The 57,214-nt window shown below is 69.0% G+C and carries 50 protein-coding genes, 2 tRNA genes and 1 pseudogene (1 of these 53 cut by a window edge); 11 read left to right on the top strand and 42 right to left on the bottom strand.

What is annotated here, in order from left to right; translation table 11 throughout:
- Positions 1-701 carry the end of an NADH-ubiquinone oxidoreductase-F iron-sulfur binding region domain-containing protein gene (locus AC27LF_RS15105; RefSeq protein ID WP_479660155.1) on the top strand. Its footprint begins 910 nt before the window's first position, so only the last 701 of its 1,611 coding nucleotides appear in the window; its start codon lies beyond the left edge, outside the window; the stop codon is at positions 699-701.
- A 112-nt stretch (positions 702-813) separates the two neighbouring features.
- Here AC27LF_RS15105 and AC27LF_RS15100 read toward each other — a convergent pair.
- Positions 814-886 (bottom strand) — tRNA-Ala (locus AC27LF_RS15100).
- 138 nt (positions 887-1,024) lie between these two features.
- Between AC27LF_RS15100 and AC27LF_RS15095 the strand changes: the two genes are divergently transcribed.
- Positions 1,025-2,263, top strand: coding sequence for a glycosyltransferase 87 family protein (locus tag AC27LF_RS15095; protein ID WP_479660156.1), 1,239 nt, complete (start codon positions 1,025-1,027; stop codon positions 2,261-2,263).
- Here the strand turns inward: AC27LF_RS15095 and AC27LF_RS15090 are convergent.
- The 9 genes from AC27LF_RS15090 to AC27LF_RS15050 all read right to left on the bottom strand — a co-directional run bounded on the left by AC27LF_RS15090 (position 2,253) and on the right by AC27LF_RS15050 (position 7,445).
- Complete coding sequence (locus AC27LF_RS15090) at positions 2,253-2,486, bottom strand: hypothetical protein (protein ID WP_004931461.1); 234 nt, start codon at positions 2,484-2,486, stop codon at positions 2,253-2,255. The genes AC27LF_RS15095 and AC27LF_RS15090 overlap by 11 nt on opposite strands.
- A gap of 3 nt (positions 2,487-2,489) precedes the next feature.
- Positions 2,490-2,663 carry a hypothetical protein gene (locus AC27LF_RS15085; protein WP_388712037.1) on the bottom strand — a complete coding sequence of 58 codons (174 nt, stop codon included), beginning with the start codon at positions 2,661-2,663 and terminating at the stop codon, positions 2,490-2,492.
- Between the two features lie 317 nt (positions 2,664-2,980).
- Positions 2,981-3,053, bottom strand: a tRNA-Ala gene (locus tag AC27LF_RS15080).
- Positions 3,054-3,168: 115 nt separating this feature from the next.
- Positions 3,169-3,837 (bottom strand): histidine phosphatase family protein, encoded by a 669-nt coding sequence (locus tag AC27LF_RS15075; RefSeq protein ID WP_479660157.1) that lies wholly within the window; start codon positions 3,835-3,837, stop codon positions 3,169-3,171.
- Positions 3,834-4,280: a ribosome silencing factor gene (gene rsfS / locus AC27LF_RS15070; RefSeq protein ID WP_479660158.1), complete on the bottom strand. Its 447-nt coding sequence runs from the start codon at positions 4,278-4,280 to the stop codon at positions 3,834-3,836. Before rsfS ends, AC27LF_RS15075 begins: the two co-directional genes overlap by 4 nt.
- Before the next feature lie 213 nt (positions 4,281-4,493).
- Positions 4,494-6,167, bottom strand: a complete 1,674-nt coding sequence (locus AC27LF_RS15065; RefSeq protein ID WP_479660159.1) for an LCP family protein — start codon at positions 6,165-6,167, stop codon at positions 4,494-4,496.
- Positions 6,168-6,183: 16 nt separating this feature from the next.
- Positions 6,184-6,870: a nicotinate-nucleotide adenylyltransferase gene (nadD, locus tag AC27LF_RS15060; RefSeq protein ID WP_388712026.1), complete on the bottom strand. Its 687-nt coding sequence runs from the start codon at positions 6,868-6,870 to the stop codon at positions 6,184-6,186.
- Positions 6,871-6,950: 80 nt separating this feature from the next.
- Positions 6,951-7,115: a hypothetical protein gene (locus AC27LF_RS15055; protein ID WP_351730430.1), complete on the bottom strand. Its 165-nt coding sequence runs from the start codon at positions 7,113-7,115 to the stop codon at positions 6,951-6,953.
- A 168-nt stretch (positions 7,116-7,283) separates the two neighbouring features.
- The gene (locus tag AC27LF_RS15050; RefSeq protein WP_479660160.1) at positions 7,284-7,445 is read right to left on the bottom strand and encodes a hypothetical protein; all 162 of its coding nucleotides are present in this window, start codon (positions 7,443-7,445) and stop codon (positions 7,284-7,286) included.
- Between the two features lie 103 nt (positions 7,446-7,548).
- Here AC27LF_RS15050 and AC27LF_RS15045 point away from each other — a divergent pair, with 103 nt between their 5' ends.
- On the top strand, positions 7,549-8,646 hold the full coding sequence (locus AC27LF_RS15045) for a M48 family metallopeptidase (protein WP_479660197.1): 1,098 nt from the start codon (positions 7,549-7,551) through the stop codon (positions 8,644-8,646).
- 141 nt (positions 8,647-8,787) lie between these two features.
- On the opposite strand, the gene AC27LF_RS15040 is transcribed toward AC27LF_RS15045, so the two are convergent.
- The 5 genes from AC27LF_RS15040 to proB all read right to left on the bottom strand — a co-directional run bounded on the left by AC27LF_RS15040 (position 8,788) and on the right by proB (position 13,656).
- Positions 8,788-9,858 (bottom strand): SCO2583 family membrane protein, encoded by a 1,071-nt coding sequence (locus AC27LF_RS15040; RefSeq protein ID WP_479660161.1) that lies wholly within the window; start codon positions 9,856-9,858, stop codon positions 8,788-8,790.
- An 89-nt stretch (positions 9,859-9,947) separates the two neighbouring features.
- Complete coding sequence (locus tag AC27LF_RS15035; RefSeq protein WP_479660162.1) at positions 9,948-10,517, bottom strand: SCO2584 family spore wall biosynthesis protein; 570 nt, start codon at positions 10,515-10,517, stop codon at positions 9,948-9,950.
- A 120-nt stretch (positions 10,518-10,637) separates the two neighbouring features.
- A complete protein-coding gene (locus AC27LF_RS15030; RefSeq protein ID WP_404033206.1) occupies positions 10,638-11,921 on the bottom strand; it encodes a glutamate-5-semialdehyde dehydrogenase in 1,284 nt (427 codons plus the stop codon).
- A gap of 60 nt (positions 11,922-11,981) precedes the next feature.
- Positions 11,982-12,410, bottom strand: a complete 429-nt coding sequence (locus AC27LF_RS15025) for a hypothetical protein (protein WP_479660163.1) — start codon at positions 12,408-12,410, stop codon at positions 11,982-11,984.
- A gap of 139 nt (positions 12,411-12,549) precedes the next feature.
- On the bottom strand, positions 12,550-13,656 hold the full coding sequence (gene proB, locus AC27LF_RS15020) for a glutamate 5-kinase (protein WP_479660164.1): 1,107 nt from the start codon (positions 13,654-13,656) through the stop codon (positions 12,550-12,552).
- A 213-nt stretch (positions 13,657-13,869) separates the two neighbouring features.
- On the opposite strand from proB, the gene AC27LF_RS15015 reads away from it, so the two are divergent.
- A complete protein-coding gene (locus AC27LF_RS15015; RefSeq protein WP_479660165.1) occupies positions 13,870-15,312 on the top strand; it encodes a polysaccharide pyruvyl transferase family protein in 1,443 nt (480 codons plus the stop codon).
- A gap of 398 nt (positions 15,313-15,710) precedes the next feature.
- On the opposite strand, the gene AC27LF_RS15010 is transcribed toward AC27LF_RS15015, so the two are convergent.
- The 17 genes from AC27LF_RS15010 to crcB (AC27LF_RS14930) all read right to left on the bottom strand — a co-directional run bounded on the left by AC27LF_RS15010 (position 15,711) and on the right by crcB (AC27LF_RS14930) (position 37,516).
- Entirely contained in the window at positions 15,711-16,871 is a 1,161-nt protein-coding gene (locus tag AC27LF_RS15010; RefSeq protein ID WP_479660198.1) for a glycosyltransferase family 2 protein, read from the bottom strand.
- A 397-nt stretch (positions 16,872-17,268) separates the two neighbouring features.
- The gene (locus tag AC27LF_RS15005; protein WP_479660166.1) at positions 17,269-19,380 is read right to left on the bottom strand and encodes a hypothetical protein; all 2,112 of its coding nucleotides are present in this window, start codon (positions 19,378-19,380) and stop codon (positions 17,269-17,271) included.
- Positions 19,381-19,519: 139 nt separating this feature from the next.
- Entirely contained in the window at positions 19,520-21,019 is a 1,500-nt protein-coding gene (locus AC27LF_RS15000) for an SDR family NAD(P)-dependent oxidoreductase (RefSeq protein ID WP_479660167.1), read from the bottom strand.
- 214 nt (positions 21,020-21,233) lie between these two features.
- Positions 21,234-22,457 (bottom strand): hypothetical protein, encoded by a 1,224-nt coding sequence (locus AC27LF_RS14995; RefSeq protein WP_479660168.1) that lies wholly within the window; start codon positions 22,455-22,457, stop codon positions 21,234-21,236.
- 112 nt (positions 22,458-22,569) lie between these two features.
- Positions 22,570-24,120: an alkaline phosphatase D family protein gene (locus tag AC27LF_RS14990; protein ID WP_479660169.1), complete on the bottom strand. Its 1,551-nt coding sequence runs from the start codon at positions 24,118-24,120 to the stop codon at positions 22,570-22,572.
- A 232-nt stretch (positions 24,121-24,352) separates the two neighbouring features.
- Positions 24,353-25,792, bottom strand: a complete 1,440-nt coding sequence (gene obgE / locus AC27LF_RS14985; protein WP_479660170.1) for a GTPase ObgE — start codon at positions 25,790-25,792, stop codon at positions 24,353-24,355.
- 137 nt (positions 25,793-25,929) lie between these two features.
- A complete protein-coding gene (rpmA, locus tag AC27LF_RS14980) occupies positions 25,930-26,184 on the bottom strand; it encodes a 50S ribosomal protein L27 (protein ID WP_023550764.1) in 255 nt (84 codons plus the stop codon).
- Positions 26,185-26,197: 13 nt separating this feature from the next.
- Positions 26,198-26,518, bottom strand: a complete 321-nt coding sequence (rplU, locus tag AC27LF_RS14975) for a 50S ribosomal protein L21 (RefSeq protein WP_100826193.1) — start codon at positions 26,516-26,518, stop codon at positions 26,198-26,200.
- Between the two features lie 277 nt (positions 26,519-26,795).
- A complete protein-coding gene (locus tag AC27LF_RS14970; RefSeq protein WP_487227802.1) occupies positions 26,796-31,367 on the bottom strand; it encodes an Rne/Rng family ribonuclease in 4,572 nt (1,523 codons plus the stop codon).
- Positions 31,368-31,628: 261 nt separating this feature from the next.
- Entirely contained in the window at positions 31,629-32,429 is an 801-nt protein-coding gene (locus AC27LF_RS14965) for a TIGR03936 family radical SAM-associated protein (RefSeq protein WP_479660172.1), read from the bottom strand.
- Between the two features lie 48 nt (positions 32,430-32,477).
- Positions 32,478-33,581, bottom strand: a complete 1,104-nt coding sequence (locus AC27LF_RS14960) for a hypothetical protein (protein ID WP_479660173.1) — start codon at positions 33,579-33,581, stop codon at positions 32,478-32,480.
- A gap of 112 nt (positions 33,582-33,693) precedes the next feature.
- Complete coding sequence (locus AC27LF_RS14955; RefSeq protein WP_479660174.1) at positions 33,694-34,407, bottom strand: DUF2637 domain-containing protein; 714 nt, start codon at positions 34,405-34,407, stop codon at positions 33,694-33,696.
- Between the two features lie 24 nt (positions 34,408-34,431).
- Complete coding sequence (locus AC27LF_RS14950; RefSeq protein ID WP_479660175.1) at positions 34,432-34,611, bottom strand: hypothetical protein; 180 nt, start codon at positions 34,609-34,611, stop codon at positions 34,432-34,434.
- Positions 34,612-35,259: 648 nt separating this feature from the next.
- Entirely contained in the window at positions 35,260-35,814 is a 555-nt protein-coding gene (locus AC27LF_RS14945; protein ID WP_479660176.1) for a hypothetical protein, read from the bottom strand.
- Positions 35,815-36,106: 292 nt separating this feature from the next.
- Positions 36,107-36,529 carry a hypothetical protein gene (locus AC27LF_RS14940; RefSeq protein ID WP_479660199.1) on the bottom strand — a complete coding sequence of 141 codons (423 nt, stop codon included), beginning with the start codon at positions 36,527-36,529 and terminating at the stop codon, positions 36,107-36,109.
- Between the two features lie 223 nt (positions 36,530-36,752).
- Positions 36,753-37,127: a fluoride efflux transporter CrcB gene (gene crcB, locus AC27LF_RS14935; protein WP_479660177.1), complete on the bottom strand. Its 375-nt coding sequence runs from the start codon at positions 37,125-37,127 to the stop codon at positions 36,753-36,755.
- A gap of 8 nt (positions 37,128-37,135) precedes the next feature.
- On the bottom strand, positions 37,136-37,516 hold the full coding sequence (crcB, locus tag AC27LF_RS14930; protein WP_479660178.1) for a fluoride efflux transporter CrcB: 381 nt from the start codon (positions 37,514-37,516) through the stop codon (positions 37,136-37,138).
- A 217-nt stretch (positions 37,517-37,733) separates the two neighbouring features.
- Between crcB (AC27LF_RS14930) and AC27LF_RS14925 the strand changes: the two genes are divergently transcribed.
- The 3 genes from AC27LF_RS14925 (at position 37,734) to fmdA (ending at position 39,998) form a co-directional block, all read left to right on the top strand.
- Positions 37,734-38,012, top strand: coding sequence for an FmdB family zinc ribbon protein (locus tag AC27LF_RS14925; RefSeq protein WP_479660179.1), 279 nt, complete (start codon positions 37,734-37,736; stop codon positions 38,010-38,012).
- Positions 38,013-38,080: 68 nt separating this feature from the next.
- Positions 38,081-38,719, top strand: coding sequence for an AmiS/UreI family transporter (locus AC27LF_RS14920; protein WP_479660180.1), 639 nt, complete (start codon positions 38,081-38,083; stop codon positions 38,717-38,719).
- Positions 38,720-38,747: 28 nt separating this feature from the next.
- Positions 38,748-39,998 carry a formamidase gene (gene fmdA, locus AC27LF_RS14915; protein ID WP_479660181.1) on the top strand — a complete coding sequence of 417 codons (1,251 nt, stop codon included), beginning with the start codon at positions 38,748-38,750 and terminating at the stop codon, positions 39,996-39,998.
- Between the two features lie 54 nt (positions 39,999-40,052).
- Here fmdA and AC27LF_RS14910 read toward each other — a convergent pair whose 3' ends face one another.
- Both AC27LF_RS14910 and AC27LF_RS14905 read right to left on the bottom strand, forming a co-directional pair.
- Complete coding sequence (locus AC27LF_RS14910) at positions 40,053-42,677, bottom strand: NACHT domain-containing protein (protein ID WP_479660182.1); 2,625 nt, start codon at positions 42,675-42,677, stop codon at positions 40,053-40,055.
- Positions 42,678-42,987: 310 nt separating this feature from the next.
- Positions 42,988-45,048 (bottom strand): restriction endonuclease, encoded by a 2,061-nt coding sequence (locus tag AC27LF_RS14905; RefSeq protein ID WP_479660183.1) that lies wholly within the window; start codon positions 45,046-45,048, stop codon positions 42,988-42,990.
- Between the two features lie 284 nt (positions 45,049-45,332).
- Here AC27LF_RS14905 and AC27LF_RS14900 point away from each other — a divergent pair.
- Positions 45,333-46,275, top strand: a pseudogene (locus tag AC27LF_RS14900) (IS481 family transposase).
- Between the two features lie 337 nt (positions 46,276-46,612).
- On the opposite strand, the gene AC27LF_RS14895 reads toward AC27LF_RS14900, so the two are convergent.
- On the bottom strand, positions 46,613-47,167 hold the full coding sequence (locus AC27LF_RS14895) for an ATP-binding protein (RefSeq protein WP_479660184.1): 555 nt from the start codon (positions 47,165-47,167) through the stop codon (positions 46,613-46,615).
- Between the two features lie 206 nt (positions 47,168-47,373).
- Here AC27LF_RS14895 and AC27LF_RS14890 point away from each other — a divergent pair, with 206 nt between their 5' ends.
- Positions 47,374-48,756, top strand: coding sequence for an NsdA family TPR-like regulatory protein (locus tag AC27LF_RS14890; protein WP_479660185.1), 1,383 nt, complete (start codon positions 47,374-47,376; stop codon positions 48,754-48,756).
- 3 nt (positions 48,757-48,759) lie between these two features.
- Here AC27LF_RS14890 and AC27LF_RS14885 read toward each other — a convergent pair whose 3' ends face one another.
- The 6 genes from AC27LF_RS14885 to AC27LF_RS14860 all read right to left on the bottom strand — a co-directional run bounded on the left by AC27LF_RS14885 (position 48,760) and on the right by AC27LF_RS14860 (position 53,993).
- Positions 48,760-49,674, bottom strand: a complete 915-nt coding sequence (locus AC27LF_RS14885) for an aminoglycoside phosphotransferase family protein (protein ID WP_479660186.1) — start codon at positions 49,672-49,674, stop codon at positions 48,760-48,762.
- Between the two features lie 189 nt (positions 49,675-49,863).
- Complete coding sequence (locus AC27LF_RS14880; protein ID WP_479660187.1) at positions 49,864-50,670, bottom strand: aminoglycoside phosphotransferase; 807 nt, start codon at positions 50,668-50,670, stop codon at positions 49,864-49,866.
- 64 nt (positions 50,671-50,734) lie between these two features.
- On the bottom strand, positions 50,735-50,872 hold the full coding sequence (locus AC27LF_RS14875) for a hypothetical protein (protein ID WP_479660188.1): 138 nt from the start codon (positions 50,870-50,872) through the stop codon (positions 50,735-50,737).
- The gene (locus AC27LF_RS14870) at positions 50,869-52,029 is read right to left on the bottom strand and encodes a radical SAM protein (protein WP_479660189.1); all 1,161 of its coding nucleotides are present in this window, start codon (positions 52,027-52,029) and stop codon (positions 50,869-50,871) included. The genes AC27LF_RS14875 and AC27LF_RS14870 overlap by 4 nt, the downstream gene beginning before the upstream one ends.
- Positions 52,026-52,931, bottom strand: coding sequence for an endonuclease/exonuclease/phosphatase family protein (locus tag AC27LF_RS14865; RefSeq protein ID WP_479660190.1), 906 nt, complete (start codon positions 52,929-52,931; stop codon positions 52,026-52,028). The genes AC27LF_RS14870 and AC27LF_RS14865 overlap by 4 nt, the downstream gene beginning before the upstream one ends.
- A gap of 756 nt (positions 52,932-53,687) precedes the next feature.
- Complete coding sequence (locus tag AC27LF_RS14860; protein WP_479660191.1) at positions 53,688-53,993, bottom strand: hypothetical protein; 306 nt, start codon at positions 53,991-53,993, stop codon at positions 53,688-53,690.
- 233 nt (positions 53,994-54,226) lie between these two features.
- On the opposite strand from AC27LF_RS14860, the gene AC27LF_RS14855 reads away from it, so the two are divergent.
- Both AC27LF_RS14855 and AC27LF_RS14850 read left to right on the top strand, forming a co-directional pair.
- Entirely contained in the window at positions 54,227-55,048 is an 822-nt protein-coding gene (locus AC27LF_RS14855) for a helix-turn-helix domain-containing protein (RefSeq protein WP_479660192.1), read from the top strand.
- A complete protein-coding gene (locus tag AC27LF_RS14850; RefSeq protein WP_351730371.1) occupies positions 55,045-55,257 on the top strand; it encodes a DUF397 domain-containing protein in 213 nt (70 codons plus the stop codon). The genes AC27LF_RS14855 and AC27LF_RS14850 overlap by 4 nt, the downstream gene beginning before the upstream one ends.
- A gap of 284 nt (positions 55,258-55,541) precedes the next feature.
- Here AC27LF_RS14850 and AC27LF_RS14845 read toward each other — a convergent pair whose 3' ends face one another.
- A complete protein-coding gene (locus AC27LF_RS14845; protein WP_479660193.1) occupies positions 55,542-56,855 on the bottom strand; it encodes a hypothetical protein in 1,314 nt (437 codons plus the stop codon).
- Between the last annotated feature and the right edge of the window lie 359 nt (positions 56,856-57,214).

The following is a 57,214-nucleotide window of genomic DNA, read 5'->3' as shown; positions in this document are numbered from 1 at the left end:
ACGCCGTGGGCGGTTCGCTGGGGGCGGGCGCGATCCTGCCGATCAGCCAGGAGACCTGCCCGCTGGGCGAGTCGCTGCGCGTGGCGCAGTGGCTCGCCGAGGAGAGCGCGGGTCAGTGCGGTCCCTGCTACCTCGGCCTGCCCGCCGCCGCGCGCGGCATGGAGGACATCCTCAACGGCGGCGGACCGGCCGCCCTGGAAGCGCTCAAGCAGGTCGCGAAGAACGTGAAGCGGCGCGGCGCCTGCTCGCACCCGGACGGCTCGGCGATGTTCCTGGAGTCGACCGTCAAGGCGTTCACCGACGACCTCGCCGCGCACGTCCTCGGAAACGGCTGCGGACGGCCCGTGGAGGGCGTTCTGCCGCTCTTCGAGGGCGGCAGGGCCCCCACGGGCATCCCGGGCGGCGGGGAGGCCGAGGAGACCGGCCCGAGCCGCCAGAAGATCTACGTCGACTGGACGCTGTGCCGGGGCCACGGGCTGTGCGCGGACATCCTCCCGGAGGTCTTCGAACTGGGCGCCGACGGATTCCCGACCGTCGCGCAGGCACAGGTGCCCCGGTACGCGGAGGCCAAGGCGCTGCGCGCGGTGCGCCGCTGCCCCGCGCTGGCGCTGCGCATCGAGGAGGACACCCGCTCCCAGGCGCCGTCGCGCAACCTTCCGGTCCTCTCCCAGGGCCGCGGCCGCCGCGCCCTCGGCCGCTGAACACGACCGACGGCGGGTCACCCCGGTCCGGGGGACCCGCCGTCGCACGGCACCAGGCGTCGTACACGCCGAAGGCGGACCATCCGTTCGGATGATCCGCCTTCTACTCCTGTGGAGCTAAGGAGAATTGAACTCCTGACCTCCTGCATGCCATGCAGGCGCTCTACCAACTGAGCTATAGCCCCTTGTGGTCCCGCGGCCGAGCCGCTTGTCGACCGTGCCGCCCGGTTCCCCCGGCGGCGACGCCAACATTACACGGTCGACGGGGCGCAGCACCAAATCGTTTCCTTTCTGCCCCGGTATGGGGGCTAGTGTCGGCCTTCGTGACCGTGACCGCGTCCTCCGGAGCCCGTCTTCCTGTGCCGGTCGCCCTGGGGGCGTGCCTGGTGTCCTTCGCCGCGTTCTGGACCGCGCAACGGGCCGCCCAGGTGTCGATGATCGACCTGATGGTGTACCGGGCGGAGGGGGCGGCCGTCCGCGCGGGAGGCGATCTGTACGCCCTGCGGGCGACCGAGGCCCGGCTGCCCACCACCTACCCGCCGTTCGCGGCCCTGCTGTTCACTCCGCTGACCCTCCCGGACACCGCGCTCCTGCGGACCCTGGCGACGCTCGGGAACCTCCTGCTCCTGGTGGCGTTCGTACGGCTGTCGCTGGAACTCGTCGGGCACACGCGCGTACTCGGACACACGCGCGTACTCGTCCACGCGCGCGTGGAGGGCGTCTGCTGGATCGCGGCGGTGGCCGTGTGGTGCGAGCCGGTCTGGACGACGCTGCGCTACGGACAGGTCAATCTGCTGCTCGCCGTCCTGGTGCTGTGGGATCTCGCCCGCCACCGCCCGGGCGACCGCAACCGCTGGGCGGGCGCCGGGCTCGGGCTTGCCGCCGCGGTCAAGCTGACGCCCGCGCTGTTCGTGGTCCTTCTGGTCGCCACCGGCGTCGCGGCCCGGCTCCGGGGCGGCGACGGAGGGCCGTGGCTGCGGCACGCGCGCGGGGCGGCCGTCGCCTTCGCCGCGGCGACCCTGCTGGCGGCGGCCGTGCTGCCGAACGACTCATGGCGCTTCTGGACCGGCATGGTGTTCCGCGCCGACCGGGCGGGCCACGCGGAGGACACCGCCAACCAGGCCCTGCGCGGCGTGCTGGCACGACTGCTGCACACGCCGGATCCTGGCGCCTGCTGGGCCCTGCTGGCGGCCGTGACGGCCGTCGCCGGGCTGTGGGTGGCGGTCGCCGCGGAGTTGCGGGACCGGCGCTCCTGGGCGGTGGCCGCCTGCGCGGTGACGGCGCTGCTGATCAGCCCGGTGTCGTGGTCGCACCACTGGGTGTGGTGCGTACCCGTGGTACTGCTGCTGTGGACGCACGGCCGCCGGGCGCCGGCCGCGGGCACGCTGGTGGTGTTCTGCTCGTACGCCCTGTGGTGGGTGCCGCACGGCGACGGGCGGCACGAGTTGCACCAGGGCGGAGCGGAGTTGACGCTGTCGGCCCTCTACGGAGGCTTCGGTCTGCTCTTCCTCGCGCTCGCCGGACATCGTTGCCGGGCCCGGCGAGCGGTGGTCAGGCCGTGACGAACGAATAGAACCGCTTGAGGGTGCAGTGTTCCTCCAGAAGACGGCCGTAGATCGGCTCGCCCTCCAGTTCGCGGTACGTCTCGATCGGGTCGCCTTTTATGATCAGCGCCCGCGCGCATTCCTCGCACCAGTACTGGTACTCGGGGTTGATCGGTTCCATGTCGCGGACGATCGGCGTACCGCTCCCGCACCAGTCGCACTTCCGCCGGTGTGCACCCATCGATCAGCTCCAGCTGTGGCCGCAGGCCGTGCACACGTAGGAGATTCCGCCGTTGTCGCCCAGGACTTGGGCCACGTGCGCGGAACCGCAGGAAGGGCAGCTGAGCCGGGTGGCCGTGTCCCGTATCAACGCCGCGTCGAGGAGGTGGCCGCCCTCCTCAAGGATGCTCGCAGGCATCGCTACTCCCTCCCGTCGGGCCGCGCCCCCTTCCGGCCGTTTGATTCTGCCACGGCCGGACCAATACGGTCAGCGACGCCTCAGTACCAGTCCGGACACGGCAGCCGCCGCGGCCGGTCCGGCCGGCGCCCGTGCGCACGCTCAAAGCGCCTCCGCGGAGGTATACGCCCGCGGGGCCCCAAGTGACTCAAGCCGGTGCGACAACAGTGCGCCGAACCACACCGCCCAGCCGGCCGCCCCGGCCTGCGCCCGACGGCCGGGCCATACAAAAGCGCCCCGTCGTCGGACGGGGCGCGTTGTGGTGATCTCAATGTGTGTGGAGCTAAGGAGAATTGAACTCCTGACCTCCTGCATGCCATGCAGGCGCTCTACCAACTGAGCTATAGCCCCTTGCGCCACGCGGCGGAGCCGCATGGTGTCCCGCCCCGCTCGGCGGGGCGAACAAGAAGAACTTTAGCCTGCGACCTGCCGGAAAGTGAAATCCAGGTCCGGGCCCGGGCCGGGCTCAGTCGTCGTCGCCGAGGACGGGCTCCGGGAGGGTGCCCGCGTTGTGCTCCAGGAGGCGCCAGCCGCGGGCGCCTTCGCCGAGGACCGACCAGCAGCAGTTGGACAGACCGCCGAAGCTCTCCCAGTGCCGGGCCTCCAGGCCGAGGAGTCGCCCGATGGTGGTGCGGATGGTGCCGCCGTGGCTGACCACCACGAGCGTGCCGTCCTCGGGCAGCTTCTCGGCGTGCCGCAGCACGACGGGGGCCGCCCGGTCGGCGACCTCGGTCTCCAGTTCGCCGCCGCCGCGCCGGACCGGCTCGCCGCGCTTCCACGCGGCGTACTCCGCGCCGTACCGGTCGATGATCTCCTCGTGCGTCAGCCCCTGCCAGACGCCCGCGTAGGTCTCGCGCAGCGCCTCGTCCGGGGTGACGTCGAGGCCGGTGAGCGCGGACAGCTCGGCGGCCGTGTGCGCGGCCCGCCGCAGGTCCGAGGCGACGATCGCGTCGGGCCGCAGGGAGGCGAGCAGCCGGGCGGCGCGGCGGGCCTGGCCGACGCCGGTCTCGGTCAGCTCGACGTCCGTGGTGCCCTGGAAGCGGCGCTCCACGTTCCACGCGGTCTGGCCGTGCCGCCACAGGATGATGCGCCGTCCCCGGCCGGTGCGGCCGGTCACCTCGCCGGTGGCGCTCATCGCCACTCCCCGCCCGCCTCGGCCGCCTCCTCGGCGGCCTGCAGCCGTGCGTGCTCCTCCGCCTTGCCGCGGGTGGCCTTGGCGTCGGCCGGCAGCTCGATCTCGGGGCAGTCCTTCCACAGCCGCTCCAGGGCGTAGAAGACGCGCTCCTCGCTGTGCTGGACGTGGACGACGATGTCGACGTAGTCGAGCAGCACCCAGCGGGCCTCGCGATCGCCCTCGCGGCGCACCGGTTTGGCGCCGAGTTCCTTCTGGAGCCGCTCCTCGATCTCGTCGACGATGGACTTGACCTGGCGGTCGTTGGGCGCGGAGGCCAGCAGGAAGGCGTCCGTGATCGACAGCACATCGCTCACGTCGTAGGCGATGACGTCGTGGGCGAGCTTGTCGGCGGCCGCCTGGGCGGCGGTGTTGACGAGTGCGAGGGAACGATCGGTGGCGGTCACTACAAGGCTGGCTTTCGGTCGGGGGCACAGGTCGGCTGCGGTGTGGCGGCGACCCCGACTCGGCACGGCCCGTCGGCGGTCACTCGCCATCAAGGGTCTCACGGACCGCCCGGGGCACCCCACGTGATTATCGGATCACCTGGGGTGCATGCCCCGCACCGAAGTGCCCGCGCCACGCCTGGGGTCCCCCGCGCGGCCTTCCAGTGCCGTCCGTCAGGAGGACGACGGCTTGTAGTCCTGGCCCAGGACCACCGAGACGTCGGCGTTCGAGGCGACCGTGCCCTTCGTCACGGCGCCGTCGGGCAGGCCCAGGGTCTTGGCGACCTCCGTGGCGTCGTCCTTGTGGGCGGCGTCGGAGTAGAGCACCTTCGAAGCGGCCTCTGCGGCGTCCGCGGTGCCGCCCTCCAGGAAGGTGAAGCCGCCGTTGAGGAGGACCACGCGGGCCTTGCCGGTGTTGTCCTTGACGCCGGTGGCGTTCTGCACGGAGACCCGGACGGCCGAGCCCTGTTCGGGGCTCTTCGCGGTGCCGCCGAGGATGTCCTTGACGACGCCGGCGCTGGTCTGGGCGCTGAGCGTGCCGTCGGACTGCACGGGCAGCAGGGCCGTCTGGTAGTCGCCGCCCTTGGCGAGATCGGCGAGCCTCGCGAGGAAGGCGCCGAGGTTCTTGTCGGACAGCGGCGGCTCGATGATCTGCCCCAGCGTCTGCACGGTGACGGTCGCGGCCTCGGCGTCGGAGGACATCTTGCGCAGCACGCCCTGCAGGACCTGGCCGAACCGCTCCAGCTGGGCGTTCTCGGCCTCGCCGGAGCCGCGGTAGGTGGCGTAGGCGACGGCCGCCTTGCCGCCGAGGGTCTGGCTCTTGCCCTTGTGGACGAGCGGGGCGCTGCCCTTCTTCTTGCCGTCCGGGTCGGGGACGTCGGTGTTGGTGTCGATGTCGATGTTGCCGACGAGTTCGACGAGGTTCTGCAGGTAGGGGGTGTCCAGCCGCCAGGTGCCCTCGATGTTCGTGCCGAGGACGGTGTCGAGCTGGTCGCGGGTGCCTCCGGAACCGTCGTCGTCGACCGACTTGGCGAGGGTGGTCACCGCGCCGGAGTCGTCGGACAGGCTGAGGGAGTTCGGCAGCAGGACGGTGGTGGCCTGCTTGGTGGTGGTGTTGTCGACGAGCAGCGCCGTGGAGGTGCCGCCCTTCGCGGTGTTGTGCAGATGGACGACGATCACATCGCGCTTCTGGGCGCCGGTCGCCGTCGCGGTGCCGGAGTCGGCGTCCGACGAGGACAGGCCGGGCAGCTTTCCGGCGTACCAGAGGTAGCCGACGCCGCCGGCCGCGACCAGGGCGAGGACGACGACCAGGGCGATGACGCGGCTGCGGGCGCGGCGGCGGGCCTCCTCGCGGCGTTCGGTGCGGTTCTCGGTGAACTTCAGCCAGTCGATGACGTCCTCGGAGTCACCGTCCGGCTCCTCCACGAAGGCGAACTGCTCGGTGCGGTAGTCCCGTTCGCGGCCCGCCGGGGATTCGTCCGGCACCTCGGACGGGCCGGGCTGCTGCGGGATGTGGGCGGTCTGCTCGGCGACCCGGGGCTGCTGCTGGGCGCCCGCCGCCGGCTGCCCGTAGGCGTCGTAGGCGGCGGTGCCGCCCGCGGTGGGCGTCCCGCCGGTGCCGTACGGGTCGTAGACGGAGTCGTAGGAGTCGTACGGCGGCGGCACGGGCTGCTGCTGCCCGGTCGCGTACGGGTCGTAGCCGTAGCCCTGCTGCTGCGCGTACGGGTCGTACGCCTGCTGGGGGGCCTGCTGTGCCGGGATCTGGCGGTACACGGGCCGCCCGTACTCGTCGTAGCCGACGAGCTCGTACTGGTCGCCCCCGTACCCCGGGTCGTATCGGTCGTTCACCGGTGCCCCTCTCGGCTCACTCGCCGCGGTACAGCTCGCGCTTGTCGATGTAGCGCACGACTCCGTCCGGCACCATGTACCAGATGGGATCGCCCTTGGCGACTCTCGCACGGCAGTCTGTGGAGGAGATGGCCAGCGCGGGAACCTCGACGAGCGAGACGCCGCCCTCCGGAAGTCCGGCGTCGGTCAGGTGGTGGCCGGGGCGGGTGACCCCGATGAAGTGCGCGAGGGAGAACAGTTCCTCGGTGTCCCGCCAGGTCAGCAGCTGGGCGAGGGCGTCGGCACCGGTGATGAAGAAAAGATCCGTGTCCGGGTTGAGCGCGCGCAGGTCACGCAGGGTGTCCACGGTGTATGTGGGGCCGCCGCGGTCGATGTCGATGCGGCTGACCGAGAACTGGGGGTTCTCGGCGGTCGCGATGACCGTCATCAGATAGCGGTCCTCCGCCGGCGAGACCTTGCGGTGGGACTTCTGCCAGGGCTGGCCGGTGGGCACGAACACCACCTCGTCGAGGTGGAACTGCGCGGCGACCTCGCTGGCCGCCACCAGGTGCCCGTGGTGGATCGGGTCGAACGTTCCGCCCATGACGCCGAGACGGCGCTTGCCCGAGTGCGCGGGGCCGCCGCCCGGACGGTCCTGCGGGGTCCGCACCGTGCCGCTCGTCGCGTCGACCGCCGGACCGGTAGGCATGTCCTGCTCTCCCATGCGTGCAGACCCTACCGGCCCGGTCCACGGGGTCCGCCCGTCAGACCCCCGGGTACGGCTCCCGGGACGGGCCGCCGGGTTCAGCGGTCGCGGTTGAAGCGGGTGGTGATCCACAGCAGGAGCAACAGGATGAGCAGCGCGCTGCCACCCGTCACGAGCGGGCTGAGGCTTTCGTGGTTGCCGCCGCGCTCCTCGCCCTCGGCGGCGAGGGTGGCCAGCTGGGCAGCGGTGCTGTGGAAGCTCATCTTCGGCAGAACCTATCCGGTGTGGGCGGGATAAAGACGTCGGCCCATGGTAAGCGGGCGCCGCGGCGGCGATCACGCCGACTCCGCCGTCGCGGACGCACGGGGCACGGCGGGATCGTTCCCCGAGGCGGGGGGCCTTCCGGGAGGGCGGGGAACCTTCCCGGGGGCTCAGTCGTCCTTCTGCTTGTACCCGCGTAGCACGAACCAAGCGGTCACCGCACAACCCAGGACCATCACGACCAGGACGATCCGGAGCAGATTCCCCGCCCCGTGCTGCGGTGCGGCGTCGGCGGCCTCGACCAGCCAGGCGGACGCGGGGGTGTGCTCCATGATGTGGACTCCTTCGGCTGTACTGCCCGTCCACGGTATCTCCGCCTAGGCTGGGCCCCGCCTCGGGGGCACATCGGGCACACCAACGCACATGGGGGACGACATGACCGACGACGGCCATGAGCACAAGGGGCACGGGCACGAGCACGTGCCGAGCAGACAGCGCAGGCGCTTCCCCGGAATCTCCTCGCGTGCGTACGAGCACCCCGCCGACCGTTCCGCCCTGGTGGCGTTGCGCCGGCTGAGCGGCTTCGACACGGTCTTCAAGGCGCTCAGCGGGCTGCTTCCGGAGCGGAGCCTGCGCCTGCTGTTCCTGTCCGACTCGGTGCGCGTCTCGGAACAGCAGTTCGCGCACCTCAACGACATGCTGCGGGACGCCTGCCACATCCTGGACCTTAAGAAGGTCCCGCCGATGTACGTCACCCAGGACCCGCAGCCGAACGCGATGTGCATCGGCCTGGACGAGCCGATCATCGTCGTCACCACCGGGCTGGTCGAACTGCTCGACGAGGAGGAGATGCGGGCGGTCGTCGGCCACGAGGTGGGGCACGCCCTGTCCGGGCACGCGGTGTACCGCACGATCCTGCTGTTCCTGACCACTCTCGCGCTGAAGGTCGCCTGGATCCCGCTGGGCAATCTCGCGATCATGGCGATCGTGACCGCGCTGCGGGAGTGGTTCCGCAAGTCGGAGCTGTCGGCGGACCGGGCGGGCCTGCTGGTGGGGCAGGACCTGCGGGCCTCGATGCGCGGCCTGATGAAGATAGCCGGCGGCAACCATCTGCACGAGATGAACGTGGACGCGTTCCTGAAGCAGGCCGAGGAGTACGAGGCGGGGGGTGACCTGCGCGACTCGGTGCTGAAGATCCTGAACGTGCTGCCCCGTTCGCATCCCTTCACCACGGTCCGTGCGGCCGAGCTGAAGCGGTGGGCCGAGACGCGGGACTATCAGCGGATCATGGACGGTCACTACCCGCGGCGCGACGAGGACAAGGACACCTCGGTCGGTGACTCGTTCAAGGAGTCCGCGGCCAGTTACGCCAGCGATGTGAAGAGTTCCAAGGACCCGCTGATGAAGCTGGTCTCGGACCTCGCGGGCGGCGCGGGGAATCTGGGCGGCCGGGTGCGCCGAGGCTTCGACGGCTTCACCAGCCCACCCCCACCGAAGAACACGCCTCCCGGCGACACGGCCCCCGACAACTGACCGCCCGGCACGCTCCAGAACCCACGGCGGGAGTAACCGACGGTTACGCCCCGGGGGCCCGACCCGGCCCGGACCACAGGATGGGATGGGAGGGGCGTCACAGCACGGGCCCCGAACCTTGTGAGCCAGGGCCTGGGCCTGTTATGGGGTTGGTTGGGCTGTAGTGGCCAGGGTGCCGCATAGGGCCGTTACCGTGCCCGTCGCGTAGGGGTCCGTGCCTGCCGGGCCGCCCGCCTTGGCGGTCTGACCGGCCAGCAGCGGGCGCAGATGGCTGGCGGAGTCCTCCGCGCAGGACAGGGGTCCCGCCTGCACGGAGGAGACGGCCAGCTGCACCTGGTGCAGCCGCAGGTCGTCCTGGCCGAAGCGGAAGGTCAGCTCGCGGCGCACGGTGAACAGGGAGACCCGTGCCTTGTCGCCGGAGCCGGTGGGCTTGAGCGCGTAGACGAAGGTGTGGTCCGCGGTGACCTCCAGGGTCGCCGAGTCTGTCTCGACGGCCTGAAGCGAGCCCTGCACCCGGATCTTCTGGTCGGCCAGCTGGGCCCGGGTGGGGTCGAAGCGGACCAGCCATCCGGTGGCCGCGTGCCGCCCGTCCGCGGCGGGATGCTGGAAGCTCTGGTCGAACTGGTCGAGTTGGTCCGGGTTGAGCAGCATGCGCGCGGGCCGTATCTGGCTGCCGTCCAGCACCTCGGGGTCGAGCGAGGAGCTGACGAGGTAGTCCTTCGCCGTGGTCAGGGCGGTCAGGACCTGGCTTTCGGAGAAGTGCTCGGTGCGCCGGGAGGCGGGCAGCGGAATGCCCTCGGCGCCGACGCTGAACTGCGCCGCGGGGCTGTGCTCGTACAGGTATTCGGCGTCGCTCGCCCCGGGCACCTTGCCCTGCGGGGCGAGCGGGATGACGGTCATGCGCAGGGGGGCGACGGCTTCCCGGACCCGGGGTGCGCCATAGGGGTGCCGTACGCCCATGTAGATCGCGGTGCCGAAGGCGACGGCGATCAGCACGACGAGGATCAGCGCCTGCCGGGACAGCCCGCGGTACAGGTGCGGACGGCGCCGCACGGCGGGCGCGTGGTCGGCCATGCGCTCCTGCGCGGAGTACTCCTGAAGGCGGGCAGCGCGGACGAACGACTCGTCGAAGACGACGGATCGGTACTCGTCCTCCCCACCACCGGGAGCGCCCTCGGGTGTCCCCTCAGGTGGGTCTCCAGGCCCGCCCATACTTTCAGAGTAGGTCCCTGGAGGCTCAGGTAAACGCCCTGGTACACGACAAGTTCTGACAGGTTCTCATCACAGGCGTGCGCGGGTGTTCAGGGTGTCCGGGGCACCGCGGAGACGGCCGACTGGGGCTGCTCGGCGGGGCCGGAGGGCGCCGCGGCCGTGCCCTGCTCAAGCCCGGTGGAGGCGGGCGGCGGGACCTGGTCCCGGCTGCCCGAGGAGGCGCCGCGGTAGACCGCGGCGAAGGCCAGCGCGACCATGCCGACGCCCATCACGACGGCGAGCACCCAGGCGACGGGCCGGTGCCAGCGGACGTGCCTGCCGTAGCCCGCGGCGCCGTGGTGACCGTCCGGATCGTCGGAGTCGTCCCAGTCGTCGAGGTCGTGGTCATGGCCGAAACCGTGTCCTTCGGGGCCGTACCCCTCGTCGTACCGCTCGCCTCGGGCGTGGGCGCGGCGGGCCTCCGCCTCGGAGGCGTCGGCTCTCGCCTGTGCGGCGGCCAGGAGGCGTTCGACGGCGGTCGGCTCGTGCACCACGGCCGCCCGTACGAAGGACTCGTCGAACACCACGGAGGCGAACTCTTCGTCCGACACCCCGTGGTCGTGGTCGTCGTCGGGCTCCCAGCCGTCAGGGAACGGCGTGCCCCCCACGTCCTCCGGCACCACTCCAGAGTAGACCTGGGGGGTCAATTTGGGCAGACGGTATGGAAATTCATCCGCCTGCTGAGACGACCGCTGAGACGACTACTGAGACGCCTTCGGCGCGCTGCCGGGCGTCCCGGTTCAGCGCACGTGTCCGTCGCCGGTCACGATGTACTTGGTGCTGGTCAGCTCCGGCAGGCCCATCGGCCCGCGGGCGTGCAGCTTCTGCGTGGAGATGCCGATCTCCGCGCCGAAGCCGAACTGGCCGCCGTCGGTGAAGCGGGTCGAGGCGTTCACGGCGACGGTGGTGGAGTCGACCAGCTGGGTGAAGCGGCGGGCCGCCTGCTGCGAGGTGGTGACGATCGCCTCGGTGTGGCCCGACGTCCACAGCCGGATGTGTTCGACGGCCTTGTCCAGCGAGTCCACGACCGCGGCGGCGATGTCGTAGGAGAGGTACTCGGTCTCCCAGTCCTCCGGGGTCGCCTCGACCACGGTGGCCTTGGAGCCCTCGGCGTAGGCGAGGACACGCTCGTCGGCGTGGACGGTGACCCCGGCCTCGGCGAGGGCGTCCAGGGCGCGGGGCAGGAAGGCGGCGGCGATGTCCTGGTGGACCAGCAGGGTCTCGGCGGCGTTGCAGACGCTGACCCGCTGGGCCTTGGAGTTGATCAGGATCTCGACGGCCATGTCGAGGTCGGCCTGGGCGTCGACGTAGACGTGGCAGTTTCCGGTGCCGGTCTCGATGACGGGCACCGTGGACTCGGAGACGACCGTGCGGATGAGGGAGGCGCCGCCGCGCGGGATGAGGACGTCGACCAGACCGCGGGCGCGCATCAGCTCGCGGACGCTCTCACGGCTCTCGCCGGGCACGAGCTGCACGGCGTCGGCGGGCAGCCCGGCCCCGCCGACGGCGTCCCGGATCACCCGGACCAGCGCGGTGTTCGACTCGTAGGCGGATGCCGAGCCGCGCAGCAGGACCGCGTTGCCGGACTTCAGGCACAGCGCGGCGGCGTCCGCTGTGACGTTCGGGCGGGCCTCGTAGATGATGCCGACCACGCCGAGCGGCACGCGGACCTGGCGCAGGTCGATGCCGTTGGGCAGGGTGGAGCCGCGGACGACCTCGCCGACCGGGTCGGGCAGCGCGGCGACGTGCCGGACGTCGGCGGCGATGGCCCGCACCCGCTCCGGGGTGAGGGTCAGCCGGTCGACGATCGCCTCGCTGGTGCCGGCCTCGCGGGCCTTGGCGACGTCCTTGGCGTTGGCCTCGACGATCTCGCCGGTCCTGACCTCCAGGGCGTCCGCTACGGCGAGCAGCGCGTCGTCCTTCACGGCGCGCGGCAGCGGCGCGAGGTCGGCGGCCGCGGCCTGGGCGCGGTAGGCGGCCTGGGTGACCGGGGACATGGCGTCGTACGGCGAGAGCGTGGTCATGGGGGAAGGGTAGTGCGCGGTGCGGGGCCGGACGGCGGTCGTTCCACACCGCGAGACAGGTCAAAAGGGGTGAACCCCGACCGGGGTCGCGGGTGCCGGGCCGTAGCCGTCGGCGATGCGCTGGTGGTAGGTCTCGCGGTCGATGACCTCCAGGCCGACGATCTCCCACGGGGGCAGTCCCGCGGTCTGCCGGTGCTCGCCCCACAGGCGCAGCGCGACGGCCGCCGCGTCGTGCAGGTCGCGGGCCTCTTCCCAGTAGCGGATCTCGGCGTGATCGTTGGCGTATCTGCTGGTCAGCAGGAAGGGGTGGTCATGGGCGAGCTGTTCAAGACCGCGGCGCAGCTCCTTCAGGGGTACCGCCTCGCCGGAGACGCTGAGGGTGACGTGCCACAGGCGGGGCAGGTCCTTCGGCTCCTCGTAGGACTCCCCGGCCGCGACACTCGTCAGAGCACCACGGGACGCCGCAGTCCCAGGGCGCACTCGCCTCACGACGGCCTCCTTCAACCCAGCGTCGGACTGATGATCGTGCCGCTGAGGCACGCTTCCGGAACAAAGTTGAGCAGGCCGCGCGGCTCCGTGTGGCGCTTTTACGGAACGTCCCCCACCGGGGGCGTCGTTACGCCCTGTTTTACGGGTGCAGGATCACCAGATCGTCCCTGTGTACGACCTCGCGTTCGTACGCCCGGCCCAGCTCGCGCGCCAGTTCCCGGGTCGAACGTCCGAGCAGCTGGGGGATCTCCTTGGCGTCGAAGTTGACGAGGCCGCGGGCCACCGCGTGCCCCCGGGTGTCGCGCAGTTCCACCGGGTCGCCGGCGCTGAACTCGCCCTCGACGGCGGCGATCCCGGCGGGCAGCAGCGAGGTGCGGCGGTGCACGACCGCCTGCACCGCGCCGTCGTCCAGGGTCAGCGAGCCCTGCGGGGTGGAGGCGTGCTGCAGCCACAGCAGCCGGTCGGCGGAGCGTTTGCCGGTGGGGTGGAAGTAGGTGCCGGTGTCGCCGCCGGCCAGTGCGACGGCGGCGTGCACGGCGCTGGTGAGCACCACGGGGATGCCGGCGGCGGCCGCGATCCGGGCGGCCTCGACCTTGGTGGCCATGCCGCCGGTGCCGACCCCGGCCCGGCCGGCGCTGCCGATCTCGACGCCTTGGAGGTCGGCGGGGCCGCGCACCTCCGCTATCCGCGAGGTACCGGGCCTCGCGGGATCGCCGTCGTAGACGCCGTCCACGTCGGACAGCAGCACCAGGAGGTCGGCGTGGACAAGGTGGGCGACGAGGGCGGCGAGGCGGTCGTTGTCGCCGAAGCGGATCTCGGCGGTGGCGACGGTGTCGTTCTCGTTCACGACGGGCAGGGCGCCCATGGCGAGGAGCTTGTCGAGGGTGCGGGAGGCGTTGCGGTGGTGGGCGCGGCGGCTCATGTCGTCCGAGGTGAGCAGGACCTGGCCGACCCGCACGCCGTAGCGGGCGAAGGAGGCGGTGTAGCGGGCGACGAGCAGGCCCTGACCGACGCTGGCCGCCGCCTGCTGGCGGGCGAGGTCCTTGGGGCGGCGGCGCAGGCCCAGCGGTGCGAGGCCGGCGGCGATGGCGCCGGAGGAGACCAGGACGATCTCGCGTTCCCCGCCGCTGCGGCTGCGGGCGAGGACGTCGACGAGCGCGTCGACACGGTCGGCGTCCAGGCCGCCGGAGGCGGTGGTCAGCGAGGAGGAGCCCACCTTGACGACGATCCTGCGGGCCTCGCTCACGGCCTGCCTTGCCCTTGCCACCTTGCGCTCTGTCCCCTCGTCCGCGTCCGGCTGCCCTGTGCGGCAATCTACGCGAACGGGATACCGGGCCGCGCGGCGTTTCACTCCCCGGACAGACGGTGCGTGACGAGGTGAACACGTTGCGCACAGAGCCAAAAGGTTGCACCGATTGCGTATAGAAATTAAAGCTGACGCAAACTTAACTTGAACCTTGTGCCACAAACAGTTCGTCGCGCCAAGCGCATACTCCTCAGATCGGGGAAGAGCCCCTACGACGTCGTCTCGCTTGAGGAGGCCCTCCACCGGGACGTCATCGCCACCAACTCCGGCAACCTGATCTTCAGCGATGCCGCGCACAAGATCCTTCAGACACCGGACACCGAGGTCGTCTCCAACGGCATCGGGGCGGACGCGTCCGCGGCGGCCAGGATCAACGAGGAGTACGACGCCTTCGTGGTGCCGTTGGCCAACGCCTTCCGGCCGTCGTTCGAGGGCGGCCTCAACCGGCTGACGCGGCTCATCTCCCGGCTGAAGATCCCCGTGGTGGTGCTCGGGGTCGGCGCGCAGACCGGGGTGAGCTACAACCCGGCACGGCTGAAGCGGATCGAGCCCGCTGTGCGGGACTTCTGTGCCGCGGTGCTGGACCGCAGCGCGTCGATCGGTGTGCGCGGCGAGTTCACCGAGCAGTACCTCAGGGACATGGGTTTCCGGGACGTCGAGGTCATCGGCTGCCCCTCGCTGTTCATGAACGGCCGTCGACTCGACGTGCACAAGCGGGCGCCGGAGCTGACGCCGGACTCCCGGATCGCGGTCAACGGTTCGCACAGCGCGGTGAAGGCCGGCCTCGACGAGATCATCATGCGCACCCACCGGCGCTACCCGGACCTGCGTTTCGTCGGCCAGAACCTCAGCGACGCACGGCAGTTGCACTGGCGGGACCTGTCGGACCCGAACGGCAAGGTGACCGGGATGCCGACGCATCCGGACCACCCGATGTACGGGGAGGACAAGGTACGGGTCTACATCGACCCCGTCACCTGGATCGACGACCTGCGCGGGTTCGACTTCTCCTTCGGCTCCCGGATCCACGGCAACATCGCGGCACTGCTGGCCGGGACGCCCGCGACGGTGCTGTGCGGGGACTCGCGGACGCTGGAGCTGTGCCGCTACTTCGACATCCCGCACCGGCAGCTCGACCAGGTGATCAAGGACCCCGGGTCCGCGGACCCGGCGCGGCTGTACGAGCAGGCCGACTTCACGGGGCTGGTCGGGGGCCATCGGGAGCGGTTCGAGCGGTTCACGGCGTTCCTGGACAAGAACGGTCTTGAGAACACGTTCACGCACGGCGACGGCGGGGCGGCGTTCGAGGAGCGGATACGGGCGCTGACGTTCCCTCCGGGGGTGCGTCCCTGGCTCGACACGGACGCCGCTTCGCTGCTGTCCCGGATGAGCTGGCTGCACCGCCGGGTGGGCGAACTGACGGTGGACAACGCCCAGTTGAAGCGCGAGCTGGCGCGGGTCAAGGCCGGCGCCAAGACCACGGCCAAGGTGGCCGCCGCGGCCCCGTCGACGGCGTCGGTCTACCGCCGGGCCCGCCGCGCGGTGGGCCGCCCGCTGCGCCGCGCCCTCCAGCCGGGCCGCCAGCAGCCGACCTGACCGGACACACCCGTCTATCCAAGGGCACCCCACCGGTCGCCCTCGGCGGCCCACCCGCTCGGAACCGGCACACGCCCCCTGCCCACACCCCGGTTCCGACCGCATGAGCCCCGCCGGCCCCGGACCGCCGCCGCACCAAAGCCCCACGCGGCGGCCCCCGGAGGACCGCCGTACGGCCCCACACCGGCCCTCCAGTCCCACAGCGGACGGGAGTTGGCCCCCGGGCCCGGAGGGCTGTGTGTGACGGGGTTCGGTGGGGCTGGGGGCGGCGGTGCGCCGACCCCGGGGCCAACTCGCGTCCGGGAGAGCGTCTGTTGGCCTCAGGGGGCTGCTTATGGGGCCCGGAGGGCTCGGGTGCGACCCCGTGTCGGTCCTCCAGGCTTGCCGGGACGGCCCCGTCAGGCCGCCGCCGTGCCGAAGCCGCCCGGGGGGAGGGTGCGGCGGATTTTGCGGAGGGCTCGGCGGAAGAAGGAGTTGGCGCTCGCCTCACGGTAGCCCTCGAAGGCGCGGGCCTCGCGGTCCTCGGCGCGGTAGAGACTGTCGGGGATGCCGGCCGCGCGCGAGCGGAAGTGCGGGTAGACGAGGTAGACGCGGGTACGCCGCCGCTCCAGCACGGCGGCGGCCTGCCGCTTGGCCCGGACGAACTCCACGACGTCCACGAGGAGGTCCGGGCGGCCGGTCGCCACCAGATGCAGCCGCAGGCGCTCGTGCACCTTGAGCCGCCGGGCGACCCCGGGCGTCCAGTAGGCGTCCATCAGCGGCTTGGCCAACGCGAACTTGTCCCGCCTGACCTCCTCGCTGTCCTTCAGGTACCGGGGGCCGAACTGCGGCAGGAGCGTCACCAGGAAGGGCCGGACCATCAAGGCGTCGCGCCGGCTGCCGGCCGGGACCATCTCGGCGATCAGGTTCATCAGGGCGCGGGCGGAGTCGAAGCGGAGCGCGTAGCCGCCGGTCTTCGTGACGTGCTTGCCGTCCTCGCGGCCCACCAGGTAGTAGCAGGTGTAGTCGGCGAGCACGGAGACCCCGTCGGCCCGCAGATACGCCTCCATGGTGAACAGCGCGTCCTCGCCGGTCCACAGGGACTCGTCGAAGCGCATCCCGTGCCGGTCCAGCAGCGCCCGGCGGAACAGCTTCTGCGCGCTCAGCGTGAACTTGATGTTGGAGGAGAAGACGTCGGTACGGCCGAGCGTCTTGCCCCACATCGACTTGGGCGGGGTGCGGTTGATGCCCTCGACCCGGCCGAGGACCACATCGGTGCCGTGCTCGTCGGCCATGGCGACCATGCGTTCCAGGGCCTCGGGCCCGAGCCGGTCGTCGGCGTCCAGGAAGAACACATAGCGTCCGCCCGCCTTGCCGAGGCCGACGTTGCGCGGGCCGCTGGGGCCGCCGGAGTTCTCCTGCCGGATCACGGTGACCGGCATGGGCGCGCGGGCCGCGAACTCCTCCAGGTACTCCCCCGTCCCGTCGGTGGAGCCGTCGTCGACCGCGATGACCTCGATGCGCCCCGGTTCGATGGTCTGTGCCTCGACGGACTTCAGGCACTCGACCAGGTACGGCATCGCTTCGTACGCCCCGATGATCACGCTCACATCAGGCTGCGTCACGACGGTCACGTTTCCCCCTAGTCAATGGAACATTTCCCCCGTATCGCCTCAATCGCAACCTGTTAGACGGGAAGCGGGGCGTGCCGGTTGCCTTGCCGTACACGATCAGTGGCGCACGTCACACAGCGAACGGACGGGCAGGGGGCGGTAATGGGTGACACCGGACAGTACGCACGGCCGGTAAGAATTGCTCAGGAGCGACGAGAACCGACGGTAAGAAGACGCGGTCGGACATCCCGAGGCGCGCAGAGGACGAATCCGAAGACGAATCCGAAGACACATCCGAAGACAAAAGGGCCCGGTCTTCCGGAGAGTGCTCTCCGGAAGACCGGGCCGCGGCTTCGGCGGGACGTCAGCCCGCCGTCACCCCGTCCGTCTCGCCCGCGGACGACAGCCGCTGCCCGGGCAGCAGCTCCGCCAGCGCGCCCGCCTCCGCCGTGCCGGCCGCGGCCCGGTTCGTCTGGCCGAGGTTGCGGGTCTCGGCCTTGCGGGCGAGGCCGGCCACGGCGGCGTTGAACTGGTCGATGGACGTGGGCTCGTCGGGGCCGAGCAGATACCGCTTCAGCTCCGTGCGGTCGTCGGCCAGCGGGTCGGCCGCAGGGTCGCGTACGGCGGCCAGCAGGGCGTCCAGCTCCTGGGCGCCGTTGGACAGGATCACCGCGGCGCGCACCGCCGTGTTCTGCCGTTTGAACTCCTCCACGCCCAGCTCGGCGGAGTCCGTGACCGCGTAGGGCTTGCCGCTCGCGATGAAGTCGGAGACCACGCTGGAGATGTCGGAGACCATCGCGTCGGAGACGTTGAAGCAGTCGTACAGGCGCGGCTCGGCGCCCGCGATGACCCGGTGCTCATGCGCCGGGAAGGAGCGCCAGTAGGCGGCGTTCCACTCGGCGCGCAGCCGGGCGATCTCCTCGTGCCGGGTGACGTCGACGACGCCGTCCCGGGACGCCTCGGCCTCGTCGCCCTTCTCGCCGCCGGCGCCGGACAGTTCGGCGAGCCGGGCCTCGATGCGGGCCAGCTCGGCCCTGGCCTGGGCCTGTGCGGCCGGTTCTGCGGGGAACCGGGTGTCGGTGGCGCGCTGTGCGGCGGCCTTCTCGACCAGGGCGGTGATCCGCTCGTGGGCGGCCTTGGCGCGGGCGCTGCGGGTGCCGGTGAAGGGGTGCGGCTTGTACAGGACGCGGACGGGCGGGTCGGCCCGCACCAGCCGGCGCACGATGTTCTCGCCGGCCAGCAGGATCGAGGTGTTGCCCGGGTTGTCGTCCCAGCCCTCCCAGGTGGGCGCGTACAGCACGGTCGGCATCCGGTCCTCGGGCACGCCCTGCCAGGTCCGGATGGGCGCCAGCTGCGGGCGTCCGACCTCGACGATGTCCTCGTCGCGTACGCCCACGTCGGCGATGGCGTACCGGTCGCGGCCCGCGCGGCCCGCGGTCCACACCTCGTCGTAGACCTTGCTGAACGGGTTGACGCTGGCCAGCTTGTCGCTGTCGCCGTGGCCGATGAAGACGTGCTTCATGGTCGGTACGCGCAGCAGGTGGATGTTCTTGCCGACGTTCGCCGCGTACAGCGCGACCCGCACGGTGGACAGGTCCATGTTCATCAGATGCACACCGCCGGGCACGCAGACGACGGGCACCGTGGTCGGGGCGAGGTTTTGCAGGATGACCCGCTCGCGCAGGATGACCAGCGGCCGGGTGTCCAGCTGCTCCATGGTCTCCAGCCACATGTTGACCTGGTACGCGGAGTCCTTGGAGCCGGAGAAGTAGAGCACCGTCTCCGGCCGGTAGGCGGTCAGCCAGTCGTCGACGGCCGCCAGCACCTGCTCGGCGTTCGGCGGGATCTTGCGGCCGCGTACGTAGGGCATGAGCACGACGACGTACAGCAGGGCGAGCAGCACCGTCAGACCGATGCCCGCGTAGCCGTACGCGGACCTGTCCAGCGCGGCGCCGACCAGGATGCCCGCGACCGCGAACAGGTCGAGGTGGAGCATCTTCTCGGCGGAGCGGTGCAGCAGGCGCTGCGGCGGGGCGTCCGGGATGCGGAGGCGGGACGTCAGGTCGACGTTGCGGGTGGCGACCGGCATGCGGCGGCGGTTGCGGATCAGGGTGACCAGCGCGCCGTGCGGGGCCTGCAGGGCGAACAGGGCGATGAAGCAGGCGATCGCGCCGTAGTAGATCAGGTTGTCCGCGAGGGACATCCGGGCCAGCAGCAGGACCAGGAGCAGCTGCCGGATCAGGAAGCGGATCGACAGCCCGGCGCGTACCTTGCCGAGGCGGTTGATCAGGTAGCTGCCCTTGTGGTGCAGATAGTGGTCCGCGAGGTAGGTCACTGCGGCCGCGGCCGCGAAGGCGTACACACTCGGGACGAGTGCGGCCACCATGAGGCAGGGGAAGCCCAGCATCATGAGGGCCGCCGCGGCCAGCTCGGCCGCGCTGCCCACCCGGGCGACGCGAATGGCGGTGGATATCACGGAGAACCTTTTTGCTGACAAAACGGCCGGAATGAGACCTTACGGACGGTCTGGGGGTCTTAAGGATTCAGGCCCCTGTGAATGCTCCGCTAACGCGCAGCCACAGGGGCCTGAATGACAGTTGCTTATTTGCTGCCGATTATGCCACGCCGTCCTGACGGTCGAGGACGCCGGCCAGTGCCTGCTCGAAGCCGGACGCCCTGCTGGCGCCGGCCGTCGGATCCTGCTGGCGGACGTCGATGACATGCCCGGTCAGCTCGGACAGCAGCACATCGAGTGAGGTGCGGGCCACGGCCTCGGAGGAGAGCAGGGAGCCGGCGGGCTCCTGCCCGAAGGCCCTGGTGCGCATCGGGGTGGCGGTGCGCTCGGGGTTGACGCAGTTGACGCGGATGCCGTCGCCGGCCCACTCGTCGGACAGCGCCTGGGTGAGGTTCACCATGGCGGCCTTGGTGGAGGAGTACAGGCTGTACTCGGCCCGGCCGCGGGTGTAGCTGCTGGAGGTGTACAGCAGCAACTGCCCCTTGGTCTCGGCCAGGTACTTGTACGCGGAGCGCGCGATCTGCACCGGCGCCAGGTAGTTGACCTTCAGCGCCTCCTCGATGGTGGCGTTGTCGGTCTCGGCGAGCTTGCCGATGCGCAGCACTCCCGCGGTGTTGACGACGTAGTCGATTCGGCCGGTCTCCGCGTACGCCCTGGACAGCGCGTCGTCGACCTCCTCGGGGTTCTCCACGTGGGTGCCGGTGGTGGAGCGGCCGAGGGCGTAGACCTGAGCGCCGTAGGACCCGGCGAGTTCGGCGATGTCCTTGCCGATGCCGTACGAACCGCCGAAGATCACCACGGTCCGGCCGGCGAGCAGTTCCCGGTAGGTCTCCTCGCCCTTCTGCTCGGGCGCGGCGGTGGAGCCGAGCTGGAAGAGCTTGTCGGCGATGAACACGTCGACCGGCTGGGTCACCTTCATGTTGTACTCGTCACCCGCCACGACATGGATCGGCACGTCGGGCAGGTACTTGAGCACGACCGAGCAGTCGTCGGTGGCCTGGAAGTTGGGGTCGCCGGCGGCGACCTCGTAGGCGCGGCGGATCGTGGACAGCTTGAACGCCTGCGGGGTCTGGCCGCGGCGCAGCCGGGAGCGGTCCGGGATCTCGGTGATGAACTCGCCGTCCTGGCCGTGGGTGCGGGTGACGATGATGGTGTCCGCGGACGGGATGGCGACGTCGACGGCCTGGTAGCGCTCCAGTGCGGTGACGCAGTCGTCGATGACGCGCCGCGACAGCAGGGGGCGTACGGCGTCGTGGAAGAGGACGTTGAGGTCTTCGCCGGGGGCCAGGTCCGCGCCGAGGGCGGCGATGGCCCGCTCGGTGGTCTCGTTGCGGGTGGAGCCGCCCTCGATGATCTCCTTGACCTTGGTGAACCCGGCCCTGGCGACGATCTTCTCCACGTCCGGCACATAGCCCGGCGCCATCAGCACGATGACGTCGTCGATCGAGTCGGCGTTCTCGAAGGTGGTCAGGGTGTGCTCGATGACTGCCTTGCCGGCGATCTTCAGCAGCTGCTTGGGGATCGACAGACCCACCCGCTGGCCGGTGCCACCGGCCAGGATCACTGCGGTGGTACGGGGCTTGGCTATGTGCTCGAACACAGGTGACCTACCTTGGCGCGTCAGGGAACTGGGAAATGGTCCCACTTCGAGTAACCGCAGTGCAAGGTGAGCGTCCTTCGTTGCATATGTGCGCGCAACCTGTCATTCACCTTCCGGGCCTGGGGACAGGCGAGGCACTGCGGAAGGGTTCCCGGGAATTGCTGTGAGTAACTCCACAGGGCTTTCGTCTCGCGGAACGTGACGCCTCGTCGGCTCAGCGCCGTCGCAGCCGCTTGAGACAGCGGTGGCCGAGCACCCGCACCAGCTCCTTCGACGACGTCTGGTGCACGGTGCGCGCCGTGGCCCGCACGGGCGCCGCGGCGGCCGCGGCCAGCGCCCCGTACAGCGCCCGAGCTGCGACCTCGGGGGCGATCAGGACCCGGTCCGAAGCCTCGCAGGACGGCTCCGGCACGGCCGACAGCAGCGCCGGATCACCGAGGACGCGCACGCCCGAGGCCCCGATCCGCTCCACCATCCCGGCGGCTATCTGGGCGACGGCCTCGACCGCCCACCGGGGCGTGACGATCTTCACGTCCCGCGGCGTCGGACTGCACGTGTTCTTCATATGCATGACCGCGCCGTTACGAACCAGCCGGGAATACAGCTCATCCGGCAGATCATTGCCCCGGAATTCCACATTAAGATTCCGCAGCATTTCGGTCTCGGCACGGGTGAGTGAACGATTCGCCGTGTCCGGGACCGGCTGGAGGAGATTTCCGGGCAGTCCGAGCAGCGCCTCGAAGGTGCGCATCAGCCCGTCCCGGTCCCGGTCGTCGACCACCACGACGGTGACCCGGTCCGGACCCACCACCCGGGCCCAGCGCTCGACCAGCCGGTCGTGCCGGTGGCGATGCCAGAAGCTCGGGTTGGGCTTCTCGAAGGGCGGCTTGCGGAGCATGTGCTCCAACCAGTCCTCGTAGCCCATGCGCAGCCCGTTCTGCACGTACTGCTGCCACTGCGAGGGCATGATCTTGGCCAGCGGGCGCAGCGTGACCAGCACATGCACCCGCTCGCCGCCCAACTGCGCGACGATCCGCCCGACGGCCGTCTCGTCCGCGGCGTCGGCGAAGAACTCGCTGCTCACCACCGAGGTGCGCGCGCCGCCGGCCTTCACCCGGTCCACCAGCCGGGTCCAGTGCGCTTCGGTGGGCACGGTGTCGCCCATCATCCCGGGCCTGGCGCAGGCGGCGAGTGCGGCCTCCATGGGGTGCCGGCTGTGCGCCGGGAACACGACGCCGTGCTCCGGCAGCGCGTCCCTCGCGGCGAACAGCGCCCCCTGGACGGCGGTGGTCCCGGTCTTGTGCGGGCCTATGTGCAGCAGGCGGGTGCCGGCGGGCAGCGGGGCGGGCGCGGCGGCGCCCCCGCCCCGCGCGGAAGTCCCGCCCCGCGCGGAGGCCCCGTTCACCGGGATGCCGTCTCTCGTACAGTCCGTCTCCATGGTCAACGGATGGTAAGAGCCGTGTCTGAGACCTGCCTGAGAACGCCCTGGGACTGTCGTGAGTCAGCGGTGAGCCGTTGACGAGTCCTGGAGCGCTCCCGCGAACGCGCCGTCACTTCAGGTGCACGCCCGGCACGTCCGCCTCCACCCGCAGCGCGGCCCGCGTGCTCGCGCTCGCCCGCGGCGCGACCACGGTGCTCACGGCCCGCACCCGCGCGTCGATGCCGTCGCGGCCGATGTCGAAGAGGTGGTAGCCGCGGTGGGCATCGATCACCTTCCAGTGCGGGTTGTCCGCCTTCAGCGGGTCCCACTGGGCGTGGAAGGCCGTCTGGTCCTGGTCGCCGTTGCTGGAGACGGACGTGCCGACGAACTCGGCGCCGACGACGTCCGAGTCCGGATCGGCGAAGTCCGCCTTCAGATCGCTGATCATCGTCAGGTGCCGGTCGCCGCTGAGCACCACCGGATTGCGTACGGACCCGAACTCCCGGAGCAGGGCGTTGCGTTCGGCCTGGTAGCCGTCCCAGGCGTCGTAGTACCAGAGCTTGCCCTCGCCGGGGAGCAGATCGGTCTCGGCCATCATGATCTGCGAGGCGATCAGGTTCCAGCGGGCCGGGGAGCCGTGCAGTCCGTCGAGCAGCCACCGCTTCTGCCCGGCGCCGAGCATCGTCAGCGACGGGTCCTGCGCGCCGGCCTGGGTGGTGGCCTGGTCGCTGCGGAACTGCCGGGTGTCCAGGACGTTGAGCCGGACCAGCCGGCCGAAGTCCAGCCGGCGGTGCATCCGGATGTGCGGGCCGTTCGGGATCGCGCTCGCCCGCACCGGCATGTGCTCGTAGTACGCCTGGTACGCCGCGGTCAGCCGGGCCACGAACGCGTCGTGCGCCTGCTTGTCGGGGTCCTGCGGAACCTGTCCCGCGAAGTCGTTGTCGACCTCGTGGTCGTCGAAGGTGACCACCCAGGGCGCCTGCGCGTGCATCGCGGCCAGGTCCGGGTCGGTGCGGTACTGGGCGTAGCGGTTGCGGTACTCGGTCAGCGTGTACGGCTCCCCCGTGCCCTCGTGACGGCGCACCGCCGTCGCCGACGGCGCCGACTCGTAGATGTAGTCGCCGACGAAGAGCACCACGTCGGGGTCCTGGGCGAGCATGTCGGCGTACGGGGTGAAGTAGCCGTGCTGCCAGTTCTGGCAGGAGGCGAGCGCCACGCGCAGCGAGCCGCCGGAGCGGTGCGGGGCGGGCGCGGTGCGGGTGCGGCCGGTGGGCGAGAGCCGGCCGCCGGCCCGGAAGCGGTACCAGTAGGCGCGCTCGGGGCGCAGCCCCCGCACGTCCACATGGACGCTGTGTCCGTACTCGGGCCGGGCCCGGGCCACGCCCCGGCGCACGGTCCGCCGGAACCGCTCGTCCTCGGCGATCTCCCACTGCACCGGGACGACGGCGTCGGGCATCCCGCCGCCGTTCAGCGGGTCGGGGGCGAGCCGGGTCCACAGCACGATGCCGTCGGGCAGGGGGTCGCCGGAGGCGACGCCGAGGCCGAACACCCCGTCGGGCAGCGCGGTCTCGGCCGCACGGGCCGTGGTGGGCAGCCACAGCGGGGCAAAGGCGGCGGCGCCGAGCACGGCGGCACCGGCGGTCAGCAGACGGCGGCGGTCGGGCGATACTGCTCCGGTCATGCGCGGACTCCCTTGCCACAGTGACCTCTTGGGCATGGACCACTGGGAAGCTGCCACGGCCCAAGGACCCGCGCCCTGAACACAGGCATGCGCGCGCATGACAAACAGACAGACAGTGAAAGACCCGCCGCGGCCATCCGGCCACGCGAACGTGGCGCTGCCGCAACGGGTCTGACGTCAGATCAGCGGTTCGGCCCGGCGGCCGTGCCGGCCGGCCCGGGAACCGCGCGGCTCACTCGAAGGGGTCGAAGGTGTCGAACTCGTGGGTGGCCTCGTCGCGTTCGGCCTGCCGCTCGCGCCGCCGCTGGACGGCGGGCCGCTGCTCCTCGAACCGGTGGTCCTCGCCGCGCCGGCCCAGCATCTCCGCGCCCGCCATCACCGAAGGCTCCCAGTCGAAGACGACCGCGTTCTCCTCGGGGCCGATCGCGACGCCGTCCCCGGCGCGGGCACCCGCCTTCAGCAACTCCTCCTCCACACCGAGGCGGTTGAGCCGGTCGGCGAGGTAGCCGACGGCCTCGTCGTTGTTGAAGTCGGTCTGCCGCACCCAGCGTTCCGGCTTCTCGCCGCGCACCCGGAACAGGCCGTCGTCCTCGCGCGTCACCGTGAAGCCCGCGTCGTCGACCGCCTTGGGCCGGATGACGATCCGCGTCGCCTCCTCCTTCGGCCTCGCGGCCCGTGCCGCGGCCACCAGCTCACCGAGCGCGTACGACAGTTCCCGCAGGCCGATGTGCGCCACCGCGGACACCTCGAAGACGCGGTAGCCGCGCGCCTCCAGGTCCGGGCGCACCATCTCGGCCAGGTCCTTGCCGTCCGGCACGTCGACCTTGTTGAGGACGACGATCCGGGGACGGTCGCCGAGCCCGCCGTACTGCTTCAGCTCCTCCTCGATGACATCGAGGTCGGAGAGCGGGTCGCGGTCGGACTCCAGGGTCGCCGTGTCCAGCACGTGCACCAGCACGCTGCACCGCTCCACGTGCCGCAGGAACTCCAGGCCGAGCCCCTTGCCCTGGCTCGCGCCGGGGATGAGCCCCGGCACATCGGCGACGGTGAACACGGTCGCGCCCGCGGTCACCACGCCCAGGTTCGGCACGAGGGTGGTGAAGGGGTAGTCCGCGATCTTCGGCTTGGCCGCGCTCAGCACCGAGATCAGCGAGGACTTGCCCGCGCTCGGATAGCCGACGAGGGCCACGTCGGCGACCGTCTTCAGCTCAAGCACGATGTCCTGGAGGCCGCCCGGCTCGCCGAGCAGCGCGAATCCGGGCGCCTTGCGCCGGGCCGAGGCCAGCGCCGCGTTGCCGAGCCCGCCCCGGCCGCCCTGCGCGGCGATGTACGACGTGCCGTGCCCGACCAGGTCGGCGAGCACCTGGCCCGCCTTGTCCAGCACGACGGTGCCGTCCGGCACCGGCAGGACCAGGTCCTGGCCGTCCTTGCCCGAGCGGTTGCCGCCCTCGCCCGGCTTGCCGTTGGTGGCCTTGCGGTGCGGGGAGTGGTGGTAGTCGAGCAGCGTGGTGACCGACTGGTCGACGGTCAGGATCACATCGCCGCCGCGCCCGCCGTTGCCGCCGTCCGGGCCGCCCAGCGGCTTGAACTTCTCGCGGTGTACGGAGGCACAGCCGTGACCTCCGTTACCCGCGGCGACATGCAGTTCGACGCGGTCCACGAAGGTGGTCATGGTGGGTGCCTCCTGGGGGTGCCCCGGCCGACGGCCGGGGATGCGAATGACGTGCTGGGTAACACGCGAAAGGCGGACCCGCCTTCCCGCCCGGGAAGTGAGGTCCGCCTCGCGAAACGTACGGTCGGGCGCCTGGGTCAGGCGACCGGGACGATGTTCACGACCTTGCGGCCGCGGTGGGTACCGAACTCCACCGCACCGGCCTGCAGCGCGAACAGCGTGTCGTCGCCGCCACGGCCGACGCCCGCGCCCGGGTGGAAGTGGGTGCCGCGCTGGCGGACGAGGATCTCACCCGCGTTCACGACCTGACCGCCGAAGCGCTTCACGCCGAGCCGCTGGGCGTTGGAGTCGCGACCGTTCCGGGTGGACGATGCGCCCTTCTTGTGTGCCATGTCTCCTCAGTCCTTACTTCGCAGCCGCGGGGATCGCGGTGACCTTGATCGCCGTGTACTGCTGGCGGTGGCCCTGGCGACGGCGGTAGCCGGTCTTGTTCTTGTAGCGCAGAATGTCGATCTTCTGGCCCTTGTGGTGGTCCACGACCTCGGCCTGGACCTTGATGCCGGCCAGCACCCACGGGTCGCTGGTCACAGCGTCGCCGTCGACAACGAGCAGGGTCGAGAGCTCGACCGTGTCGCCAACCTTGGCGGTGGAAATCTTGTCAACCTCGACGATGTCACCGACAGCAACCTTGTGCTGGCGGCCACCGCTGCGCACGATGGCGTACACGCGGATCTCTCTTTCGCTCGGACACGGCACCCCCGCAGGCCAGCCGCCCGGAACAGCACGGACGACCTCTCCCGGCCAACCCAGTGCCCGGGAGGAAGAGGTTTACGGGGATGTGGCGTGCCTCTATGGACGGACACGCCGACGGTCAAGGTTACGGGGAGCTGACCGGGAGGGTCAAACCGGGCCCCGTCCGACCGGGGTTCGGCCGGTCACAGGGACCGGCCGCACCACCGCGTCGGGCGCACCCCGCGTCGGGGCGCACCCGCGTCGGGCGTGGTCAGCTCTCGTCGGCGGCGGCCGAGACCGCGGTCTTCTTCGCCGTCGACTTGGCGGCGGCCGTCTTGGCGGTCTTCGCCGCCTTCTTGGCCGTCGTCTTCTTCGCTGCCGTCTTCTTGGCCGCGGTCTTCTTGGTGGCGGCCTTCTTCGCCGTGGCCTTCTTGGCGGTCTTGCGGGCCGCCTTCTTGGCCGGAGCCGCTTCCTCGGCCGATTCGGCCGATTCGGCCGACTCAGTCGGCTCAGCCGGCTCGACCGGCTCGGTCGGCTCACCGGCGGCCGGGGCCTGCGCGTGCGGCTCGCCCCCGGCCGGTGCCGCCTCCTCCGCAGTGGTCGACGGGACCACCACCACGGCGGCCTCCTCGGCGGCGGTCGGCGCGGTGGCCTTGCGCACGGCGCGGCGCCGCGGACGGGCCGGGGCGGCCGCCTCCGCGGGCTCCTCCGCGGCCGGTGCCGCGAGCGCCGCCGGTTCAGCCGCCGCCGGTTCGGCCGCCGGCTCCTCGGCGGGCGCGGCCTCGGTGACCGTCACCACCTCGGCACCCGCGGGGGAACCGGCCGGTGCCGACACCTTCCGGGTGGCGCGGCGCCGCGTGCGGCCGGTCGGCGCGGGCTCCTCGGCGGCGGGGGGCGCGGCGACGGCCGGGTCCTCGACCGCCACCGGCTCGGCCTGCGCCTCGGCGGCGGGCACGGGCTGCACCGGCCGCGCGGCCTCCGCCTCGGCGGTGGACTCCGCCGCGGGAGCCGTCACCTCCGGCCGTACGGACTCGCCCCTGGGCGCGCCCGCCGGAGCCGAGGCCCGGCGGCCCGCCCGGCGCCGGGTGCGCCCGCGGCCGGACGCCGCGGCCTCCGCCTCGGCGACGCTGCTGTACAGCTCCTCGTCGGGCGCGAAGTCCGGCGCGGGGAGCGCGACCGGCACGGCGGCCTCCGCCGCGACCTCGGCCTCGCTCTCCGCCTCCTGCTCGGCGCTCACGGCCGCCTCCACGACCGCGGCCTCGGCCTCGTGCACCTGACCGTCGCCGCCGCGCCCGCGCTTCTTGCGCTTGCCGCCGCCGCCCACGGACACCGGCTGCTCCATGTGCACGATGACGCCGCGGCCGTTGCAGTGGACGCAGGTCTCCGAGAAGGACTCCAGCAGGCCCTGGCCGACCCGCTTGCGGGTCATCTGCACCAGGCCCAGCGAGGTCACCTCCGCGACCTGGTGCTTCGTGCGGTCCCGGCCCAGGCACTCCAGCAGGCGCCGCAGCACCAGGTCCCGGTTGGACTCCAGCACCATGTCGATGAAGTCGATGACGATGATGCCGCCGAGGTCGCGCAGCCGCAGCTGGCGCACGATCTCCTCCGCCGCCTCCAGGTTGTTCCTGGTGACGGTCTCCTCCAGGTTGCCGCCCTGACCGGTGAACTTGCCGGTGTTGACGTCGATGACGACCATCGCCTCGGTCCGGTCGATGACCAGCGAACCGCCGCTGGGCAGCCAGACCTTGCGGTCCAGCGCCTTGGCCAGCTGCTCGTCGATCCGGTACGTGGCGAAGACGTCGACCTCGCTGGTCCACTTCTGCAGCCGGTCGGCGAGGTCCGGCGCGACGTGCGCGACATACCCGTGGACGGTCTCCCAGGCGTCGTCACCGCTGACGATGACCTTGGAGAAGTCCTCGTTGAAGATGTCGCGCACGACCCGGACGGTCATGTCCGGCTCGCCGTACAGCAGCGAAGGCGCACTGGAGCCGCCGTTCTTCGCCTTCTTGCGGATGTCCTCCCACTGCGCCTGCAGCCGCTCGACGTCCCGGCGCAGCTCCTCCTCGCTCGCGCCCTCGGCGGCGGTGCGCACGATGACGCCCGCGTCCTCGGGGACGATCTTCTTGAGGATGGTCTTCAACCGCGCCCGCTCGGTGTCGGGCAGCTTGCGGCTGATGCCGGTCATGGAGCCCTCGGGCACGTACACGAGGTAGCGGCCGGGCAGCGATACCTGGCTGGTCAGCCGCGCGCCCTTGTGCCCGATGGGGTCCTTCGTGACCTGGACGAGCACGGACTGGCCGGACTTCAGCGCGGACTCGATGCGGCGCGGGCCGTTCGCGAGCCCGAGCGCCTCGAAGTTGACCTCGCCCGCGTAGAGCACGGCGTTGCGGCCCTTGCCGATGTCGATGAAGGCGGCCTCCATCGACGGCAGCACGTTCTGCACCTTGCCGAGATAGACGTTGCCGACGTACGAGGTCGACTGCTCCTTGTTGACGTAGTGCTCGACGAGCACACCGTCCTCCAGGACGCCGATCTGCGTGCGGTCGCCGTTCTGCCGGACGACCATCACCCGCTCGACGGCCTCGCGGCGGGCCAGGAACTCGGCCTCGGTGATGATCGGGACGCGGCGGCGGCCCTGCTCGCGGCCCTCGCGGCGGCGCTGCTTCTTGGCTTCGAGCCGCGTGGAGCCCTTGATGGACTGCACCTCGTCGGACGGCTCGGAGGGCTTGCGGGGCTCACGGACCTTGACGACCGTGCGCTCCGGGTCGCCCTCGCCGGGCTCCGCGTCGACGGTGGCGTCACCGGCGCGGCGGCGCCGCCGACGACGGCGCCGGCTGCTGGAGCTGGAACCGGTGCTCTCCTCGGCGCGGGCGTCCTCGGCGTCCTCTTCCTCCTGCTCGGCCGTGTCCTCGGCGTCCTGCGCGGCCTGGTCGGCGGCGAGTTCGTCGGACTCGGCGTCCACGCCCTCGCCGGCCTCGCCGTCACCGGCGTCACCACGACGCCGGCGCCGGCCGCCGCGGCGGCGGCGCCGACGCGAACCGGTCTCCTCCGCCTCGTCGCCGTCGGCGTCCTCGGCCGAGTCCTCCGGCTCCCCCGGCTCCTCGGCGCTGTCCTCGGTGTGGGTCTCGACGGCGTGGCTCTCGACGGCCTGGGGCTCGTCGCCGTAGCCCGTGGCCCGGCGGCGACGGCGGCGCCGCGTGCCGGTCTCGGCCTGCTCCTCGGCGGCATCCTCGGGCTCCTCCGCCTCGGCGGCCTCCGCGGCGGCTTCGGCGGCGGCCCGCTCCGGGGTCTGGAACTTCGGTTCGGTGAACACGGGCGCCTGGAACACAGCGACGGCGGGCCGCGCGGGCCGGCGCGACGCCTCGGCCCCGGCGTCCGCGGCGGACTCCTGGCCGGGCTCCTGGGCGGAGGGCTGTGCGGGCTGCCGCGCGGGCTCGGAGAACCCGGAGGCGGCCTGCCGCACGACACGACGACGGGTACGACGCGGAGCATGCTCCTCGGCGGACTCGGCGGCCTCGGCGGCCTCGGCGGCCTTGGTCTCGACCGCGACGGACCGCGCGGCCTCGGCGCCACCGCCGACGGCACGGGTCTCGGCGACGGCCCCGGTCTCGACGGCGGGACCGCCCTCGGCGGCCGGTCCGGGCTCGGCGGCGGGACCCGTCTCGGCGGCGGGCGCACCGGCGGGCGCGGACACCCGGCGCGCGGCCCGACGGCGGACGCGCCGCGCCCCGGTCTCCTCGGCCCCGGCGGGCACCTCGACGGCGACGGGGGTCTCGGCGGTGACCGGAACCTCGACGGGTTCCCCACCGGGCGCGGGGGCCTCGCCGCTCTCCACGGTCTCGCCGGCCCCGGTGGACACGGCACTCTCCACGGCCTCGGCCGCCTCCGCGGTCGGGGCACCGGAGGGCGCGGACACACGGCGCGCGGCCCGACGACGCGTACGGGCGGCGGGCGCGGGCTCCTCGGCGGCAACCGATGTGTCGGCGGCCGACACCTCGGCGGCGGGCACCTCCGCAGGCGCACCGGACTCGGCGGCGGACGCGGCACTCTCCACGACCTCGGCCGCCTCGGCGGCCGGGGCAGCGGAGGGCGCGGACACGCGCCGCGTGGCCCGACGACGCGTACGGGCGGCGGGCGCGGGCTCCTCCTCGACGGCGGCCGGTTCGGCCTCGGCGGCGGGCGCCACGGTGGTCTCGGCGGTCACCGGTACGACGGTCTCGGCGGCGGCGTCCTCCGCGGCGGCCGGGGCGCCGGCCGGCGCGGACGCGCGCCGCGCGGCCCGGCGACGCGGGCGTGCGGCGGGCGCCGGCTCCTCGGCGGCGACCGACGTCTCGGCGGCGGGCGCCTCGGCGATCGCGGTCTCGGCCTGCTCCTCGGCCACCGGCCCCGCGGCCGGTACGACGGTCTCCGCGCCGGTGGGCGGCCCGGCGGGCGCGGAGGCGCGGCGGGTCGCACGACGACGCGCACGAACGGGGGGCGTGGGCTCCTCGGCGGCGGGCGCTTCGGCGACCGCGGACTCGCGCGCCGCCGCCTCTGCCGTCGCCTCTTCGGACGCCTCTTCAGCCCCGTGGATTTCTTGGAACTCTTGGATCTCTTCAGCCTCTTCGGTCTCTTCGGTCTTCACCGGCTCGTCCGTCACAACGGTCACAGGCGCCTCGGCGCCCACAGTCGTCTCGACGCTCACGTCGGCGACCTGGGTCTCCGCGGTCACCTCGGCGTTGGCCTCGGCCCCGGTGGGCGGGCCCGCCGGGCGTGAGGCGGCACGGCGACGCCTGCGCGGCGGCAGGGTGTCGCTAGGAGTGTTGGGTTCGGAACCCTCGACGGGTTCGATCGGTTCGAGCATGCGGGCGTTTCTCCCGTCAGGCTCCCGGGCGCCGCGCCTGGTCCGGCGTCGATCCGCTCGATCGACCGCCGCTGACGTCCGCGGCCCGCTCGATGCGCGATGACCGCCGCCGGGGCGCGGGCGCCGCACGGGAGCTCTCTGTGTCCTGTCTCGCCGGTTCCGTACGCCGTGTTGCCTACGGCCTGGCGAAAGTCTTCTGGTCGGTGCGCTGCCCGACCCAGGTGGCTCCCGAGTACAAGGGCGGCGCTTCGACGCCCGTCCCTACGCGGGACCTTCCGGCACCTGCGCCGTCGCGGCGGCAGTGGCGGCGGCCGGTTGCGGCTCGGTCGCTGCTGCCTCGCGGTCGGGCGCGAGCGGGTCGGTCACCGTGCCGGTCTCTTCATCGAACGGCCCCTGCGCCAGCCTGGTCACCGCTGCGGGGACCGGCGGCGCCAGGTCGGCCACGGCGCGGAGACCGGACAGGACGTCGTCGGGTCGTACGGCAGGCGTCACGTGCCGAACAACCAGCCGCAGTATCGCACAGGGCCGGCCGGTCGGCCTATCAGGCTGCGAACTGTACGTTTCCGCGCTCGCCAGGCACTCAAGACCGACGACGGCGGCGCGGGCGTCGAACGTCCGCACGCCGTTCTTGGTCATGCGCTGCACCTCGACGGTGCCGGCCTCGGTGAAGACCTTCACCGCGCGTGCCGCCTCGGCCGGTTCGACGCCGTCCAGCCGCAGCTCCCACACGGAGGCGGTCAGCCGGTCGGCGAGCCCCGCCGTGCGGGCCTCGACCGCGTCGACGACGTCGAGCCCGGCGGGCAGCGACTCGTCGAGCAGAACACGCAGCGTGTCCGGGTCGCGGGTGTCGGCGAGCGCGATCTCCAGGTACTCCGCCTCACTGCCCGTGCCGGTGGGTGCGGCATTGGCGTACGACACCTTCGGATGCGGCGTGAACCCCGCCGAGTACGCCATCGGCACCTCGGAACGGCGCAGCGCACGCTCGAAGGCGCGCTGGAAGTCACGGTGGCTGGTGAACCGGAGGCGGCCGCGCTTGGTGTAACGCAGTCGGATGCGCTGCACCGCCGGTGCGGGCGGCGGGCCTTCGGGCTGTCGCTTGCCCAGTGTCGTTCAGTCCTTAGTGAGTGCGGTCGTACTGCTACCAAGAGTACGTGTCTCACGGCCGTCGAGTTCCCGGCGCTCGACCGGCTCGGGCCGCCGCGGCTCGCCGAACAGGGCCCTGCGGACGTCGGCGCGCACCTGCCGTGCCGTCTCGCGCGCGCCGGCCAGCGCCTGCCGGGCGGTCCGTCCCACGGCACGCGCGGCCTCGGCGGCGGGCCGCAGCACCGCGTCCCTGAGGACATGCCCGACGGGAGTGAGAACCGTCCGGTACGCCCAGCGCACCGGCTCCACCAGGAGCCACCGGAAGAGGGTCGCGAGGAAGCGTCCGACGGCGCGGGAGACGTACCCGGCGACCCGCCAGGCGTGACCGAGCGGCGTCCCGATCTCCCGGGCGACCACGGCGAGGACCCGGCCCGCGGGCACGAGCACCCAGCGCCACAGCGCGAGGGCGGGCAGCACGAACAGGATGCGGGCCGTCCAGTACAGGACGGCTCCGATCCCGGTGACGAGCGCGCCGACGCACCAGGCCAGGGCCCGTCCGACGGGCGCGAGGAGGTGGACGTACAGCCATTGCGCGGGGACGACGAGCAGATGGCGCAGCAGCCAGGCGACGACGGCGAACACCCCGGTGCCCAGGACGGCGAGCAGCGTCCCCGCGCCCTTCAGGAACCGGCCGATGCCGCGGCCTGCCGGGGCGAGCACGCGCGCGTACAGCCACGCCAGCCCGGCGCCGGCCGCCCGCGCGAGCCAGGCGAGTGCGTGTCCGACGGGCGTCAGCACATACCGGTACAGCCAGTCCAGCGGCACCACGACGAGGACGTGTCCGAGCAGGCCGAGCGCCTTGCCCACGGGCACGACGACATACCGCCACAGCGCGACCAGGGGCCGGACGAGCACGGTCCGGCCGAGCCACAGCAGGGCCCGCCCGAGCGGCCGCAGCACGGAGTCGGTGAGCAGCCGCCCGGCCGCGACCAGGGCGTCCCATGCGATCCGTACCGGCACCACCAGCACGAGCACCACGATCCGCACGGGCATCCGGATCGCGACGACGAGACACCCCTCCGGGGGCCGCGGCTCGGACGGCGGTGGGGGCGGGCGCTTTTCGAGATCCATACCGGTCTCCATGCCGGTATAGACGCGCCGAACGCCCGTACGGATGCAGCGGGCCCGGTGGGCATGACGCGTCCGCCGCCGGATCAGGGCCGCACGTCGAGGGGGCGCGCCGTCAGGACTTGGAGTTGCGCTGCGCGTGCGCGCCGTGCCGGGGACGGAACCGGGGGGAGACCTGGCCGACCAGCTCCCAGAAGCACACCAGGGCGGTGATCGGCGGAATTCCGAGCATCACGTACGACAGCAGCGAGCGCGAGGAGTGGCTGACGCACAGCGCCACCGCCATGGCCGAGGCCGCCAGGATGACCCCCCAGGACCGCCGTGCGCTGCGGCGCTGCACCGTCGCCCGCAGGATGGACAGGGCCGCCACGAACCAGGGTCCGTACACCGTGAGCGGCCACCACTGCGCGAGGTTCGAGGGCAGCACGGAGAAGGCGATGGTGCGCAGTTGCCCGTAGGAGTAGGAGACGGACCAGCCCAGCATGGAGGCGGCGCACAGGGTGATCGCCACGATGAGGACCGTCACATGGGTGACCCGGTGGCCGCCGTCCAGGAAGTGGGACTCCGTGCGCAGTCGCCGTCGTCCGCTTCTGCGGGGCGGGCGCCGGGTCACTCGGGGCGCGGTGCCCGTGGCGGCCGCGGTGGACAGCATCCGGGCCAGTTCGTCGTCCAGGTCCCAGGCGTGGGTGGCATCCGGCGCCGGCGGGTGCCAGCTCTGCTGCGCCGACAGGGACACCGTGTCGTACGCGGGCTGGGTGAGTGTGTCTGGGTCGGTTCTCAGGGCGTAGTGACGGTTGTAGAGACCGGCCTCGTCGTAATTCCCGTCCATCCGATAATTCCTCCGCGCTCCCGCTCAGCACGTTCCGTCGAGAGCGCGCAGATATTCGCTCTCCATTTTTCTGATCTTGTCCAGGAAATCATCGAGCAGGTCCGAGCAGTGGTTGGGTCCAGACCCCCCGCCGACCGACCCGCATTCGTCACCGACCGACGGGTGGTTCATGGCTCCGCATCCCTCTTTCCAGATCACGGTCACTTAACGAGCACACCCGTGGGCCAGGTGTCGGACATTCGGGGGATTGAATCGCCCTCAAGGGGTATCCGGGTGCCTGATGACAACATTTAATGCGCGAAAGTATGACCGCGCGGCCGGGTGTCCGACCGCGCGTGTCGGCTTGCGCCGGCGCATGCCCGCCGGTCAGCAGCCGGTTGCTCGGAATGAAGCCCGCGGCGGATCTGCGCCCTGCAGGGGCGCGGGGAACTGCGCGCCCAGCCACAACGCACCCGCACCCGACGTGTCTGCCGGATGCGTCGGCCGCCGGGCGTGCCGCCCCGCAACCCGCCACACCCGCCACACCCCCCACACTCGGTGCGCATGCGGACGAACGCCCCGCACTTCCGGCCTGCGCCGCGCTCGCGGAACATCCGTTCGTCACCGCCCCCGGGAGCCGTGCAGACGCCGGCCCACACCGCCGGGAGTCGGCGGGCCGGCAGGCCGTGAGTAACCGGGCGCGGCGCTGCGCGCTGCCGGTCCTTCTTCAACCTCTCGTCCGGCCGCGGGCGCCAGTCGGGGCCGCCGTTCAGGCCAGGGGCGTGGGGGCCCACCGCGGCGGAGCCGCACATCGGCACAGCCCCGTGCCGCTTCGGGGCGCTGTCGGGCCGTAACGGACGGCACCGGATCTGCTCAGCGGGCGGGCTGGGCCCTGCCGCCCTCGGAGAGCAATTCGTCGAAGAGCGCCCGGTAATGGACCATGGCGCCGCGCAGTTGCTCGGTGGTGGCCTGCTGGCGGGTGCTGAGCGCCTCGATCTCATGGGCCGACCGGTAGTGTTCGAGGGTGTTGCCGTGCTCCACCGAGAGGTCCTTCATCTGCTGTTCGTACCCCTCGGTCGGGTAGCCGCGGTCGTGCATGAGCGAGGTCACCAGCCGGTCGGCGTCGTGCACCGCGTCCTGCGGCCGGTCCACGAACTCCTCCTGGACACCGCGCCATTCACCCACGTACCGCTCGCGGGCGGCGGCGGGCAGCGGCTTGATCTCCAGGGCGTCGTGCCGCTTCTCCCGCTCCCTGAGTTCACGCTCACCGGCCAGCCGGCCCCCCGATGCCTCGACCGCCCGCTCGTACTCGGGGCCGAAACGCTCACGGAGACGACGTCGCCTCATCAGGAGCGAGGCCGTCACAGCGGCCAGAACGACGACCAGCACCGCCAGGACGACGATCGCCGCCAGCGCGCCTGTTGACATCGGACGCACCTCCTTCGGGGCGTCTCTACGGAATCGGACAACCCCCGGTTCCCCCGTTTTGTCCGATTCAACCGCCCCGCCGGCGCCCGGGACCCCGCGCCGGGCTCCACGCCCCGGTGATCAGTCCCGGTGATTCAGTCCCGCCGAGGCCGTACGCCGTACGCTGTACGCCGGAGGCAAGCGCTCCGCTGGATGCGCCGCGATGTGCCGTCGGTCGTCCGCAGCACATCACTACGGCCCCGCGCCCCTCCGGGGGCGCCGTCCATGCCGCCGACTCAGGCTTGCCGCCGGCTCAGAGCTTGCCGCCGATTTCGCAGGCGCGGCACGGCGGACGGCCGCAGATGCACTGCGTGAGGGCTTCGACGACCCCGCGGTCGTGGTACAGGCACTCGTCCTGGCAGGTGTGGCGCGGAATGAACCCCGCCTCGATCTCGCCGGGCCACGGCTCATGGCCGTCCCGGCAGCGCGCGAACCGCTCCGGATCGGTGGAGTGCAGGTCACGCATGCGCGACCGCGCCTCGTCCTCCAGCAGCCGCACCCGCTCCACCAGGTCCTTCAGTTCGGCGGCGAGGCTGGAGTAGTTGTCGGCGCCGGTCCGCACATGGGCCGCCCGCAACGCCATCGCCGCGTTGCCCAGGAACCGGCCGGCGTCTTGAAGGTCGGTCACGTGATGCATCTGAATGCCGTTCACGCCTCGTACCCATACGGCGTCCATACTGCTCACTGATCCACCTTCCCGATGTGCACCCCGTTTAGCGCGAGACACTGATGTGCGGGGCAGGCTGCCTCCGCACAGAGAAAAACGAACTTAATTAACGAAGCTAAAGGCTTGGGCCGCTCACGTCCAGCAGATTCCTGGTGAATCGGCTCACAGCGGGCATTGCGTTCACCGCGGCCGGAATTTCTGGATCTTCCCGGCCCGGGATTCGATCTTGCGGCTATCGGAATACGGCCGCGGCGAGGGCCAGGCCGAGGTAGACCGCCCCGAGCCCCGCGAGGACCGAGACGATCACATTGGCCGCCGCGAGAAACCGCGAGCCGGCCTCGGCCAGCCGCAGCGTCTCGTACGAGAACGTGGAGTACGTGGTCAGGGCGCCGCACAGACCGGTGCCGAGAAGGAGCCGCACCTCCTGCGGCACGGCGGTGGCCAGGGCCGCCCCGGTCAGCGCGCCCAGGATCGCCGACCCGGCCGCGTTGGCGGCGAAGGTGCCCCACGGAAAGGCGGTGTCGTGGCGGGCCTCGACGGCCCGGTCGATCAGATACCGCAAGGGAGCGCCGACGGCGCCGCCCAGCGCGACGAGCAGAAACCCCATCGGCGCGGTCACCTCCTCGCCAGGGCGATCCGGCGGGCGGCGACCGCGCCGACCCGCACGGCCACGAGCGCCAGCACCACGGTCGCCACCAGGTATCCCATGGCGAGGCCGACCCGGTCCGCGCGCACCAGGCGCTCGATGTCGGCGCAGTACGTGGAGAAGGTCGTGAAGCCGCCGAGGACCCCGGTGCCGAAGAACGGCCGCAGCAACGGATGCGCGGACCACCCCTCGGTGATCGCCACCAGGAAGACACCGATGACGAGACATCCGACGGCGTTCACACCCAGCGTCGTCCACGGGAAACCGGCCGCGCCGGTCGGCCACAGCAGCGCCGCCGCGTACCGGGCGCAGGCGCCGATCGACCCGCCCACGGCGATCACGGTCAGCACCTGGGCGTGTCCGTGGGGGGCGTTACGGCGCTGACGAGCCTCTACCACTGCGGACCCTTCCGGCGGCCGATCGGGCACGGCGCGCGCGTTCTGGCCTACTGCCACTCCGCCCGTGAATCGTACGGCACCGGCCGACGGGAGCCGCGGCGCGCGGATTTGACACACGCAATGGCCGGACGTCTCCTGGAAGAGGGAAAACTGCTCCCGGAGGCTGCTGATGGCAACCTACGAGTATCTGTGCAGCCGGTGCGGCCCATTCGATGTGAAGCTGGCCATCGGAACGGCGCCCAAAGCCCATGGATGCCCTGAATGCGCGGGCGAAGCGAGACGTGTGTTCTCCTCCCCCGGCCTTTCACGGACCTCGAATGCGGCCGCTGCCCTGCGGGCCCGGGAGGAGCAGTCCCGTGAGGCCCCGGCGGTGGTCTCCGAACTCCCGCCGGGCACGGGGGTGCGTCCGCGTGCGCACCCCGCGCTGCCGCGGTTGCCGCGCCCCTGAGGACGGTGGCCGACGAGCGGAACGTCTCATGACTCCGCTGCCCACGCGGGCTTAGGAGGTGCCTCCTCGTGGCGAATGTGGGACTGCTCTTCGTCGGTGCGGTGCTCTACATCAACGGGCTGCTTCTGCTCGGAAAGGTCGAAGCCCGCTCGGCGGGTGTGTTCAACCTCTTCGTGGGCGCGCTCCAGGTCCTGACGCCGACCTATCTCATCTTCGTGGCCGACAATGACCCGAAGAAGATACTGGCGGCGTCCGGCCTGTATCTTTTCGGCTTCACCTATCTCTATGTGGGCATCGGCCTCCTGGTCGTCCTCGACACCACCGGGGTCGGTTATTACTCGCTCTTCGTGGCCATCACGGCCCTGGGGTATTCGTACGTCAATTTCCGGCTCGTGAAGGACAACCCCTTCGGAGTCATCTGGCTCTACTGGGCGTTCCTGTGGTTCCTTTTCTTCTTGCTGCTCGGTCTCAAGAAGGAACGGCTCACCGCCTATACGGGCTGGGTCACGGCGATCGAGGGCTGGGTGACGGGCGTGATCCCCGCCGCTCTGCTGCTCTCCGGCTACTGGAAACACCCCGACGAGACCGCCATCGCCCTGGGGGCCTTCGCGGTCGTGGTGTTCGGGGCACTGTGGCCGCTCACCCGGAACACCCGGAACCGTCCGGCCTCCACCGCTTCGACGACCGAGTCGAGCACATCCATGTGACCGGACCGGAAGCAATGAGGAAGTTGCCATGCCTGAAGTTCTCTTCACCGTCGACCAGAGCAAATCCATGCGCGAGCAGGACATACCGGGGCACAACAGGTGGCACCCCGACGTCCCCAACGTCACCATGGTCAAGCCAGGAGCCGAGTTCCGCGTCGAGTGCCGTGACTGGACCGACTGCCAGATCGGCGACAACGACTCCGCCAACGACGTACGCGACATCGACCTGACCATTCCCCACATGCTCAGCGGGCCGATCGGCGTGGAGGGTGCCGAACCCGGCGACCTGCTCGTCGTCGACATCCTCGACCTCGGTCCCGTGCCGCAGCAGCGCGGGGACGCGGCCGGCCAGGGCTGGGGCTACACCGGCATCTTCGCCAAGGCCAACGGCGGAGGGTTCCTGACCGACTACTTCCCGGACTCCTACAAGGCCATCTGGAACTTCCACGGCCAGCAGGCGGTCTCCCGCCACCTGCCCGGCATCCGCTACACCGGGATCACCCACCCCGGGCTGTTCGGAACGGCGCCGTCGGCCGAAATGCTCGACCGCTGGAACGCCCGCGAGAAGGCGCTGATCGACACCGACCCGAACCGGGTCCCGCCGCTCGCCATACCTCCCGACGCCAACAACGCACTCGCCGGCACGGCCACCGGGGAACTCGCCACCCGCATCAACGAGCAAGGCGCACGCACGGTGCCGGCCCGTGAGAACGGCGGCAACCAGGACATCAAGAACATGACCCGCGGCTCCCGGGCCTTCTTCCCCGTGTACGTCCACGACGCCAAACTCTCCGCGGGAGACCTGCACTTCAGCCAGGGCGACGGAGAGATCACCTTCTGCGGCGCCATCGAGATGGGCGGCTACATCGACTTCCACGTCGACCTGATCAAGGGCGGCATGGAGGCGTACGGCATCACCACCAACCCGGTGTTCATGCCCGGCAACGTCGAGCCGCGCTACACGGAGTTCATGAGTTTCATCGGGGTCTCGGTCGACCACGACACGGACACCAACTTCTACATGGACGCCACGCTGGCCTACCGGCGGGCCTGCCTCAACGCCGTCGAGTACTTCAAGCGGTTCGGCTACAGCGGCGAACAGGCATATCTGCTGCTCGGCTCCGCGCCCGTCGAGGGACGCATCAGCGGCATCGTCGACATCCCCAACGCATGCTGCTCGCTGTACGTACCCACGGCCATGTTCGACTTCGACGTCCGCCCCACCGCCGCGGGCCCGACAAAGGCAGACCGCGGCCAATGCGCCCTCACCACCGCCTGACCCCCACCCCGGCCCCGCACCCCACCTGCGGGGCCACCACTCCACGGGAACTGATCAGCCCATACCGATGATCTCCAGGGTCGGAGGCAGCAGTTCCGCTCCAACGGCCCTCGTTGCTGCAGGCAACCGAAGAGTGCGGAGGGAGCGCACATGTCGCAGCGAACTCACGTCGACATCGGGAAGGTGGGTCTCCAATGTCAGGTCGGTGAGACGGGGAAACGCGGCAAGCCACTCCCAGGAGCAACGCAGATCTGCCGCTATCCACAGTCCCGTGAGGCGGTCAGCTACGCAGGAGTGTTTGATTTCCTCGGGACTGAGAGGCGATGTGATCCTCAAGAGGGGTCTCCCGCCGAAACGGCGCAGTGCCCTGAGTTCCCGACCGCTTGAAACCACAAAATAGAGGTCGTCCTCCCGCAGGTATGCAATGACCTCTTCGGCGTAGCGGTCGGTGTCGAACCGGCTCCAAGCGAGGGCTAGTTCGGCACGTACCCGTAGGTCCTTCACGCTCCGAAAACGGGTCAGCACCGGGATCGCGGCATCGGTTCCAATGCGAGCAGCGGTGAGGACTGTGAAGTAGGCCTCGTCGTGGGTGAGGTCCTTCGGACCCTGCAGCACTTCCAGCACAACCGGGCCGACATCTGAGAGCGCACGTGCCTGGGCGACCGAACGGGGCGGAATGAGCTTTTCTGCACGACGCTGGACCTCGGTTCGCACGGCGGGATCAAGTTCGGTAGCGTCGTCCAAGCAGGCCGCAGCCAGCAGATGGAGTCGGTGGCGGGTCTCCTTGGAAGAGTCCCCGCGTTCGATCAGTCCGGTGAGCAGTCGAGTGCGTTCTCCCGGGCGGGCGTGAGCCACGGCCATGCGGATGACATCCTCCCACTGGTCAAGGTGGGCGTTACCGCCAAGGAAGTCAAAATCGAGGTTCTCTACGGCGGCCCTGGCTCCGAGATAGTCCTGAAAGGTCCTGTGGATGAACTGCATGGTGCCTTCAACGGGCTCGATGAGCAAGCCGCTTCGGACGAGCAGGTGCCGGTAGATCTGCTTCAACGTGCCCTGTTCGGCGACGCGTGGCATAGCCGTCAACGCTTGGGACAGCAGGTCCAGGGCATCCTGCGCGTCCATCTCTGAACGACCGTTACGGATCAGCCAGTACGCCAATTTCTGGATCAGCTGAACCTGATGGGTTTCGCCGATACGCATGTCGCCCGTCTTGTAGACACCGCGTTCGCGGTCTCTCCGAGAGAGCAGCATGGACAGTGCCGCGTCGTAGAGTTCCTTACGTCCGTCGGGGAGGTAACCCCTCCGGTCACGATGCAGTGCACAGATGAGCCCGCACATAAGCGGATTGGTGGCGAGCCGGGCGAGTTCCTGCTTGGCCCGTACGGCGTAGAGCAGTTCTTTTCCATACGCGTCTGCACGGCCCGCCGCCTTGTGCCAGCGTCTGATGAATGCGGCGACATCATCACGGCTCATGGGAGCCAGATCAAGTTCCGAGAATTTCTCGTCTGCCAGCCAATGTTCTCGCACGGCCGAGGGTCGTGAAGTGACAAGCCAATGGTTCTTCGGGTAGGAACCGATGAGATCCCGCAGCCAGTTGCGGGCTTCCTCGCGTTCCTCCTCGGGCATCTCGTCGATCCCGTCAACCAGCATCAGCCCACGCCCCGCGGTCAGCACACGGTCGTACCAGCCCGTGGGCTGGGCGTGGGCGATCGGGCACCCTACCGCCGAAAGGAACTCGTCCGGGGCGGGCAGTCGTGCCCCGGCACGGGTCAGGGAGCGCATCGGCAGTACGAACGGCACCAGGCCATGGAGGTAAAGGAGTCGTTCGTCGAGATCGTTACGTGCGGCACTGACCGCCAGCCACTGCACAAGCGTGGTTTTGCCGGAACCTGCCACACCCCGCAACAGCACCCGGGCACGCCCGGCCAAGACCTGTTCGGCAGGGAGCACCAACGGAATCTCGCCAACCGCGGTCCCCGTGGCCTCTAAGCTCAGATAGGCCGCATCGAGAGGCCACGACGCCGACGTTTCGGACAGATCAAGACCGAAGATGGTCAGCTTGCCGTGCTTCTTAGAGATATAGCGCGCGTAGCGCTCCTCGAAACCGCCGTCCGCCGGGGAAGGCGTTCGCAGAATCAGCGTGTCGATCTTCGAGGACAGTTCTTCGATCCGGCGAGTCTGCTCAACGAGCGTGCGGGGTACGAAGGTGGACCTCGTGGTGAAGAAGTGCAGGATGTGCAGGCAGGCCGTGTCCACTACTCTTGTATGCAGCAACACCGCATCACTCGACAGCCCAATCGTAGCTGCCTGGTTGCCCGATCGAAGGCGCCGAGACAGTTCCAGATAGCCGAGTTGTACAGCTTGGACGTCATCCATGTCGATATGACCCAGGCAGCTCAGTGAGTGCGTGACCGCGTTCACCACCGCGCGCTGCTCGAATCTGGGAAGGCGCTCCGACACACCAGTCGACAGTGCCGCGCGATCCACCAAATCTTCTGCGATCTTGCGGAGTTCGACATCAGAGAGAGTCCGCTTCTCGCCACGGAACGACACCAGCTTCGAGATGCGCACAGGCCGCTCGACAAGGCCTGCACCGGGGCCGTCCGTCACAAAGAGTTTCTTCACCAACGGGACAACAATGCTCGATGCGAGCCGGGCCCCAATGCTCACGGGTTCCATGACCGCTTCAGCATAGAGCTCCGAGGCCGGCCGCGGCCGTTGAACGCATCACTGCGTCAAAAAATGCATCCACCTCTGCGAAAAGGAACAAGATGCCACCCCGCCGAAAGCACCGGACACCAACGTGACACCTATCGCCACCTACTGACGTTCTGGTCGGCAACGTTCTCCTATGCCGCCCAGACTCTTGCGAGGAGCCCGCATGATCTCCCGCCACCCACTCTGCGCACCGAGCGCCGGCAGGACGGCAGCCTCACCTGGATGTGAGTGTTGAGAACAGGGCACACCCAGCGCTACGAAGCCAGTGGCATTACTCGACTTCGATGCCGTAATCCTGGACTAGTTGCTCCAGACCCCCGGTATACCCCTTCCCACCAAGCACGAAGTCCCAGTCACCATTTGGTCTGTGTCGGAAGGAACCGAGCACCAACGCCGTTTCACCGGAGCGGCCGTCGGAGACCTCAAGACGGCCGAGTTCAGTCCGCGCCGGGTCGAGCAAGCGGATACAGGCATCGGTGAAACCTGACAGATCGGCGTCCGGGTTCACCTCCGGATCAACAGCGGCCACCAGAACGAACCGATCCGCGTCCTCGGGCAACCTGTCGAAGGAGACGCGTATGGCCGCCTTGTCCGGCACCGCGGCCGGCACCGCACGCACCGAGCCGTCCGGGGTCTGGAGGTTGTTGAAGAAGACGAAGTGCTCCTCGCTGAGGACTCGATTGCCACGGCATACCAGCGCGCAGACGTCCAGCGCGACGCTGCCGGACCACGTCATGCCCAGCACGTTGTAGTCATCGGGCGAAGTCGCGGGACCGGAAGGCGTCGGCTGCGCGGGGGCCGGTCGTCCGCCCTCCCCCAGCCGTCCACGGAGCCCGTGCCGGTGCAGCAGGTCGACGAGTCCGGTGCCCGAGACCAGCTCCAGCGGCTTGCCGCGGGCGAAGGTGTGCGAGCCGGGGCCGAAGCCCGAAGTGGTCACCAGAACGCCCTTGTTGGCGCCGGTGTCCTGGACCGTGCCGTACAGGTCACGTACGGCGGTGGGTGGCACGGTGTTGCGGTAGCGCTTCACCTGGACGACGATCTTGCCGCCCCGGATGGGAGTCGGGTCCAGCGCGTCGACATCCACGCCACCGTCGTTCGATCGCTGTGTCGTCACCGCCTGCATCCCCATGGCGCGGAAAAGGTCGGCCACAAGGGACTCGAAGGCGATCGGATCCATCTCGTACAGATCCGGCTCCTCATCACCTCCGCCATGGGTGACGACATGGTGACCGACGTCCTGGGGTTGCCGGCTGGGGCGTACGGAGGTGAGTTGGTCGGGCCGGGTCGTGAGCTGTCCCCGTAGCGCCCCCGTCAAGCAGCTGATCGCATCCACCTGTTCCAGATGCAGGTCGGTGAAGGCCGCTCGCTGGGCCATGACGGTCGCCAGGAAGATGTGCGCCCGTCTGCCTGTCGCAGGATCATGGGCATCCACGAAGCCGTTCAGCGCGACCGAGTCGAGGATGCCGTACTCGTCCGCCGCGAAGAGCTGGTGCAGGACCAGCAGCACGCTCTGCGCCAGCACCTCTCGGTACAGCGCACGTCGCTGCGTCACGGGACGCACCGTTTCCTTGTCCTGGTCCTGGGCCGGCACGTACCTCACCGATTTCGCTTCCGGAACAACGTCGTACCCGGGCAGTTCCCAGTCCAGTACCAACTGCCGCGCCGCCGAGTCGAAGGCCGCCACCACCTGCCGGGGAAAGCCATCGGGCCAGGCAGTGGACGAGTACAGGGCGGCCGAGAAGTACTCGACCACGGATTCGGGGTCGCCCCGTCGGACACCCGCGGTGGCCTCGGTGATGCCGACGTTGTGCCGACGGACCTCGGCTCGTTGCGCCTCGGCCCTCTGGTCGTAGTCGCGCTGGGCGGCGGCTAACTGCTGCTGCCGCTGCGCCTCGGCGGCCTGTGCCGCGTGCCAGTCGCGCTCAAAGCGGGATCGCGCCTCAGCCTGCGCCTGCGCACGCCGGTTGGCCGTCCAGCCGCCCTGCGCCTGGTACTGGTTCGGATCCGGCATGCGCACGGGCCATGCGAGCCGGCCAGGGTCGAACGGCGGAATGTCTTCCACGCGCATCAGGGATGACGCCCTGAAGGCCGACGCCTGGCATCCCACGGTCAAAAGCCCCTGCAAGGTGGCGACCTGCGCATCCAGCTCTTCGGTACGCCGCCTGGCCTCCGCCTGCCGATACTCCCGGTGCCCCTGAGCGGCACGTCGTTGATGGTCCCGTGCTTGTCGGGCTTCCTCTCGACGTCGCCTTTGCTCGGCTTCGATCTGCCGCTGGTACTGGCGCTGCGCTTCAGCCCAAGTGTTGACGAAACCAGCAGAGCGACGACTCATGCGCTCAAGCCCTCCCCAGGACGTCGGCAGCGCCGACCGAACCCTGGTTGCCCCCGCAACCAGTTGTGACAAACCGACTTTATCCAGCAATCGCCGTCCTGGATATCAACTTGCCAAGGGCAACTGAAATCAGCAGCGCGCGCAGGTCACTGGCATGCCTAGGTGTTCTGTCCCGGGAGGTTGTGGACGGTGACAGAGTTCACGGCTGACCAATCTTGAAATGGGTGAGGGCCTTCTGGCCTGGTGTGGATTGCGACATCTGCACCGGCAACAGAAAGGCCCTCGTGCCCCACTGTAATGCACCCCTGAGCGAGACCGGCCGCCTGCGCCTTGCCCGCTGCGTGGTCGAGGACAACTGGCCCCTCAGACGCGCCGCGGAACGCTTCCAGGTCTCGCCGACCACGGCCCAGCGCTGGGCCGACCGTTACCGGAAGTTCGGCGAGGCCGGGATGTGCGACCGGTCCTCCCGTCCCCGCACAAGCCCGCGCCGCATCCCCACCCGCACCGAGCGCCGCATCATCAAGGTCCGCGTCCTGCGCCGCTGGGGACCGGCCCGCATCGCACACCTGCTCCGGCTGATGCCCTCCACGGTGCACCGCGTCCTGAGCCGCTACGGCCTGGCCCGCCTGTTCGGGCCACAGGCCGCGTCATACGCCGCTACGAACGCGACAAGCCCGGCGAGCTGGTCCACGTCGACATCAAGAAACTCGGCAACATCCCCAACGGCGGCGGCCACAAGACCCTGGGCCGGCAAGCGGGCCGCAAGAACCGCTCGAACGCCGGCTACAGCTACCTGCACACCGCCGTCGACGACCACCCCCGCCTGGCCTACAGCGAGATCCACGCGGACGAGAAGAAGGAGACCGCCACCGGCTTCCGGCAACGGGCCCACGCCTACTTCACCCAGTCCGGGATCACCGTCGAACGGGTCCTGACCGACAACGGCTCCTGCTACCGCTCACGCGACTGGCGCGATGCCCTGGCCGCAGCCGGGATCGCCCACAAGCGCACCCGGCCCTACCGGCCCCAGACGAACGGCAAGGTCGAACGCTTCAACCGCACCCTGCTGGACGAATGGGCCTACGCCCGCCCCTACGCTCAGAGCAGGAACGACGGGACGCCTTCCCTCACTGGCTGCACACCTACAATCACCACCGCGGACACACCGCGCTCAAGGGCCAACCACCCGCCAGCCGCGTCCCCAACCTCTCAGGGCAATACACCTAGGGCGCACGAACCGCCGGCGACCGGAAGCGCCATCAGCAGCCAAGGCGGCAGCCAACTCATCCTTGGACCAGAGCCAAAACGCAGCGCGACGGCCCCGGTACCATCAGGCACCGGGAACCGTCGCGTTCCCTCCCGGACCACCCCGGTAGCTGCCAGGCGCGGGGGTGGTCCGGTCTCGGTATGGGGTTGGAGCGCGGCCCCTCAATCGAGGGGAAGGCCCTCGAAACGTCCGAGGAGCCGCGCCCGTGGGCCGGAGAGGTCAGGCTCCGGCCGGTGACCGGGTCGCCGCCCACTCCCGATCGCGAGGGAGCAGACCGGGGCGGCGACCCGGCGCTTCTCAGGCCGCGTTTTCAGCCCACAGCCGATCGAGGTCAAGGCGACACCACACCGTCTTGCCCCCTTTGGTCCCCGGTGACCACCAGACCGCCTCCGCCAGCCGCTGGACGATGAGCAGCCCGCGCCCGCGGTCCGGCAACAGCGCCTCGGGGAAGTCGCCTGCCAGCGCGGGGGAGATGAAGTCACCTGCCGGAAGATCAGGCGGAGTCGAGTCTTCATCCGAGACACCGATCACTAGCACCTCAGGCCAGGTCATCAGCGACACATCGACCCGCCGCGCAGCGCCGGGCATGGCCAGGCAGTCATCCGGCACCGCGTGGTGTACGACGTTGCCGACGAGTTCGGACACGACGAGCCGCGCGTCATCGACCGCGTGCGCCAGTCCCCAGGTACGGAGATAGGAGCTGACCGTGTCGCGTGCGGCCTTGACGCAGTCCGGGTCTTCCGCGCAGACCGTCAGTGATCGGAAGTGGCCGTGCGCCGGATCGTGAACCGAGCGGCGCGGAAGGCTCGGCCCTGAGGCGTTCGCCGTGTGTTTGCTCTGCTGCGCTTCCACCGCGTTCCCTCCCGAGCACTGACGAGCCCGACAGCCCGCCGATCTGTGTCGAACAGTCAACGACGGAGGAGATGTAAGCGGGAGTGTTCACCTGGGGGTTCACATGAACACCCACCAGGCCAAGGGGGGTTCACAAATGGACCCCCCAGGCGGGATCACTGTGACACGATGAATACTCGCCGTCATTCTCGGGTTGGCAGGGGAGCATGAGCCGAGAGCCAAACGCGCAGTTGATCGCCGTGATGGACGAAGCGAAGGTCTCGAACAAGGGCCTTGCGAAACGCATGGCGGACGAGGCCAGTCGGCGCGGCCTCGAACAAGGCTCAGGAACAACACACATCTCTGTGAGGCGTTGGCGCGAAGGCGCCGGCATCCGGCCGGAGACAGCGGCGCTCATGGCAGACGTGCTCGCAGCCAAACTCGGGCGTCGCATCACACCGGGCGATCTCGGATTCTTCGACCACACCAAGGCGCCTGCACCCGAACCGATCGGCTACCCGAGCACTGTGCCCGACGTTCTGTCGGTGCTTGACGGACTCGCCCAGGAACGCGCTGACAACCCCACTCCGGGCCAACTGATCGTCGCAGAGGCCGACCTCAGCTCGGCCGTTCTGTCATGGATGATCGCGCGCCCCGACGGCATCCAGGCGGACAGGCCCGCCCATCAACGAGTCGGCATGCGAGATGTTCGCGCGATCAGAGACGCGGCCGGAACCTTCATGGCTCTCGACTTCAAGTACGGCGGGGGCCACGGGCACAAGGCTCTACGCCACTATTTCCGGCACGAGGTACTGCCCCTGCTCAACGCGAGCTATAGCGAGAAGGTAGGCACCGCGTTATTCGGCGCCGCCGCGGAGGTCTCCCAGTTGCTCGCGTGGACTGCATACGACGCCGGAAATCACCGGCTCGCTCACCGCTACCTCACTTCCACTCTGCGCCTGTCCCAAGTCGTAGACGACCGCATGTTCGGCGCCCGGATCCTCGGCAACCTCAGCCACCAGGCCAACTACCTGGGCAACCACGCCCAAGCCATCCAGTTGGCTCGCGCCGCCGTCGAGGGCGCCAAGGGCCGTGCCACCCCACGCGCCCTGTCCAACTACTCCGCCATGGAGGCCCGCGCCCTGTCCAACGCGGGCGACGGTATCGCGGCAGCCCGTGCGATGAAGGAGGCAGAGCGCCACTTCGAACGCGCCGACACAGCCGACGACCCCGCTTGGCTCTCCTACTTCGACGAAGCGGAACTCATGGGCGAACTCTGCCACTGCTTCCGTGACCTCAAGATGCGCCGTGAAGCCGTCGAGCAAGCCCAGCGCGCCGTGGACAGTACCGACCCGAAGTACGCCCGCACTCTCGGCTTCTGCCGCATGGTGCTTGCCCAAAGTCAGCTGCTCAACGGTGAGTTGGAAGCCGCCGTGACAACCGCGAGTCTCGCGGTCGAAGGCGGCGACTCCCTCCAGTCAACCCGCTTCCAACGCTACGTAACCGACTTCCAGAACGAGGTCAGCGTGCACGCGGCGAACCCGACCGTGGCCGCCTTCAACGAGCAGGTACGAGACGCGCTCGCCCGCATGGACGAGGACGACGAATAGCAGCTACCAGGGCCGCCAGTCCCGAGGAGCATCGTCATTGCGCAGGCCAGCCATACGCCGGCGGTACTCGGCCGCGGTTCCCTCGTCCTCCCGCACGTTCTGCATGAGCCACGTCGTCATCCCGAACTCTTGGATGCCACGCAGCGTCTCGTACCCGTGCCAGTCGTACAGGTCGCGCCCGTACGCGGCCACGAAGTCGGCGTACTGCTCATCGGTCTGCCACCCGAGGCTGTGGTGTTCGACGGCCGTGACCATCAGATCCCACTCGGGGTGGTCGTAGCAGAAGGCTTCGAAGTCGATCAGGATCACGCGGTCTTGGTCGTCCACCATGAGGTTCTGCACGTGAGCATCCCCATGCACGGGGCCCTTGGGCGTCTCGAAGCGCAGCTCACGGAACTTGTCGCGTAGCTCCCGCCACCGCTTCCGCAAGAAGACCTTGTCGTCATCCGGGATGACTGCCCGGTCGAGCCGCAGCTGTTGCTTGTCGAAGGGATCGTACGAGGGCAGCGAAAGATCGCCCGGCACAGTCAACGAGTGCAGGTCCCGCAGCACCCGCCCCAGCTCCCCATATGTCGCCTTCCGGCCCCCCTCGCTGATCAGGTGCCAGAACGTCACGGGGTGGCCATCGATCAAGAGGGGCTGCTCCAGATCCTGAAGGATCTGAGCAGCCGGGAACCGTTGCTGAGCCAGCCACCGTGACACGTCCACTTCGACGCGAGCCTTGGGCAACCATTCTGCCCCGCGCGCCACGCGTACGACCACTGGCAATGCGGCCAGCCGAAACAGCGCGTTCTCACCAAGGCGGATCAGCTCTGCGCCTCTGTCATCGAGACCTGCGGCCCGGCACGCGCCAGCCATCACCCGAGCAGCCTTCGCCGACGTGAACCCCTCTTGCGTTCGAGCAGCGTCAAGCGCCATGCCCGTACCAGCTCCCCTAGTCGTGCGCGATCAACCAGCGCACGCCTACGGGCGACCAACCCGACGCACGCCAGACACGACCTCGACGGTACCCACAGATCCACCGCCTGACGAGGACAGCGCAGCCCAGGAGGCACACCAACGGCCTCCCGGGAATCAGGAGGCCGTTGGTACAGATTCACTCAGGGCTCAGAGACTCTGTCGGTACTTGGACCAGGTTTCAGAGGCGGACATCATTCGGGAGGTCCACAAGTCGGGGCTGTCTCCGCCGATTTCGGCCCACATCCGTTGGTTGGCCGAGGCGAAAACATTCAGCGCCTGACGAGAAGCTGATTCCCACGCAGGCACCTGCTCTGCCCACTGCTCGGCGCTCTGCGGAGAATGCTCACCGGCCGCCATGAGCCAAATTACCCAGTAGGCGGCATCCAACCACGGTGCGCCACGAGTAGCCCAAGCCCAGTCGACCATGTAAGCGCGGTTTTCCTGAATCAGAACGTTTTCGTTGTTGAGGTCAGTGTGCAGCAGCGAGCTGCCCTCGAATAGCTCGGACTGGGAGGCGTCATCCACGTAGTTCCTCAGCCGCTGTCCGGCTTCTCGCAGTTCGAGCGGGGGGCATTCGGTCTCACTGAGACCGGTCAGAAGGCCGACCATCAGCGGAAGGTCTTGTGATCCGTGGCTGTAGTCGGCGTGATGGCCCTTGATGTGGTCGAATCCCAGCAGATCCCAGCCGCTTTCCTTCACCCGCCAAAGCAGCTCAGGGGAAATCCCCTTCAGGTAAGGGTTCACTTCGGCTTCGCGCTCCTGAGTCCAGGCCCATCGGTGGTCGGTTCGAAGACCCTTCACGTGAACCGTGCCGGCATCGCAGTGCAGGCGGGCCGCGATCTGGCTGTTGAGGCCGGCGGATACCGGCTCTACACGGTGAATCCGACCTACGTGGTGGGCGACCGCCGTGCGGAGGGCCGAGGGCAGCTCATCGAAGTCGGTGCGAGACGCCATGGGGTCACTCTCTCATCAACGAGGCGGGGGCCCCGCAAAGCGGAGCCCCCGTCGTGCGCACTGGTCAGTTGTACGGGTTGTCGTTGCCACAGCCGGGCTGTGCGTCGGCCGTCAGCTCCTCCACGTCGTCCACCAGGACGACCGCGGTTGCGGCCTCCGTCGCGGACGACGTTTCCACGGTGTTGACAGTGGCAGCGGTCATGACTCCTCCTTGAATCCGTGTTGGCAGTAGTTGCGGAGTGGTGCCTTCGCTTGCTGGTAGAGCTTGGCGAGTGGCCTGCATACCCGGCAGGAGCCGGACAGCTTGCACCCGCTACAGCCCCCAGTGCGAAGCATTTGGGCATCTGCGATGAGCGGCAGATCCCTTAACCCACCAAGCCCGGTAGACATGAGATTGATGGGGTTCTCTCGTCCGACCTTGCACATGGTTGCATTGCCGAACGGGTCCAGGTGGAAGAAGGTATGTCCAGCAGGGCAGCCCCGGAACACCTCTTCGCGGTTGATGTATTCGGTGACCTGGAAGTCAAGGGGACCCTTGTCGCCGTCGTAGGACGGAGAGATGTTGGCGAACACCTTGTGCGGGATGCCAAGACTTTCCGCCAGGGACTTCATTTCATCGACTTCATGGGCGTTGTGCTCGGTCACGATGAGCGACAGCTCAAGGGGAAGTCCTGCTTCCCTGGCCGCCCGTAGGCCCCGAATCACCCTCTTGTATGCCCCACGCGTACGGGTCAGTTCATCGAAGGTCTCTGCCGTAGCACCATACAGAGAAACCGTGATCTTGTGTGGGGGAAGTTCGGCGAGGACTTCCAGAGTCGGTACGTGGTCGAGCCGAGACCCGTTCGTCAGGATCTCCAGCATCATCCCCATACCGAAAGCCGTCCGGTACGACTCCAAGAAGTCGGGATCAATGGTCGGTTCGCCGCCCGTGAACTGGAACCACAGAACCCCAGAGTCCCTGACCATCTCCAGGAGTTTTGTCTTGCGCGCCATCGGAAGTCCGGCAAAGGGTCGCTTCCAGACCACACACATGTCACAGGCGAAGTTGCAGCCCCTGTTGATCTCCCACGTAGCGCGGCTGTAGTTGAGCGTCGTTTTCGGTCGGACAAGGACCGTGCTCGAAGCTGGTGCGCTGCTCAGGTCCACCCCCCAGGATGCTGCCACGGCATCTGTGAACCAACTCGGTGTTGGCACGGCCGTCTCTACCGCTGCGCGAACTTCCTCGTACTTTTCTCGGGGAAGCTGCATCCCGGCCTTTGAGCCGGGCCTCACGGCGACGAACTTATTATTCTGAGGACTCACGATCACCTGATGCATGGCTTCCTCCAGACATTTCGTGGATTCGATGTAGAGCCTCACTCTGCTCCCGCAATAGGGGCTGGAGTGAGCACACGCCTTAGCCTGGACAGATCGAATCCCAGAATCAGCAATGAATGGTCACTGATTTCTCGGGTTACCTCGTTGTCGATCACTTCAACGCTTTCCAGTGCGTTGGCTAGACCGCCTGCCCCATACGGGCGGTCAATGCGCTGCGGTCCACCCTGCTCGGGCTTCTGCTGTCCTGCCGTAGCGGCTAGCGCCCTGTCTGCGCTGACGCCGTCAATGTGATCGGCCGCGTGGCGGGCGAGATCGACGTATCCGGCGTCAATGAGGGTCCCGTCAGGCCGAGTGTCCGTTTGCAACGTCCCGTTTTCCAAGTAGGTGCGTTGCACCATATGCGCGCGGTCGGTGACCATCGTCCAGTCCGGCAAGGTGATCAGCTCGGGCCGTCGCGGGTAACTGTTGGTATCCCCGGCTGCCAGAGTGACGTTGCCGGGTGCTGCCAGCCGGGTCAGCCACCTGGACTCCCTGAGCCGCTGATCGGCATCATCGAAACACAGGTGGAAAGAGACGAGGTTGAGTGGTACCGGGCAACTGCCGAGGTACGCCTTCACGTGACAGGGGTGCAGATACCACGGTTTTTTGACCGGCCGCTCTTCGGCTATGTGAAATATCCACGGATTGACGTACACAGCCGTGGCAATGTCAGCGTCAAGCTCCGAGTTCGGCTCGGAAAGGAAGCCACGAAGATTCAGCCGCTGTTCGGTCGAATGAAGCAGCTGTCTTCCACGTTCACGACTGTGCTTGGCTTCCTGCTGAAGCAGGATATCCGGCCTATATGCAGCCAGGACATCGAGAGCCGGTTCCCGCCTCTCCCGATTTCGGCCGCCGTCCGCCTCGATATTCCATACGGCGACGGTGACGGTGCCGACTTCGGTCATGGCACCTCCAAGGTAATAGGTGATTTCTGTTGAAGCGGTGTGGTCCCCCTACCCGGACTCGAACCGGGGTCTCCGGATTACCGACCCGTGAAGTACTAGAAGCGGGAGTAATCGACGTCGGAAACTAACGCCAGCATCAGTTGGTTGATGCTCGGGCTCTTCCTGACTGAGCTACTGGGGGTTGTTATTGGCCCTAGGTGCTGATGCCCTCCCCCACGTGACGGGGGTTACGCATGACCAGTGCGCACTACGCGAGGGAGGGCGCTTGTCCTACTCCACCGGGCGGTTTCCTAGGGCGAGGAACCGAAGATGTCATCCGGTGGAGTAGGAGTCTGTGTCGGGCTGATCCCGAGCGTCCACACTTCAGGGAAAGGGGCCCCGTTGATAAGGAGCAGATCAAGTCCTCGGAACGCTGCGCCCAACTCCATTACATACTCGTGCAGTTCGCTAGGATCGTCATCGAAAGTCTGTAGCCATTCCTGACTCCGCACCGCCTGAGCCATCGTCCGCAGCTTTATGTACTGATCACGCACGAGTATGGCTGCGTCGGGGTGGTTGAGCGGAGCGCCTTCGCCCCGGTTCTGCATGTCGTTCAAGCCGACTTCCAGCCCAGGTAGGTGACGAAGATGTACACGACAGATGAGCCCCAGAAGAGCAGCACGAGCACTGCCCCCCAGAAGGGTCCGTCACTAGCGATATTCCACGTCCGCAGCTTCCTGGGCACTCGCGCGTCCGGCCGAACTTCAGGGGGCCGCATCATGTCCGGATCACCCTGACTCCGCCCGTCTGAACGGCCAGGATCAGTTGTTCCGCCGTCTCCATGTTCATGCCCTCAATAACGACTTGCGGCCCCCTTGCCGTCTGCCGAAGCTTCATCGGGACCAGGAGTCCCGCGTCCAGAAATGCAGCGTTGAGGGCGGCGAACACGTCGGAGGGCTCACGACCGGACATGACTGACTCCTCAGGGGGCTCGGGGCGAGGGTTCCGCCCTTCCAAGACAAGGTCCACCGAGGCCGCGCCGGCCGTGACGTTGCTTGTGGTCTCAGCTACCTCGATGGCCAATGCGGCGGGAGTGTTGTTCTCCCGATGGCTGTGGGGATGCATGGTGGGAACGGGCCCTTCGGGTGTGCTTGCTGCATCACTTTCTGTGCTCCACCTTGTCCCGACAGTGCGTAGTCTGGAAGGGTTTCACGGCCCGACCTGAGGGTTGGGCACTGTGGCATATGCCAAGATGCCTGATCAGGGTGGGAAGGCTCGTTGGCTGTCATTGACCAGGCACGTGGGCAGGAGCCGAGATGGCTACTACGGATGACATTGACAACCCGCGGCGTCGGTTCGGCGAGGAGCTACGGAGCGCTCGCGAGTTGTATGCCGGCGGCCGCTTATCCCAGACGCAGCTCGCTCGGCTCACCCGAACGTCGAAGTCGACTATCAGTCGGCTAGAGTCCACCGATGCGCCTATCCCCGAAGAGCTTCCGGGGCTGCTTGACGAAGTATTCGGCACCAAGGGACTGTTCAAGGCCCTGTATGAGGAGTGTGTCGCTGCCGACTTCCCTGCGCTGTACCGGCGCCGCATGACTCTGGAACGTCAGGCTCAGGCGATCTGGGAGTGGTCGCCAACTATCGTCCCTGGCCTCTTACAGACAGCAGCCTACGCTCGCGCCCTTCTGGTGAAGGGCGCGCCAAGGGCCAGCGCCGAAGAGATCGAGGCTGATGTCATCAAGCGATTGGCACGTCAAGACGTTCTGCGGTCTGCGGTACCGCCGGATGTGCGGGTAGTGCTCTGTGAGTCTGTCCTCATGCGCCATGTCGGCGGTCGCCAAGTGATGCGCGAGCAGTTGGCTGCGCTCCTGGACCACGGCAGTCACCCGACAACGCGGGTGAGGATCCTGCCCCTTGACGCTGAGGCGCACCTACTCATTGAGAACGCTGCTTCGTTCCTCACGTTGCCAAATCACGTGACGGTGGTCTGCGTTGAGTCCTACCGTACGGCGGGCATCATCGAAGATCCCGAGCACGTCAGGGCAGCCGTGGGTGCCTACACTGACCTCGTAGGCGAAGCGCTGTCAGCCCATCAAAGCGCAAGCGTCATCTCTGAGTACTTGGAGAAGCTGTGAACCGTAATCAGCGCTTGGCCCAGGTCAGGTGGGTCAAGTCCAGCTACAGCGGCCCAGAGGGAGGGAACTGCCTTGAGTGGGCACCCTCCAAGATCGCGTCTGGCACGGTTCCCGTCCGTGACAGCAAGGCTCCAGAAGTTGGGGTACTGGTGCTCAGCCCCTCGGCTTGGTCCTCGTTCGTCTCGTACGCTCAGGACCAGACCGTCTGACGTACCGACGAAGAACGGCCCCGTGCATCCAGCGCGGGGCCGTTCTCCTGTCCCGACAGCGAGACCGTGCTGGTGGAGCATTGGAGCGATGACCCCTTCGTCCCGAGGCAACTCCGGGCGCGTGTATTTGGGTTGGGGTGCCTCTCACCTGCTGTGATGGTCCGTAGGTGTGCACGCTTGTCAGCTGCTGCGTGTGGGCGTTGTCACACGGTTTGACACTCAGGTTCCGCCCAGGCGGCTGGGCGGCCATGCGCCGACCGTCCGTAAGTGTGCGGCAAGCCAGCTCACAAAGTGAGCCTGCCGGACGAATTCCGTAGAAGACTCCTTGCCTCCTCGGCGGACATGCTCCCGCCTCTGACCTTCTGAAGCAGGCGAAACAGCAAGACGGTGTCGATCACCAAGCCATTTGCATCGCCGAATGCTTTCACGTCATCGTCTTTTCCGTGCAGTGCTCGCTGTCGAGTGGCTGGATCGCGCTTGATGAACTGGTTCACGATGTACCAACATGCATCGGGATGGCGTCCAGCCCTGACTGAATACCTCATGTTGAAGCGCAGAAATTGTGTCAAACCTTCAGTCTTGGCGCCCTTTGAGTACCCCTTTACCTCCCCTAGCGCAATCCAGTCCGGCTCCCTCGGATCCATGATATGGAGATCCTCTAGGTGATCATCACTTTTTGCATTTTGATCGGCATCGACAACGGTGAAACCAATTTCTTCGAGCGCTTTTACTACCGCACCCTTAAGCTCATCGGATTGAGCGGTGAGAAGAGCGCGTTCGTATTTGTCAGCTGCTTCGCGGGCGTCTCTCAGGCGTGACCGAAGCTTGGCTTCAATTTTTTGTAGTCTATCTAGTTGATCGGTTCGTTCCCTTTCGACCTCCGCGATCTCTGCAACAATCTGAAGCTCTTCCGCTGTGAGCCACGCCTCGCGTGTCGACCAATCTGGTACCCCAGGGAATCTGTCAGGCGCGAGACTGCTCCACTCTGCCAGCGCGGCCAGCACCCACGAGGTGAGGTCTGGGGTGTCCGCAGGAAGTAGCCACGCTTCAGACGAATCACTGCGAGCGTAGCGGCCCGCCAAGGCGTGCATATCTGCGGTAGTGATGAATGGTTGAATCTTAGGGGCTGACACAGAGCCCGACCTGGTGGAAAATTGATGCCCATAAATCCGGTGCTTCTCACGCTTAGTAATGACCGGCTCAAGCTTTTCGTGTACCAAGGTAGCGATGCGCTCTGGAAGATTCCGGACGCGTCTAATCTCTTGAGAGATAACCCCTGGTTCCGACCCGATTTCGGCGTTCCAGCCTTGGCGGGTCTCTACTGCTTCGTGAAAAACTTGGTCGCGCGACCGAAAAACTACACAGAGATGAGGTGCGACCTTAGTCGTGCCGACGTACTCGGTTCGTTCTTCGAGGCGTTGATCAGTAACAAGAACATCCCACTCGGCCTGACGTACCTCGCGAAGGCTGCTGATCTGCCGAGAGGTTGGGCAGAGTTGGAGAAGATCTGCAACCAATCCTTCCTCTCCTGAGAATCCGTAGACCAGCATCCTCGGGCGAGGGCTAGTGTTAACCAGTGCTCCGCTTTCGATCTCCAAGAAAACTCCCCACCTGAAAGCCGATCTACCCTTGGTTACGTCTCGGCCATGACACGGCCTGTTCCTCATTTTTCCGCCGAGACTGAGGTCGATCCGCTAGCTCATGCGTTCAGACTAGACGCCATGCCTTCTATGTGGCCCAATTTTCCCGGGTTCCCAGCAGGCTAGTTGAGCCAGAGGTCGGTGGAACGGCTTTGGGCTGGAGTTGCTTAGGGGCGAGTGGTCATGGCCCCATAAGCTACCGGCACGTCGGGCAGGTAGTGGACCTGCCCGGTAAAGCACGACGTTGGGGCCATGACCTGCGAGGCTCGCGCCAAAGTGGCTCCATAACACCCCAGCCACGACGTACCCTTCGCTCA

The organism is Streptomyces diversicolor, assembly GCF_057537855.1.
This window is presented reverse-complemented; position numbering and strand designations above follow the sequence as displayed.

What these genes read in the sequence shown, in the direction of transcription:
- AC27LF_RS14905 (WP_479660183.1), bottom strand. Translation starts at nt 45,048, where the DNA reads ATGAGTCGTCGCTCTGCTGGTTTCGTCAACACTTGGGCTGAAGCGCAG.
- AC27LF_RS14855 (WP_479660192.1), top strand. Translation starts at nt 54,227, where the DNA reads ATGGCTACTACGGATGACATTGACAACCCGCGGCGTCGGTTCGGCGAG.
- AC27LF_RS14865 (WP_479660190.1), bottom strand. Translation starts at nt 52,931, where the DNA reads ATGACCGAAGTCGGCACCGTCACCGTCGCCGTATGGAATATCGAGGCG.
- AC27LF_RS14995 (WP_479660168.1), bottom strand. Translation starts at nt 22,457, where the DNA reads ATGGAGACGGACTGTACGAGAGACGGCATCCCGGTGAACGGGGCCTCC.
- AC27LF_RS15055 (WP_351730430.1), bottom strand. Translation starts at nt 7,115, where the DNA reads ATGAGCTTCCACAGCACCGCTGCCCAGCTGGCCACCCTCGCCGCCGAG.
- AC27LF_RS15045 (WP_479660197.1), top strand. Translation starts at nt 7,549, where the DNA reads ATGACCGACGACGGCCATGAGCACAAGGGGCACGGGCACGAGCACGTG.
- AC27LF_RS14890 (WP_479660185.1), top strand. Translation starts at nt 47,374, where the DNA reads ATGAGCCGAGAGCCAAACGCGCAGTTGATCGCCGTGATGGACGAAGCG.
- AC27LF_RS15010 (WP_479660198.1), bottom strand. Translation starts at nt 16,871, where the DNA reads ATGCCGTACCTGGTCGAGTGCCTGAAGTCCGTCGAGGCACAGACCATC.
- fmdA (WP_479660181.1), top strand. Translation starts at nt 38,748, where the DNA reads ATGCCTGAAGTTCTCTTCACCGTCGACCAGAGCAAATCCATGCGCGAG.
- AC27LF_RS14960 (WP_479660173.1), bottom strand. Translation starts at nt 33,581, where the DNA reads ATGGATCTCGAAAAGCGCCCGCCCCCACCGCCGTCCGAGCCGCGGCCC.
- AC27LF_RS14880 (WP_479660187.1), bottom strand. Translation starts at nt 50,670, where the DNA reads ATGGCGTCTCGCACCGACTTCGATGAGCTGCCCTCGGCCCTCCGCACG.
- AC27LF_RS14875 (WP_479660188.1), bottom strand. Translation starts at nt 50,872, where the DNA reads ATGACCGCTGCCACTGTCAACACCGTGGAAACGTCGTCCGCGACGGAG.
- rpmA (WP_023550764.1), bottom strand. Translation starts at nt 26,184, where the DNA reads ATGGCACACAAGAAGGGCGCATCGTCCACCCGGAACGGTCGCGACTCC.
- AC27LF_RS14940 (WP_479660199.1), bottom strand. Translation starts at nt 36,529, where the DNA reads ATGGACGCCGTATGGGTACGAGGCGTGAACGGCATTCAGATGCATCAC.
- AC27LF_RS14945 (WP_479660176.1), bottom strand. Translation starts at nt 35,814, where the DNA reads ATGTCAACAGGCGCGCTGGCGGCGATCGTCGTCCTGGCGGTGCTGGTC.
- AC27LF_RS14990 (WP_479660169.1), bottom strand. Translation starts at nt 24,120, where the DNA reads ATGACCGGAGCAGTATCGCCCGACCGCCGCCGTCTGCTGACCGCCGGT.
- AC27LF_RS14885 (WP_479660186.1), bottom strand. Translation starts at nt 49,674, where the DNA reads ATGGCGCTTGACGCTGCTCGAACGCAAGAGGGGTTCACGTCGGCGAAG.
- AC27LF_RS14910 (WP_479660182.1), bottom strand. Translation starts at nt 42,677, where the DNA reads ATGGAACCCGTGAGCATTGGGGCCCGGCTCGCATCGAGCATTGTTGTC.
- AC27LF_RS15040 (WP_479660161.1), bottom strand. Translation starts at nt 9,858, where the DNA reads ATGGGCGGGCCTGGAGACCCACCTGAGGGGACACCCGAGGGCGCTCCC.
- AC27LF_RS14970 (WP_487227802.1), bottom strand. Translation starts at nt 31,367, where the DNA reads ATGCTCGAACCGATCGAACCCGTCGAGGGTTCCGAACCCAACACTCCT.
- AC27LF_RS15085 (WP_388712037.1), bottom strand. Translation starts at nt 2,663, where the DNA reads ATGCCTGCGAGCATCCTTGAGGAGGGCGGCCACCTCCTCGACGCGGCG.
- AC27LF_RS14955 (WP_479660174.1), bottom strand. Translation starts at nt 34,407, where the DNA reads ATGGACGGGAATTACGACGAGGCCGGTCTCTACAACCGTCACTACGCC.
- AC27LF_RS15050 (WP_479660160.1), bottom strand. Translation starts at nt 7,445, where the DNA reads ATGGAGCACACCCCCGCGTCCGCCTGGCTGGTCGAGGCCGCCGACGCC.
- obgE (WP_479660170.1), bottom strand. Translation starts at nt 25,792, where the DNA reads ATGACCACCTTCGTGGACCGCGTCGAACTGCATGTCGCCGCGGGTAAC.
- crcB (WP_479660177.1), bottom strand. Translation starts at nt 37,127, where the DNA reads ATGGGGTTTCTGCTCGTCGCGCTGGGCGGCGCCGTCGGCGCTCCCTTG.
- AC27LF_RS15030 (WP_404033206.1), bottom strand. Translation starts at nt 11,921, where the DNA reads ATGACCACGCTCTCGCCGTACGACGCCATGTCCCCGGTCACCCAGGCC.
- nadD (WP_388712026.1), bottom strand. Translation starts at nt 6,870, where the DNA reads ATGGGAGAGCAGGACATGCCTACCGGTCCGGCGGTCGACGCGACGAGC.
- AC27LF_RS14925 (WP_479660179.1), top strand. Translation starts at nt 37,734, where the DNA reads ATGGCAACCTACGAGTATCTGTGCAGCCGGTGCGGCCCATTCGATGTG.
- AC27LF_RS15075 (WP_479660157.1), bottom strand. Translation starts at nt 3,837, where the DNA reads ATGAGCGCCACCGGCGAGGTGACCGGCCGCACCGGCCGGGGACGGCGC.
- AC27LF_RS15090 (WP_004931461.1), bottom strand. Translation starts at nt 2,486, where the DNA reads ATGGGTGCACACCGGCGGAAGTGCGACTGGTGCGGGAGCGGTACGCCG.